This window comes from Aeromicrobium sp., from assembly GCF_014378035.1.
Lineage (GTDB): Bacteria > Actinomycetota > Actinomycetes > Propionibacteriales > Nocardioidaceae > Aeromicrobium.
In genome coordinates, this window is the sequence record NZ_JACMOM010000195.1 from 1 (window position 1) to 57,671 (window position 57,671).

54 protein-coding genes, 1 tRNA gene and 1 pseudogene (1 of these 56 running past the window's edge) are annotated in these 57,671 nt (G+C 67.2%); 9 read left to right on the plus strand and 47 right to left on the minus strand.

Features of this window, described 5'->3' with window-relative positions:
- The first annotated feature begins 1,302 nt into the window (after nt 1–1,302).
- A complete protein-coding gene (locus H7290_RS10110; protein ID WP_366927620.1) occupies nt 1,303–3,246 on the plus strand; it encodes an amino acid transporter in 1,944 nt (647 codons plus the stop codon).
- Nucleotides 3,247–3,981: 735 nt separating this feature from the next.
- On the opposite strand, the gene H7290_RS10115 is transcribed toward H7290_RS10110, so the two are convergent.
- Nucleotides 3,982–4,063 (minus strand) — tRNA-Tyr (locus tag H7290_RS10115).
- Nucleotides 4,064–4,155: 92 nt separating this feature from the next.
- Between H7290_RS10115 and H7290_RS10120 the strand changes: the two genes are divergently transcribed.
- On the plus strand, nt 4,156–4,647 hold the full coding sequence (locus H7290_RS10120; protein ID WP_290513889.1) for a YajQ family cyclic di-GMP-binding protein: 492 nt from the start codon (nt 4,156–4,158) through the stop codon (nt 4,645–4,647).
- A 9-nt stretch (nt 4,648–4,656) separates the two neighbouring features.
- Nucleotides 4,657–5,799 (plus strand): acyl-CoA dehydrogenase family protein, encoded by a 1,143-nt coding sequence (locus H7290_RS10125; protein WP_290513890.1) that lies wholly within the window; start codon nt 4,657–4,659, stop codon nt 5,797–5,799.
- A gap of 10 nt (nt 5,800–5,809) precedes the next feature.
- On the opposite strand, the gene H7290_RS10130 is transcribed toward H7290_RS10125, so the two are convergent.
- From H7290_RS10130 to H7290_RS10185, 12 genes and pseudogenes are all read right to left on the minus strand, one after another.
- Nucleotides 5,810–7,210, minus strand: a complete 1,401-nt coding sequence (locus tag H7290_RS10130) for an NADH-quinone oxidoreductase subunit N (RefSeq protein ID WP_290513891.1) — start codon at nt 7,208–7,210, stop codon at nt 5,810–5,812.
- Nucleotides 7,207–8,667 carry a NuoM family protein gene (locus H7290_RS10135; RefSeq protein WP_290513892.1) on the minus strand — a complete coding sequence of 487 codons (1,461 nt, stop codon included), beginning with the start codon at nt 8,665–8,667 and terminating at the stop codon, nt 7,207–7,209. The genes H7290_RS10130 and H7290_RS10135 overlap by 4 nt, the downstream gene beginning before the upstream one ends.
- Nucleotides 8,664–10,400 carry a proton-conducting transporter membrane subunit gene (locus tag H7290_RS10140; protein WP_290513893.1) on the minus strand — a complete coding sequence of 579 codons (1,737 nt, stop codon included), beginning with the start codon at nt 10,398–10,400 and terminating at the stop codon, nt 8,664–8,666. The genes H7290_RS10135 and H7290_RS10140 overlap by 4 nt, the downstream gene beginning before the upstream one ends.
- Nucleotides 10,397–10,699, minus strand: a complete 303-nt coding sequence (gene nuoK / locus H7290_RS10145; RefSeq protein ID WP_366927621.1) for an NADH-quinone oxidoreductase subunit NuoK — start codon at nt 10,697–10,699, stop codon at nt 10,397–10,399. The genes H7290_RS10140 and nuoK (H7290_RS10145) overlap by 4 nt, the downstream gene beginning before the upstream one ends.
- Nucleotides 10,699–11,199, minus strand: a complete 501-nt coding sequence (locus H7290_RS10150) for an NADH-quinone oxidoreductase subunit J (RefSeq protein ID WP_290513894.1) — start codon at nt 11,197–11,199, stop codon at nt 10,699–10,701. The genes nuoK (H7290_RS10145) and H7290_RS10150 overlap by 1 nt, the downstream gene beginning before the upstream one ends.
- 185 nt (nt 11,200–11,384) lie before the next feature.
- Nucleotides 11,385–11,618, minus strand: a pseudogene (locus tag H7290_RS21335) (4Fe-4S binding protein); the annotation flags it as partial.
- Between the two features lie 128 nt (nt 11,619–11,746).
- Entirely contained in the window at nt 11,747–12,706 is a 960-nt protein-coding gene (locus H7290_RS10160) for a complex I subunit 1 family protein (RefSeq protein ID WP_290513896.1), read from the minus strand.
- Entirely contained in the window at nt 12,699–13,214 is a 516-nt protein-coding gene (locus H7290_RS10165; protein ID WP_290513897.1) for an NADH-quinone oxidoreductase subunit C, read from the minus strand. Before H7290_RS10165 ends, H7290_RS10160 begins: the two co-directional genes overlap by 8 nt.
- A complete protein-coding gene (locus H7290_RS10170) occupies nt 13,211–13,801 on the minus strand; it encodes an NADH-quinone oxidoreductase subunit B (protein ID WP_290513898.1) in 591 nt (196 codons plus the stop codon). The genes H7290_RS10165 and H7290_RS10170 overlap by 4 nt, the downstream gene beginning before the upstream one ends.
- Entirely contained in the window at nt 13,798–14,172 is a 375-nt protein-coding gene (locus H7290_RS10175) for an NADH-quinone oxidoreductase subunit A (protein ID WP_290513899.1), read from the minus strand. The genes H7290_RS10170 and H7290_RS10175 overlap by 4 nt, the downstream gene beginning before the upstream one ends.
- Before the next feature lie 123 nt (nt 14,173–14,295).
- Nucleotides 14,296–15,126: an SDR family oxidoreductase gene (locus H7290_RS10180; RefSeq protein WP_290513900.1), complete on the minus strand. Its 831-nt coding sequence runs from the start codon at nt 15,124–15,126 to the stop codon at nt 14,296–14,298.
- Nucleotides 15,127–15,176: 50 nt separating this feature from the next.
- Complete coding sequence (locus H7290_RS10185; protein ID WP_290513901.1) at nt 15,177–15,782, minus strand: bifunctional 2-polyprenyl-6-hydroxyphenol methylase/3-demethylubiquinol 3-O-methyltransferase UbiG; 606 nt, start codon at nt 15,780–15,782, stop codon at nt 15,177–15,179.
- Nucleotides 15,783–15,886: 104 nt separating this feature from the next.
- Here H7290_RS10185 and rarD point away from each other — a divergent pair, with 104 nt between their 5' ends.
- Nucleotides 15,887–16,804, plus strand: coding sequence for an EamA family transporter RarD (gene rarD, locus H7290_RS10190; protein ID WP_290513902.1), 918 nt, complete (start codon nt 15,887–15,889; stop codon nt 16,802–16,804).
- 47 nt (nt 16,805–16,851) lie between these two features.
- On the opposite strand, the gene H7290_RS10195 is transcribed toward rarD, so the two are convergent.
- The 26 genes from H7290_RS10195 to H7290_RS10320 all read right to left on the minus strand — a co-directional run bounded on the left by H7290_RS10195 (nt 16,852) and on the right by H7290_RS10320 (nt 44,006).
- Nucleotides 16,852–17,841: a polyprenyl synthetase family protein gene (locus H7290_RS10195; protein WP_290513903.1), complete on the minus strand. Its 990-nt coding sequence runs from the start codon at nt 17,839–17,841 to the stop codon at nt 16,852–16,854.
- A 21-nt stretch (nt 17,842–17,862) separates the two neighbouring features.
- Nucleotides 17,863–19,485 carry an NADH-quinone oxidoreductase subunit NuoN gene (gene nuoN, locus H7290_RS10200; protein ID WP_290513904.1) on the minus strand — a complete coding sequence of 541 codons (1,623 nt, stop codon included), beginning with the start codon at nt 19,483–19,485 and terminating at the stop codon, nt 17,863–17,865.
- Complete coding sequence (locus H7290_RS10205; protein WP_290513905.1) at nt 19,482–21,026, minus strand: NADH-quinone oxidoreductase subunit M; 1,545 nt, start codon at nt 21,024–21,026, stop codon at nt 19,482–19,484. The genes nuoN and H7290_RS10205 overlap by 4 nt, the downstream gene beginning before the upstream one ends.
- Nucleotides 21,023–22,900: an NADH-quinone oxidoreductase subunit L gene (gene nuoL, locus H7290_RS10210; RefSeq protein WP_290513906.1), complete on the minus strand. Its 1,878-nt coding sequence runs from the start codon at nt 22,898–22,900 to the stop codon at nt 21,023–21,025. The genes H7290_RS10205 and nuoL overlap by 4 nt, the downstream gene beginning before the upstream one ends.
- A 9-nt stretch (nt 22,901–22,909) precedes the next feature.
- Entirely contained in the window at nt 22,910–23,203 is a 294-nt protein-coding gene (gene nuoK / locus H7290_RS10215; RefSeq protein WP_290513907.1) for an NADH-quinone oxidoreductase subunit NuoK, read from the minus strand.
- Complete coding sequence (locus H7290_RS10220; RefSeq protein ID WP_290513908.1) at nt 23,200–24,051, minus strand: NADH-quinone oxidoreductase subunit J; 852 nt, start codon at nt 24,049–24,051, stop codon at nt 23,200–23,202. The genes nuoK (H7290_RS10215) and H7290_RS10220 overlap by 4 nt, the downstream gene beginning before the upstream one ends.
- A complete protein-coding gene (nuoI, locus tag H7290_RS10225; protein ID WP_290513909.1) occupies nt 24,048–24,638 on the minus strand; it encodes an NADH-quinone oxidoreductase subunit NuoI in 591 nt (196 codons plus the stop codon). Before nuoI ends, H7290_RS10220 begins: the two co-directional genes overlap by 4 nt.
- Nucleotides 24,635–25,930: an NADH-quinone oxidoreductase subunit NuoH gene (nuoH, locus tag H7290_RS10230; RefSeq protein WP_290513910.1), complete on the minus strand. Its 1,296-nt coding sequence runs from the start codon at nt 25,928–25,930 to the stop codon at nt 24,635–24,637. The genes nuoI and nuoH overlap by 4 nt, the downstream gene beginning before the upstream one ends.
- 69 nt (nt 25,931–25,999) lie before the next feature.
- Nucleotides 26,000–28,453: an NADH-quinone oxidoreductase subunit G gene (locus H7290_RS10235; RefSeq protein WP_290513911.1), complete on the minus strand. Its 2,454-nt coding sequence runs from the start codon at nt 28,451–28,453 to the stop codon at nt 26,000–26,002.
- The gene (gene nuoF / locus H7290_RS10240) at nt 28,450–29,784 is read right to left on the minus strand and encodes an NADH-quinone oxidoreductase subunit NuoF (RefSeq protein WP_290513912.1); all 1,335 of its coding nucleotides are present in this window, start codon (nt 29,782–29,784) and stop codon (nt 28,450–28,452) included. Before nuoF ends, H7290_RS10235 begins: the two co-directional genes overlap by 4 nt.
- Nucleotides 29,777–30,571 (minus strand): NADH-quinone oxidoreductase subunit NuoE, encoded by a 795-nt coding sequence (gene nuoE / locus H7290_RS10245; RefSeq protein ID WP_290513913.1) that lies wholly within the window; start codon nt 30,569–30,571, stop codon nt 29,777–29,779. Before nuoE ends, nuoF begins: the two co-directional genes overlap by 8 nt.
- A gap of 112 nt (nt 30,572–30,683) precedes the next feature.
- Nucleotides 30,684–32,015, minus strand: a complete 1,332-nt coding sequence (locus H7290_RS10250) for an NADH-quinone oxidoreductase subunit D (RefSeq protein ID WP_290513914.1) — start codon at nt 32,013–32,015, stop codon at nt 30,684–30,686.
- Between the two features lie 124 nt (nt 32,016–32,139).
- Entirely contained in the window at nt 32,140–32,886 is a 747-nt protein-coding gene (locus H7290_RS10255; protein ID WP_290513915.1) for an NADH-quinone oxidoreductase subunit C, read from the minus strand.
- Nucleotides 32,883–33,437, minus strand: coding sequence for an NADH-quinone oxidoreductase subunit B family protein (locus tag H7290_RS10260; RefSeq protein ID WP_290513916.1), 555 nt, complete (start codon nt 33,435–33,437; stop codon nt 32,883–32,885). The genes H7290_RS10255 and H7290_RS10260 overlap by 4 nt, the downstream gene beginning before the upstream one ends.
- Nucleotides 33,428–33,787, minus strand: coding sequence for an NADH-quinone oxidoreductase subunit A (locus tag H7290_RS10265; RefSeq protein WP_290513917.1), 360 nt, complete (start codon nt 33,785–33,787; stop codon nt 33,428–33,430). Before H7290_RS10265 ends, H7290_RS10260 begins: the two co-directional genes overlap by 10 nt.
- A 277-nt stretch (nt 33,788–34,064) precedes the next feature.
- Nucleotides 34,065–35,180, minus strand: coding sequence for a HoxN/HupN/NixA family nickel/cobalt transporter (locus H7290_RS10270; RefSeq protein WP_290513918.1), 1,116 nt, complete (start codon nt 35,178–35,180; stop codon nt 34,065–34,067).
- A gap of 119 nt (nt 35,181–35,299) precedes the next feature.
- Nucleotides 35,300–36,082 (minus strand): DUF6390 family protein, encoded by a 783-nt coding sequence (locus H7290_RS10275; RefSeq protein ID WP_290513919.1) that lies wholly within the window; start codon nt 36,080–36,082, stop codon nt 35,300–35,302.
- A complete protein-coding gene (locus H7290_RS10280) occupies nt 36,079–36,345 on the minus strand; it encodes a HypC/HybG/HupF family hydrogenase formation chaperone (protein WP_290513920.1) in 267 nt (88 codons plus the stop codon). Before H7290_RS10280 ends, H7290_RS10275 begins: the two co-directional genes overlap by 4 nt.
- A 1-nt stretch (nt 36,346) precedes the next feature.
- Nucleotides 36,347–37,579: an NHL repeat-containing protein gene (locus H7290_RS10285; RefSeq protein ID WP_290513921.1), complete on the minus strand. Its 1,233-nt coding sequence runs from the start codon at nt 37,577–37,579 to the stop codon at nt 36,347–36,349.
- Nucleotides 37,580–37,592: 13 nt separating this feature from the next.
- Nucleotides 37,593–38,495 (minus strand): NifU family protein, encoded by a 903-nt coding sequence (locus tag H7290_RS10290; protein ID WP_290513922.1) that lies wholly within the window; start codon nt 38,493–38,495, stop codon nt 37,593–37,595.
- Entirely contained in the window at nt 38,492–39,736 is a 1,245-nt protein-coding gene (locus tag H7290_RS10295) for a hypothetical protein (RefSeq protein WP_290513923.1), read from the minus strand. Before H7290_RS10295 ends, H7290_RS10290 begins: the two co-directional genes overlap by 4 nt.
- 12 nt (nt 39,737–39,748) lie before the next feature.
- Nucleotides 39,749–39,940: a hypothetical protein gene (locus tag H7290_RS10300; protein WP_290513924.1), complete on the minus strand. Its 192-nt coding sequence runs from the start codon at nt 39,938–39,940 to the stop codon at nt 39,749–39,751.
- A gap of 19 nt (nt 39,941–39,959) precedes the next feature.
- A complete protein-coding gene (locus H7290_RS10305; RefSeq protein ID WP_290513925.1) occupies nt 39,960–40,802 on the minus strand; it encodes a hydrogenase maturation protease in 843 nt (280 codons plus the stop codon).
- Between the two features lie 7 nt (nt 40,803–40,809).
- The gene (locus H7290_RS10310) at nt 40,810–42,417 is read right to left on the minus strand and encodes a nickel-dependent hydrogenase large subunit (protein ID WP_290513926.1); all 1,608 of its coding nucleotides are present in this window, start codon (nt 42,415–42,417) and stop codon (nt 40,810–40,812) included.
- Between the two features lie 61 nt (nt 42,418–42,478).
- Entirely contained in the window at nt 42,479–43,450 is a 972-nt protein-coding gene (locus H7290_RS10315) for a hypothetical protein (RefSeq protein WP_290513927.1), read from the minus strand.
- Between the two features lie 16 nt (nt 43,451–43,466).
- Nucleotides 43,467–44,006, minus strand: coding sequence for a DUF1641 domain-containing protein (locus tag H7290_RS10320; RefSeq protein WP_290513928.1), 540 nt, complete (start codon nt 44,004–44,006; stop codon nt 43,467–43,469).
- A 184-nt stretch (nt 44,007–44,190) separates the two neighbouring features.
- Between H7290_RS10320 and H7290_RS10325 the strand changes: the two genes are divergently transcribed.
- Together H7290_RS10325 and H7290_RS10330 are read left to right on the plus strand one after the other, a co-directional pair.
- Nucleotides 44,191–45,246: a helix-turn-helix domain-containing protein gene (locus tag H7290_RS10325; protein ID WP_290513929.1), complete on the plus strand. Its 1,056-nt coding sequence runs from the start codon at nt 44,191–44,193 to the stop codon at nt 45,244–45,246.
- Between the two features lie 140 nt (nt 45,247–45,386).
- On the plus strand, nt 45,387–45,857 hold the full coding sequence (locus H7290_RS10330) for a transcriptional repressor (protein WP_290513930.1): 471 nt from the start codon (nt 45,387–45,389) through the stop codon (nt 45,855–45,857).
- A gap of 36 nt (nt 45,858–45,893) precedes the next feature.
- Here the strand turns inward: H7290_RS10330 and H7290_RS10335 are convergent, their stop codons facing one another.
- Nucleotides 45,894–46,586 (minus strand): demethylmenaquinone methyltransferase, encoded by a 693-nt coding sequence (locus H7290_RS10335; protein ID WP_290513931.1) that lies wholly within the window; start codon nt 46,584–46,586, stop codon nt 45,894–45,896.
- A 33-nt stretch (nt 46,587–46,619) separates the two neighbouring features.
- Between H7290_RS10335 and H7290_RS10340 the strand changes: the two genes are divergently transcribed.
- Complete coding sequence (locus H7290_RS10340) at nt 46,620–47,912, plus strand: isochorismate synthase MenF (protein ID WP_290513932.1); 1,293 nt, start codon at nt 46,620–46,622, stop codon at nt 47,910–47,912.
- 36 nt (nt 47,913–47,948) lie between these two features.
- On the opposite strand, the gene H7290_RS10345 is transcribed toward H7290_RS10340, so the two are convergent.
- From H7290_RS10345 to H7290_RS10365, 5 genes are all read right to left on the minus strand, one after another.
- Nucleotides 47,949–48,710 (minus strand): SGNH/GDSL hydrolase family protein, encoded by a 762-nt coding sequence (locus H7290_RS10345; protein WP_290513933.1) that lies wholly within the window; start codon nt 48,708–48,710, stop codon nt 47,949–47,951.
- Between the two features lie 61 nt (nt 48,711–48,771).
- A complete protein-coding gene (locus H7290_RS10350; protein ID WP_290513934.1) occupies nt 48,772–50,289 on the minus strand; it encodes an aldehyde dehydrogenase family protein in 1,518 nt (505 codons plus the stop codon).
- On the minus strand, nt 50,286–51,869 hold the full coding sequence (locus H7290_RS10355) for a GMC family oxidoreductase N-terminal domain-containing protein (protein ID WP_290513935.1): 1,584 nt from the start codon (nt 51,867–51,869) through the stop codon (nt 50,286–50,288). Before H7290_RS10355 ends, H7290_RS10350 begins: the two co-directional genes overlap by 4 nt.
- Nucleotides 51,870–51,935: 66 nt before the next feature.
- Nucleotides 51,936–53,507, minus strand: a complete 1,572-nt coding sequence (locus H7290_RS10360) for a thiamine pyrophosphate-binding protein (RefSeq protein ID WP_290513936.1) — start codon at nt 53,505–53,507, stop codon at nt 51,936–51,938.
- Nucleotides 53,504–54,448: an o-succinylbenzoate synthase gene (locus H7290_RS10365; RefSeq protein ID WP_290513937.1), complete on the minus strand. Its 945-nt coding sequence runs from the start codon at nt 54,446–54,448 to the stop codon at nt 53,504–53,506. Before H7290_RS10365 ends, H7290_RS10360 begins: the two co-directional genes overlap by 4 nt.
- Before the next feature lie 120 nt (nt 54,449–54,568).
- Here H7290_RS10365 and H7290_RS10370 point away from each other — a divergent pair, with 120 nt between their 5' ends.
- On the plus strand, nt 54,569–55,219 hold the full coding sequence (locus H7290_RS10370; RefSeq protein ID WP_290513938.1) for an SDR family oxidoreductase: 651 nt from the start codon (nt 54,569–54,571) through the stop codon (nt 55,217–55,219).
- Between the two features lie 68 nt (nt 55,220–55,287).
- Here H7290_RS10370 and H7290_RS10375 read toward each other — a convergent pair whose 3' ends face one another.
- Nucleotides 55,288–56,325: an AMP-binding protein gene (locus H7290_RS10375; protein ID WP_290513939.1), complete on the minus strand. Its 1,038-nt coding sequence runs from the start codon at nt 56,323–56,325 to the stop codon at nt 55,288–55,290.
- Nucleotides 56,322–56,882, minus strand: coding sequence for a hypothetical protein (locus H7290_RS10380; RefSeq protein WP_290513940.1), 561 nt, complete (start codon nt 56,880–56,882; stop codon nt 56,322–56,324). The genes H7290_RS10375 and H7290_RS10380 overlap by 4 nt, the downstream gene beginning before the upstream one ends.
- Nucleotides 56,883–56,963: 81 nt before the next feature.
- Between H7290_RS10380 and H7290_RS10385 the strand changes: the two genes are divergently transcribed.
- Nucleotides 56,964–57,671 carry the 5' portion of a 1,4-dihydroxy-2-naphthoate polyprenyltransferase gene (locus tag H7290_RS10385; RefSeq protein ID WP_290513948.1) on the plus strand. It continues 174 nt past the right edge of the window, so the window shows 708 of its 882 coding nt (coding positions 1–708); its start codon is at nt 56,964–56,966; its stop codon lies beyond the right edge, outside the window.

The following is a 57,671-nucleotide window of genomic DNA, read 5'->3' on the forward strand; positions in this document are numbered from 1 at the left end:
AGTTCCGATTTGCCCACGTATGGCCCACAGATCCCCGTTGCCAATCGTGGCCTGTCGTAGGCATTCGGGCGCCCTCACGATCTGTCAGGAGCCCGACGCACCGGTAACAGCGATGGATCCACGAATACTCTCAAGAAGGACTTTGGCCCCCGGATGGCAGCCATCAGTCCACCAGGTTCATCGCACCCGTCGTGTGGCCAACCTGGAAGCACTCATCCCGCGGCGGTTTCAGGTCGTGTGGAGCGGTCGCGCCGTCGGCAGGCTGAGCCAAATCGAGAGCCCGCTGCCATCTAGGCCGTGTTCCAAGGCACGCAAGATGACTGCTATCCATCACGATGGAATCAGTTCTTCGATTCAAGCACGTGTAATGAACGGTGTAGCCGGCCAACCATGCCCTGCGCTGCGGCGTTCCTCGTCCTCGCTGCTCCTGACCGCGAAGTGGCGGTCAGCGACGGCAATATGACCACCCTCTCACCGACAACGCATCAATCTGATGACGCAGCCTCTATCTCCACGGCCGCCTCACAAACTCTCCCCCGAAGAGCGTGGGGCGGTCGTCCGTTCAGGCGCGGTGGGCGCCTCCGCGGCGTCGGGGTGTCGCCGCGCGGATGACCATGAGCAATCCCGCGGTGATGAGGGCGATGCCGGAACCCCATCAGTTGCAGGTTCTCGGGCGCGCCAGTGTCGGGCAGAACTGTTTCATCGCTGTTCCCGGAATCGCCTGAGTCGTCGCTGTCGTGCGAGTCATCATCATCGCCGTCTGAGTTTTTCAAGTCCCAGGCAGGCGTGACGCCGCTGCCAGGGACGATGACAGGAATGACGTTGATGAAGGCCCTCGCCATGGAGCTAACGAAGCTGTTGGGGTCGATGTAGCGGCTGACTTCATAGTCAAATGAATCCGGACTGGGTTGCCGTGAACGTCAACACCCCGGTGATCTGGTCGATGACGGCGTTGATGAACGCGGGCACACCGACCAGAAAGTACTGCACCGGTGTGAGTTCGCTGGCTTCGTCGTTGAGTACGTCGTCGTTGGTGGCCAGCGCTACACGCTCGCGACGCCTTCGTTCACTGTGGTCGAGTCGTTCACGGCACAGGCGAGGTCGATTCCTGCACCGCCCACAAGGACGTGGACTCCAACCAACCCACAGCAATTCTTTGGCAATCGTCGGTCTCGGAGCCGCGCGGAACGCAATCTTGACGCAATCTTGACGCCCATCGGGATCCGGAAGTCGATCTGACATCCGATCGCGAACGTACGATGACGCGGACCACCACGGCGGTGGTCTCAGGAGGGTGGCCACGTGACTAGCACCGGGCCCAGAACCGGTATCCGCCGATGGATGCTCGAAGGGCTCTCGGAGACTGCGGGCGAGCTCACCGGACCCCACGGCAAGGTCACCGAGGAACGCCCGCACCACTCGTGGTGGCGAGTCATGTGCCTGACCGGCGTCGACTACTTCTCCACCCTGGGATACCAACCTGGAATCGCCGCGCTGGCTGCAGGCGCCGTCGCTCCGATCGCCACTGTGGTGCTGGTTGCGCTAACGCTGTTCGGCGCACTGCCCGTGTACCGGCGGGTTGCCCGGGAGAGCCCACACGGCGAGGGCTCGATAGCGATGCTGGAGAAGGTCCTGCCCTGGTGGGCGGGCAAGTTGTTCGTGCTCGTCATGCTCGGATTCGCGTGCACCGACTTCTTGATCACGATGACCCTGTCGGCGGCGGACGCATCGGCACACGTGCTGGAGAACCCCTTCACTCCTACCTTCCTTGCCGGCCACGTCGTACTGATCACATTGGTCTTCCTGGCGGCACTCGGCGCGGTGTTCCTGCGTGGCTTCAAGGAAGCCATCAGCATCGCCGTCGTGCTGGTCATCGTCTACCTCGTCCTGAACGCCGTCGTCATCACCTCCTCATTCTTCGAGATCGCCCGCAACCCTCACGTCTTTGGCGACTGGCACGACCTGCTCATGACCGAGAACCACAACTGGTTTGCCGTCCTTGCTGTTGCGTTGGTCGTCTTTCCCAAACTCGCCCTCGGTCTGTCCGGTTTCGAGACTGGCGTCGCAGTCATGCCCCAGATCCAAGGATCACCAGATGACACCGAGGCGCATCCCGTCGGCCGCATCGCCGGGGCCCGCAGACTCTTGCTGACGGCCGCAGTCATCATGAGCGTGTTCTTGGTGCTGTCCAGCATCGTCACGACCCTGCTGATTGCGCCCAATCAATTCGAACCGGGAGGCGAGGCGAACGGTCGGGCCCTCGCGTTCCTTGCCCATGAGCAGCTCGGCTCGGCATTCGGCACGGTCTACGACATCAGCACCATCGCGATCCTCTGGTTCGCCGGCGCCTCTGCCATGGCGGGCCTCCTCAACCTCGTACCCCGGTATCTCCCCCGCTACGGCATGGCACCCTCATGGGCACGAGCCATGCGGCCACTCGTCCTGGTGTTTCTGACCGTCGCGTTCTTCGTGACATGGGTATTCGAAGCGAGCGTCGATGCGCAGGGCGGCGCATACGCCACCGGCGTGCTGGTACTGATCACCTCTGCCTCGGTCGCCGTAACCCTCACCGAGTACCGCCGCCAGCGTCGACGAGCCGCAGTCGCGTTCGCGATCGTCACCGCGGTGTTCGTCTACACGACCGTGGTCAATATCTTTGAACGCCCCGACGGCGTCAAGATCGGTGGTCTCTTTATTCTCGCAATTGTCGTCGTGTCCTTCGTCTCGCGGACCCGACGCTCCTTGGAGCTACGGGCCGTGAGCATCGTCATGGATGACACGGCACGCCACTACATAATGGGCGCAGCCAAATGTGGTGCGGTCCGGCTGATTCCGAAAGAGCCCGGCGAGTCCACGGCCACCTCATACCGCGAAAAGGCGACCGAGGTCCGCGAAAACAACGGCGTCCCGGGCTGGGCTCCCGTGATCTTCGTCGAAGTCACCGTCTCTGACGCCTCAGACTTCGAAGCCGACCTCGAAGTGGCAGGGATCGAGCGGCACGGCTATCGGGTCCTGCGCGTCCGCAGCTCGGTCATCGCCAACACCATCGCTGCTCTCCTGATCGACATCCGCGACAGCACAGGCACGATTCCTCACGCGTACTTCAGCTGGACCGAAGGCAACCCGCTGGTCAACTTCATGCGATTCCTGTTCGTCGGCGATGGCGAGATCGCACCCGTCACGCGCGAGGTGCTCCGCGAGGCCGAGCCAGACCCGGAACGGCGCCCACGCATTCACGTCGGCTAGTGCCGCGGGACAAGCCCTTGGTCAAAGCTAGCCACGCCGGACCCCAACGCTGTGGCCCTCTCTACGTCACGAGGCCACTACCGCTCACCGCGAAGCACCCCCGAACCGTTCCACAAGTCCAGGGGCTGCCCAGAGTTTCGTTGACAGGTTGATGTGCCCTGGGTTTCGTGATTCTCGGGCCGCCCGTGCGAAATGAGCTCAACGGTCCCGGGTTTCATGACGGCTGACTGGGGTGGGCACGGCGTCGATGCTCGAGACAACGGGACGTCGTTGCGGCCGGCCTCACACGTCTGACTGATGCTGGCCCACAATTGCCGACAACATGGGCTGACTTGTCCGGTAGTAGCTGGCTGTCACCGATAAGCCCGTGCGGTCGCACTGCGTCAGCCCCAGGTGTCAGATTTGGGATCGATCTCGATCCTGCCCTGTCATGCCGGCAAGAACCGCAGAAGACTGCACGGGGATTTCCCCTAGGGCGTCCCCCGCCCTGCCAGTCGCCATGTGCCCCTGCACGGGGCAACGCTGCAGGTCACCGGCGTGCGGCTCGAACTGGCCGCCATATTTCCCCGGGCATTCCCCGCGCTCACACTCCTGACGATCTGACGAATAGACGTTTCCGCAGGTCACAGAGTTGCGGCACCAATGGCGATAGGTGGTTCCTCAGACGCCATAGAACCGGGCATAAGAAGAGCCCCTGACCGCGTTTCTGCTGGTCAGGGGCTTCTTATGGTGCTGTGGCAGGTGCAGGGTTCGAACCTGCGTAGGCGTTGCCGTCTGATTTACAGTCAGATCCCTTTGGCCGCTCGGGCAACCTGCCATGGGTGTTGCCGGGGCAACGACAAGCAAGACTATCTCAGCCACTTAGAGTGAGAGAAACCAGATCCGCGGCGCAGCATCACAGGAGCACACATGGCCGACTCGTCATTCGACATCGTCAGCAAGATCGATCGCCAGGAAGCCGACAACGCGCTCAACCAGGCCTCCAAGGAGATCGCGACCCGCTACGACTTCAAGAACACCGGCGCCGACATCAAGTGGAGCGGCGAGTGGGGCATCGAGATCACCGCGAACGCGGACGAACGCGCCTTGGCCATCCTTGACGTGTTCAAGGACAAGCTGATCAAGCGCGGCATCTCGCTGAAGACGCTCGAGGACGGCGAGCCGCGCCAGTCTGGCAAGGACGTCAAGATCAACTCGACCTTCACCGAGGGCATCAACCAGGAGCAGGCCAAAAAGGTCTCGAAGCTCATCCGCGACGAGGGACCCAAAGCCGTCAAGGTGCAGATCCAGGGCGAGGAGCTGCGTGTCACGAGCAAGAAGCGCGACGATCTCCAGGAGGTCATCGCCTTGCTCAAGGGTGCCGATCTCGACTTCGCCGTCCAGTTCACGAACTACCGCTGAGCCGCCGCGATGCCTGCCACCCGGCTGATGCCGACCGAGGAATCGTCCGACCTCATCGACCTGACCCGCGACATCGTGGCCAAGGAGGTCGCTCCACATGTGGCGCAGGTGGAGGCGTCCGGTGAGTTCCCTCGCGACCAGTTCCGCGTCCTGGGCAGGGCCGGTCTGATGTCGCTGCCCTACCCCGAGGAGTACGGCGGGGGCGGCCAGTCGTACGAGGTCTACCTGCAGGCGCTCGAGGAGATCGCGACGGTGTCGGCCTCGGTGGGGGTGGGCGTCAGCGTGCATGCGTTGTCGTGCTTCGGATTGTTCACCGCGGGCACCGACGAGCAACGCAAGCAATGGCTGCCCGACATGCTGTCGGGCGAGCTGCTGGGCGCCTACTGCCTGTCTGAGGCCCACGCCGGGTCTGACCCCGCGGCGATGCGCACCAAGGCCGTGCGCGACGGCGACTCGTACGTCATCAACGGCGCCAAGGCCTGGACGACGCACGGTGGGCAGGCCGACTTCTACAAGGTCATGGCCCGCACCTCCGACGACGGCGGTCGCGGCATCTCGTGCTTCCTCGTCCCGGCCGACACCCCCGGCCTGACCGCCGACAATCCCGAGCAGAAGATGGGCCTGATGGGCTCCACCACCGCCACGATGCTCTTCGACGACGTCCGCATCCCGGTGGAGCGACGCCTCGGCGACGAGGGGCAGGGGCTCCCGATCGCGTTGGCGGGGCTCGACGCGGGCCGCCTCGGTATCGCCGCGGTGGCGACCGGGCTCGCTCAGGGGGCCCTGGACGCGGCGGTGGACTATGCCAAGCAACGTCAGACGTTCGGCAAGGCCATCATCGACCACCAGGGGCTCGGATTCGTCCTGGCCGACATGGCCGCGGCCGTCGAGTCTGCCCGCGCGACGTATCTCGCCGCTGCACGGCTGCGTGACGCCGGTCGGCCGTACGCCCGTCAGGCCTCGATCGCCAAGCTGGTGTGCACCGACAACGCCATGAGGGTCACCACCGACGCCGTCCAGGTCTTCGGTGGCGCCGGCTACACCCGCGACTTCCCGGTCGAGCGCTACATGCGCGAGGCCAAGGTCATGCAGATCTTCGAGGGCACCAACCAGATCCAGCGGCTGGTCATCAGCCGAGACCTCGCTCGCTGACCCGAGCAGGTCAGGGGAGGTTGCTCATGAGGAGGTCCGGCCAGGCGCTGAGGGCCACCAGCCCGGTTGCGCCGATGATCACCGCGGCCTTGGCCACGCGGATCGAGACCGGCGGCGACGGGCTGACGTACGGGTCGTCGTCATCGGGCCGCTCGACCAGCACCACGATGAGCCGCAGGTAGTAGGCGAGGCCGAGCATGACGTTGATGCCCATCACGACGGCCAGCCAGATGTGATCGCCGTCGACGACCGGGCGGATGACGACATACTTCGTCACCAGGCCGATGACGGCGGGCGGGAAGCCGGCGAGCGTCAGCATCGCGATGACCAGTGGGATGCCTGTCGGCGGGTCTGTGCGAGCGAGGCCCTCGAGCTCATGGAAGCTCGTGCTGCCGCGCAGCCGGAGCACCACGGCGAGCGCCGCAAACGCGACAAGGTTGGCCATCACGTACACCGCGAGGTACTGCACCGGGGCCCGCAGGCCGTTGACGGTGAGCAGCGCCGCGGCTGGCGCGATGAGGAAGCCTGCCTGCGCGATCGACGACCAGGCGAGCATGCCGACGGCGTCGCGTTGCCGCAGGGCGCCGAGGTTGCCGACGGTCATCGTCACGGCCGCGACGATCGCGACGAGCGGCTGCCACGTGTCGTGGCTGTAGGGCATCGCATAGGCGAGCAGGACGAGCAGGGCGCCGAGCGCGGCAGCCTTCGACACCGTGGAGAGGTAGCCGGCGACCATGACCGACGCGCCGCCATAGGTGTCGGGGATCCAGACGTGGAAGGGCACCGCTCCGAGCTTGAACAGCAGACCGACGACCGTCAGCACGACGGACACCGCGACGACGCTGTTCGGCAGGTCGGTGGTGCGCAGGGCCTCTCGGATGCCGGCGTACTGCAGCGTGCCCGTGACGCCGTAGAGCAACGAGATGCCCATCAGCGTGATGGCCGTCGACACGACAGACGCAAGGAAGAACGTCCACGCCGATCGCACCGCCGCACGGTCGCCCTGCCGCAGTCCGACGAGCGCGATCGACGGCAGCGACAACAGCTCGAGCGCCACGGTGAGTGTCACGAGGTCCCGCGCAGCGACCATCAGCAGGGCGCCGGCAGCCGAGCTGAGCAGCAGGAAGTGGTACTCCCCCGGCGGCATGGCGTTCTCGAAATTCATGACGTTGGACGCCACCACGACGAACAACGTCCCGGTGAGCACGATCAGGGTGAACGCGAAGGTGTAGCGCGACGGGCCCTGTGTGTGGATCAGCTCGAGACCGCCCACCACCAGCGCGACGCTGGCCGGCAGACCCGAGCCGAGCCACGTGCGTCGCGGGTAGAAGGCGTCCACGAGCAGCGCCACGAGTGCGCCGGTGAACACGATGGCTGCCGGGCCGACGACGACCCAGTCGACGGGGATCATGGGGCCACCGGGCTGTAGGTGCCGCTGTAGGTGGCGCCGGGGTTGTCGTAGAGCCCGACGATCAGCCCGGGCGCGAGCCCGAGCACGAGAATCGAGGTGACCAGGACCCCACTGACGAAGGCCTCGCGCAGTGTCAGGTCGCGGTCACCGTCGCGCGGCATCGGGTCTCCCTGCGCGAGCAGCCGGATGGCGCGGACGAAGTAGGCCGTCGTGAGGGCGACGCCGAGCACCGCGACGCCGAGGGCCGACCACGCGAGTGGCCTGGTCAGCACGTCGCCGACCTCGTAGGCCGCGCGGAGCGACAGCAGCTCTCCCCAGAAACCGGCGAGCCCCGGCAGTCCGAGGCTGGCCACCGCGGCGAGGACGAACGTGACCGCCAGCCACGGTGTGCGCGAGTACAGCCCTCGTCCGATGACCCGTATCGACGCCGTGCCGAAGCGGTCCTTGAGTGAGCCGGCGTTGAAGAACAGCAGACCGGTGACGACCCCGTGGGCGACGGAGCCGAACACCGCCGCGGCGACGCCGATGTCGCTCATCGTCGACAGTGCCAGCACGACGAAGCCCATGTGCCCGACGCTCGAGTAGGCGATGAGGCGTTTGAGGTCGTCCTGCGCGTAGCAGGCCAGAGCCGACCAGATGATGCCGGCGACCCCGGCGACCGCCAGGTAGGGCGCCACCTCGGCGAACGACTCGGGCAGCATGCCGACACCGAGCAGCAGCAGCCCGTAGGTTCCGAGCTTGAGGAACACGCCAGCCAGCAGCACCGAGCCGACCGTCGGCGCCTTGCTGTGCGCGTCGGGGAGCCACGTGTGCAGTGGCACCAAGGGCGTCTTGATGGCGAAGCCGAGCACGATGAGCACCACCGCGACGACAGGTCCGCCGGTGATGTCCGGTATCTGCAGCGTGCCGGAATCGAGCGCCACGATGATGATGCCGACGAGGAGCAGCGCGGAGCCCGACACGGTGAACAGCAGGAAACGGGTCGCGGCGCGGCGCCGTCCGACCGGGTCGAGCGCATCGCCCCACCAGGCGATGACGAACCACATCGGTATCAGCGCGAGCTCGAAGAAGACGAAGAACAGCAGCAGGTCCAGCGAGGCGAAGACCCCGAGCGCGGAGGCGGCGATGACCAGCACCAGGGCCACGAGGGCGGGGGGCGTCTCGTCGTCGACCAGCCACACGCAGCACAGCGTGCCGAGAAAGGCCGTCATGAGCAGGAACGGCCACGAGAGCGCGGTGGCACCGACGTGCAGCCGGGCGCCGAGGGGGTCGATCCAGCCGATGTCGATCTCGCCGGAGACCACCGCTCGACCCTCCCAGACGAGACCGAGGAGCACGAGCGAGACGAGCATCGTTGCTGCGGCGATGATGGCGGCGTTGCGACCGGAAAGACGCTTGCGCAGGAACATCAGGAGGAGACCCACCGCGAAGGGCAGGATGAGTGCGACGGCGATCATGTCCAGATCACCGCTGCAGCCGTGAGGACCATGACGCCCGCGGCGATCAACGTGACGTAGCGCTGGACGTTGCGCGACTGGAAGAGGTCCAAGCCTTGCGAGGCGAAGCCCGCTGCCGCAGCCGACGCCCGTGGGTAGGCATCGACACCGTCGCGATCGATGTCGACGACGACGGTGGAGACGCCGCGCATGGCAGCCGGGATCCAGCGCGAGTAGGGAGAGTCGAGTCCGAGGCCGTCGGCCAGCCGGGGCGCGTTGACGTCCAGCCCGCCGCCGCTTCTCCATCGCAGGACGACGAAGCCGACGCCGAGCGCAGCAACGGCTGTCGACAGCACCGCGATGCCTAGGTGGAACGGTTGACCTATCGACAGGGCGAGCGTGGCCACCGCGAGAATCACCACCGGCACGGTCATGGCGCGGGACGACTCGTGTCCGTCGACCGCGGGGCCGAAGAACGTCACCAGCCAGAGCCGGGTGGCGTAGGCAGCGGTGAGCAGCGATGTCAGGAGTGCCACGGCGAACAGGCCGTAGGCGAAGACCGAGCCCAGCGGACCGCCTCCGCCGGTGGCGACGTGCAGCGACTCGAGCACCGAGTCCTTGGAGAAGAAGCCGACCGTCGGGATGACGCCGGCCAGGGCCGCGAACCCCACCGTCATGCTCCAGAAGGTCGTGGGCATCGCACGACGCAGGCCGCCCATGGCCGACAGCGCGCTCGATCCGACGGCGTGCATCAGGCAGCCGCAGCCCAGAAAGAGCAGAGCCTTGAACGCCCCGTGGCTGATGAGGTGGTCGGTGCCGGCCCCGGCGTCGCCTGTTGCCAGCGCCGCGAACATGAACGCCAGCTGGCTGACCGTCGACCACGCGAGAGCCCTCTTGAGGTCGTCCTGCGCGAGGGCGAACAGCGCGCCGAGCAGCATCGTGATGGCGGCGATGACGGCCAGCAGGTCCATCACGATGCTGGAGTCGGCGAGGATCGGTAGCAGCCGGGCGACGAGGTAGACCCCTGCCGCGACCATCGTCGCGGCGTGGATCAGGGCCGTGATCGGGGTGGGGCCGGGCATCGCGTCGGGCAGCCACGACTGCAGCGGGAACTGGGCCGACTTGCCGACCACGGCCACCAGGACGAGCAGGCCGATCGCGGTTGAGTTCTTCGGGCCCTGCAGCAACACCTCACTGATGCGGTACGTGCCGTAGGTCTGGCCGATCACCAGGATGCCGACGAGCAGACCGAGATCGGCGATGCGGGTCATCAGGAATGCCTTGGCCGCACCGGCACGCGCCGCCGGGGTCTGCCACTCGTGCCCGATCAGCAGGTACGAGCAGACGCCCATGACCTCCCACCCGATCAGCAGCACGAACAGATCGTCGGCCGCGACCACCGTGATCATCCCGAGCAGAAACAGGATGATGATGAGGGCATACGACCGGTAGCGCGGGTGGTGGCCGAGGTAGGTCGTGGAGTAGATCTGCACCAGCAGCCCGACGCCGACGGCCAACAGCAGCACCTGGGCGGCGAGACCGTCGATGTGGATCGCGAGCGAGATGCCGAGTAGATCGTTGCCCTGGATCAGGACGTGCGTCGAGCCGGGCACCACGTGGAGGAGCTCAGAACCCATCTGCAGCCCGGTTTCGGGCTCGATCACCGAGCTGTCGCCGAGGTGCGGGATTGCCCAGACCGCCACGACCGCTGCGAGCAGCGCCGTGATGGCGACGTAGGGCCAGTGCCTGCTCACGCGTCGCCCCCGACCCGGTCGACGTCGACCGTCCGGACGGCGCGGAACAGCGCGAGGATGATCGCCAGCCCGAGGCCGATCTCGGCGGCGGCGAGCGTGATGGTGAACAGCGTGAGCACCTGGCCGGTGTGCGCCGGGGCGGCAAACCACGCGTCGAACGCCACGAGGTTGAGGTTGACGGCGTTGAGCATGAGCTCGACGCCGAGCAGCATCAGGACGGCGTTGCGTCGAGCGAGGACGCCGTAGAGGCCGATGCCGAACAGGGCAGCCGCGAGCACCAGCGGGTAGAGCAGGGGCATCAGTGCTCGGATCCCGACCGCGAGATGACGATGGCGCCGATCAGCGCCGCGAGCAGGACGCCGCTGAGGACCTCGAACGGCAGCACCCAGTCGTGGAACAGGGCATCGCCGATGGACGCGGCGGTGCCGATCCGGCGGCCCTCGATGCGTTGGCCGTGGAACCCCGCGATGACCGTGGCGCCGAGGCCGATGGTGGCCACCAGCCCGAGCAGGGCGGCGACCCAGCGGTTGCCGGTCACCTCGGCGGATGGACCGGCGGCGGGCTGCCGGGTGAGCATCAGCGCGAAGATCACCAGCACGACGACCGAACCGACGTAGACGAGCACCTGCACCCCGGCGACGAACTCGGCCGTCACCAGCACGAAGCAACCCGCGATGCTGCCGAGCGTCACGACGAGCCACAGGGCTGCGTGCACCAGCTCGCCGCTCGTCATCGCCAGCACCGCGGAGACGACCGCAGTGGCGGCGAGGAGCAGGAACACGATCTCGGTGACGGTCACACGTCCCCCTCAAGGGGCAGCTCGTCCGCTGCGCCTTCGGCGAGGAGAGCCTCATAGGTCGCGATCTCCTTCGACGGGCCTGCACCGGGATCGAGTGCCTGCGGCGGCGGCACGGTCCACATCCACTCGCGCAGCCTGTTCATGTCGTGCGTCAGGTCGACGATGTCGCCCTCGGCGTAGGCGAACTCCGGTGACCAGTGCAGCGCGTCGAAGGGGCACACCTCGATGCAGATGCTGCAGTACATGCAGATCGAGTAGTCGATGTCGAAGCGGTCGAGAACGTTCTGGCTGCGGTCGCGTCCGCCCTCCGTGGTCGCCGGGATCGTCTCCTTGTGCGAGTCGATCGTGATGCACCACGACGGGCACTCGCGCGCGCAGAGCATGCACGACGTGCAGTTCTCCTCCTGCAGCGCGATCACGCCACGGCTGCGCGGGGGCAGGTCGGGCTCGACGTCCGGGTAGTGCGCGGTGACACTGCGCCGGAGCAGGTTGCGCATCGTCACCCGAAGGCCCTGGACGAGCCCACCTCCCCATGCCTTGCGCGTCATCACCACACCACCAAAAGGGTCGTGAGGGTGATCTGTGCGAGCGAGAGCGGCACGAGCACCTTCCAGGCGAAGGCGTTGACCTGGTCCTCCCGCAGGCGCGGGTATGCGACGCGGGCCCAGATGACCACGAACGACACGGCGACGATCTTCAGCAGCGACCACACCCAGCCGAGCTGGTCCGACCACGGACCGGCCCATCCGCCGAGGAACAGCACCGTCGTCAGCCCAGCGAGGACGACGATGCCGGCGTACTCGGCGAGCAGAAACATCGCGAACCGCATGCCGCCGTACTCGGTGAGTGGCCCCATCACCAGCTCGGCGTCGGCCAGCGGCGCGTCGAAGGGCGGCCGCTGCAGCTCTGCGAGGCCAGCGAGGAAGAACACCACGAGGCCGGGCAGCTGGGCCAGGAGCCACCACGGCTCCCACGCCTGGGCGATACCGACGAGCGAGAGGGTGCCGGCGGCCATGGCGACGCTCGCCGCGGCCAGCACCATCGGCAGCTCGTAGCTGGTGAGCTGGGCGGCCACCCGCATGCCGCCGATGTACGAGTACTTGTTGCCGCTGCCGAGACCACCCATCAGGGTTCCGAGCACGCCGACGCTCATCGCTGCGAGAACGAAGAAGAGACCGAGATCGAGGTCCTGCCCGATCAGGTTCGCCTGCCCGAAGAACGGTCCGAGCGGGATGGCGAACAGGGCCACGAGGTAGGGGATGAGGGCGACGGCCGGTGCCAGCTCGAAGACCTTGCGGTCGGCCGCGGCCGGGACGATGCTTTCCTTCTGCACGAACTTGATGCCGTCGGCCACGAGCTGCGCCCAGCCGTGGAAGCCGCCCGCCGCCATGGGTCCTACTCGGCTCTGCATATGTGCCATCGCCTTGTGCTCCATCTGACCGACCAGCAGCGGCAACGTCAGGAAGGCCCCGAGGACCACCAGGCAACGCAGGACGACGTCAAGCACCGGGACCCCACTCGCCGGCATCGGGGACGCCCGGCGGCTTGATGCGCCGGCGGCTCGGGGAGTGCGACGAGTCGGCATCGCTCTCACCCGGCTCCTTCGCGCCCGGCCACGGCTTGGCAACGCGTGAGGCCAGGACGAACTCCTTGCGCAAGGGGTGGCCCTCGAACCCGTCGGGCAGCAGCAGTGGTGCGAGCTCGACGCCGAAGTCGATGCCGAACATCTCGTGCGTCTCACGCTCGTGCCAAGCGGCGCCTGCGTAGACGTCGGCGATCGATGCGATGCTCGCGGTGTCGCGGTCGAGGTAGGTGACGAGGAGCAGATGGGTCAGTGCCGGCTCGAGGCGGGCGACGTGCAGCACGAGGCGAAAGCCTTCGGGGTGCTCGTCGACGGCGGAGAACCAGTCGAAGTAGCTGTAGCCGTCAAGCTTGAGGCCCGCGACGGCGTCATGCCATGCGGCTGGCTCCACGACTCGGTGCGGTGGTCCGAAGGCGTTGTCCTCGAGCGTCACCGCGGCGGCTCGATCCGGGGGCTGAGCAGCGACCTGGTCGAGCGCTGGTCGCGGCCCGCACCGTAACGCTCGGCCAGGTTCTCGCCGGCGATCTTGTCCTGCAGCGTCACGATGCCATTGAGCAGGGCCTCGGGCCTCGGCGGGCATCCGGGCACGTACACGTCGACGGGGATGATCTGGTCGACCCCCTTCGTCACGGAGTACGAGTCCCAGTAGGGACCGCCGGAGTTGGCGCAGGAGCCGAAGCTGATGACGTACTTCGGCTCAGGCATCTGGTCGTAGAGGCGCTTGATCGCCGGCGCCATCTTGTCGGTGACGGTGCCTGACACCACCATGAGGTCGGCCTGACGCGGCCCGGGGGCGAACGGGATGACGCCGAGGCGGATGAAGTCGTGGCGCGACATCGAGGTGGCGATGAACTCGATCGCGCAACAGGCCAGCCCGAAGTTGAACACCCACAGGGAGTACTTGCGGCCCCAGTTGAGGAGGTAGCGCGCGGGCCTGGGTGCGTGCTCCGAGCCGATGCCCAGCGTGGGTGGGGCAGGCACGAAGGCCGGCATGGGGAGGTCGACACGACCAGAATTCATCGGGTTGCCGTCCACGACAGCACCCCTTTGCGCCACGCGTAGATAAGCCCGACGACGATGATGCCGATGAAGACGCCCATCTCGGCGGCGGCTGGGCGGCCGATGTCGTCGAGCACGACGGCCCACGGGAAGAGAAACACCGCGTCGACCGCGAAGATGACATAGAGGAACGCATAGACGTAGTAGCGGACCGTCGACTGCGACCAACCCTCACCGACCGGGTCGACGCCCGATTCGTAGGTCATCTCTTTCGCTGGCGACGGTACCTGCGGTCGCATGAGTCGGTTGACCCCGAGCATCGCCGTCGCCAGCAGGACGCCCACCAGGATGATGACGCCGACGGCCGCGTAGTCGTCGAGATAGGCCTGCATGGACCCACTCTAGGGAAGTACGTTCCCGCTTTGGTGCGCGCGACCCCGCGGCGGTCCCGATCGATGGTGTGGGCCGTGACGTGGTGGGGTGCCCGGGCCGCGGATGCCCCACCACGTCGACGCTCAGCCCTGCGCGAGGAGGGAGACGTCGTTCCACTTCTCCCACGTCTCGATGCGCGAGGCGTAGTCCTTCTTCGCGATGTCGAGAGGGGCTGCACCGAAGAAGACCCGCAGCGGCGGCTCCTCGGCATCCACGACCCGGAGGATTGCCTTCGCCGAGGCGGTCGGGTCACCCGGCTCCGCATTGCGCGAGGCGCGCAGCTTGTTGGTCTTCTCGCGGAAGTCGTCGTACGCGGCAAGCTCGTCGGAGCGCTTCGCCGAGTCGCCGCTCCAGTCGGTCGAGAACCCGCCGGGCTCCACCAGCGTCACCTTGATGCCGAAGTCGGCGACCTCCTGCGCGAGCGACTGGGAGAACCCCTCGAGCGCCCACTTGGAAGCGTGGTAGATCCCGACGATCGGGGACGCACTGGTGCCGCCGATCGACGACACCTGGATGATGTGGCCCGATCCCTGCTCTCGCAGGAACGGCAGCGCCGCCTGGGTGACCCACAGGGCGCCGAACAGGTTGGTCTCGAGCTGGGCCCGGGCGTCTGACTCGCTGATCTCCTCGATGAAGCCGAAGTGACCGAAGCCGGCGTTGTTGATCACGATGTCGAGCTGGCCGAAGTGGTCGTGTGCAGTCTTGACGGCGGCGAAGTCGGCCGCCCGGTCGTTGACGTCGAGCTCGATCGGCAGGATCGCGTCGCCGTACTTCTCCACGAGGTCGTCGAGCGAGCTGACGTCGCGCGCCGTGGCGGCGACGCGGTCTCCCCGCTCGAGGGCCGCCACGCTCCACTCTCGTCCAAAGCCACGCGAGGCGCCGGTGATGAACCAGGTCTTGGTGTTGTCAGTCATGTGTCAACGCTAAGGCCTGGAGTGCACTCCAGCGCAAGTCGAAATCCCTGTCACTCGGGCACCCGCAGCACGCTCACGGCGAAGTCGGACTCATCGGAGAACGGCACGAGGTCCCACGTCGCGAAGCGCTGCTCGAGAGTCAGCCCCGCCGCCACGACATCCGCGTCGAACGCGACCAGCTCGTAGTCGCGGTCGGTCGCGAACCCCACCACGATGCGCCCACCCGGACGCATGTGGGCGCGCAGACGGCTCAGCACCTGCTGCTCGGAGTGCGGCGCGAGGAACACCATGACGTTGCCCGCCATCACGGCGATGTCGAAGGGCTGCTCGTCCAGATCGAGGTCGCTGAGGTCTGCCACGACCCAGCGGGGGCCGGGATGGTCCTCGGCCGCCGCCGCGATGAGCACCGGGTCGGCGTCGGCCCCCACGATCGTGTGGCCGCGCGCATGCAGCTCAGACCCGACCCGGCCGGGCCCGCAGCCGGCGTCGAGCACGCGCGACCCCGGCGACACCATGGCATCGATGAGCCGGGCCTCGCCTGCGAGGTCCTTGCCTTCGGCGGCCATGGTGCGGAACCGCTCGACATACCACTCGGAGTGGCCGTCCTTGGTGTCGGTGAACCAGCGTGGTCGGGGCGAGGTGGGTCCGTGGGTCATGGGTCCATGGTGCCTGACGGTCAGGCTTCCACGACTTCCTGCCAGATCATCCGACGGGACCCCGCTGGGACGGACGACCGTCGTGTCGGGCGTAAACTCATCCGGTGAGCGAGTCAAGGAGCGTCGACTCCCGCAGCGGTGTGGGCCTCGGTGTCGCCGCCTACCTGTGCTGGGGGTTCTTCCCCCTCTACTGGCCGCTTCTCGAGCCGGCCGGGTCGCTCGAGATCTTGGCACACCGCGTGGTGTGGTCGCTGTTGTTCGTGCTGATCCTGATCACCGCCACCGGACGCTGGGCGACGTTCCTCGCCATTGCGCGCGAACGCCGGCTGATGTTGATCCTCGGCGCGGCCTCGGTCGTCATCGCCCTCAACTGGGGCGGTTTCATCTACGGCGTCACGAATGGGCACGTCATCGAGACCTCGCTCGGGTACTTCATCAACCCACTCGTCACCGTGCTGCTGGGGGTCTTCGTCCTCAAGGAGACGCTCCGGCCGACGCAATGGGCCGCCGTCGCGATCGGTGGCCTCGCGGTCCTGGTGCTCGCGGTCGACTACGGACGTCCACCGTGGATCGCCTTGCTGGTCGCGTTCTCGTTCGCGACGTACGGGTTCCTGAAGAAGAAGGCCAATCTCGGCGCGTTCGAGGGCCTCGGCATGGAGACGCTGATCATCTCCCCCGTCGCGCTCGCCTTCCTGATCGCCCTGCAGCTGCGTGGCGAGCTGACCTTCGGGCATGACGGGATGGGCAACGCGCTCCTGCTCGCCGGCACGGGCATCGTCACCGCCATCCCCCTGCTGATGTTCGGCGCCGCTGCGACCCGACTGTCGCTGACGACGATCGGGCTGCTCCAGTACCTCGGCCCGATCATCCAGTTCATCACCGGGCTGACGATCTTCCATGAAGACATGAGCAGCGCGCGCTGGATCGGCTTCGGACTGGTGTGGCTCGCGCTCGTCGTGTTCACGTCGGACGCCGTGCGCGGACGCCGTCGGACGCTCGCCACGACAGCCCCACTGGTCTGAAGGACTTCACGCCCCTCAGAAAGTGACTCGCGAGCGTTGGTCTGTGGTCAGGTGAGGCGGGTCGCCACGGTGTCGCAGAGAGCTTGGAGGGCTACTCGGGCCGGAAGGTCTGGGAGCCTGCCCAGCAGGGCGCTTGCAGCGTCTGCCTCGGCCTGGACGTACGAGCGTGACTCCAGCATCGCCGGGTGAACCCGCAGGAGCCGGAGTGCCTCGCCGTGCTCGGAGTCGTCGGTCAACGGCTTGGACAACAGGGCTCGCAGGCGCTCGCTGTCGGCGTCGGTGGACCGCAGGGCGATCAGCGTCGGCAGAGTCGGCACACCTTCACGCAGGTCGGTGCCGGGCGTCTTGCCCGACTCCCCGGTCTCGCTGGCGATGTCGATGATGTCGTCACTGAGCTGGAATGCCGCGCCGATGCGCTCACCGAACTCGGTGAGGGTCGCCTGCACCTCAGAGGAGGCGCCAGACATCTTGGCGCCGAACAACGCCGCGGTCGCGATCAGCGACCCGGTCTTGTCCGACACGACGGACAGGTAGTGCTCGAGAGCATCCTCGCTGTCGGACGGACCCAGGGTCTCGCGGATCTGACCCTTCACGAGCCGCGAGAACGTGCGGGCCTGGATGCGCACGGCGTCGGTGCCGAGATCGGAGACCAGGTCGGAGGCCTGCGCAAAGAGGTAGTCGCCCACGAGGATCGCCACCGAGTTGTCCCATCGGGCGTTGGCGCTCGGCGCACCCCGCCGCACGGAGGCCTCGTCCATGACGTCGTCGTGATAGAGGGTCGCGAGGTGGGTCAGCTCGACCACCACCGCAGATGGCACGACGTCGGGCAGGCTCGGGTCACCGAACTCCGCGCACAGCATCGTCAGCAGGGGACGAAACCGCTTGCCGCCGGCAGTGAGGAGGTGCGCTGCGGCCTCTGCGACGAACGTCTCGGGGCTGTCGACCGCCGCGGCAAGCTGGACCTCGACCTCGTCGACGCCCGCGAGCACACGCGCCTCGAGGACCGGGTCGGTGAACGAGACACTCAGACTGGACACGCAGGACTCCTCAGCGACAGATCAACGCACGAAGGCGCCCGCATGCTGCGCAAGATCCAGCACCGGTCCCGGAATGATACCGAGGCCGATCGTGGCCGTCGCAGCGACGGCGATCACCACGGTAGTCAGGATGCTGGGCACCGCAACCGAGGGGCCCTCCCCCACCGGGTCGGTGAAGAACATCAGCACGATGACCCGTACGTAGAAGTAGGCGGCGAGGGCGCTGACGAGAACTCCAAAGACCACGAGCGGCCAGAATCCACCCGACCACGCAGCACTGAAGACAGTCCACTTGCCGATGAAGCCACCCGTGAGCGGGATGCCCGCGAACGACAGCATGAACAGGGCAAAGGTCCCCGCGAGGACCGGTGACTTCTTGCCGAGCCCGGCCCACTTCGACAGGTGGGTCGTCTCCCCGCCCGAGTCGCGGACGAGGGTGACGATCGCGAACGCCCCGATCGAGGAGACGCCATAGACCGCGAGGTAGAACAGGATGCTCGACACAGACGTGACCCGCAGCGAGCCGGCCACGCCGACGTACGCGCCGACGAAGCCGACGAGCAGGAAGCCCGCGTGGGCGATCGAGGAGTAGGCGAGCATGCGCTTGACGTCGGTCTGCGAGATCGACACGACCGCACCGAGGAACATGGTGATGACCGCGATGATGACCATCATGGGGCGCCAGTCCCACGACGCTCCGCCGAAGGCGACGAAGAAGATGCGAAGCAGCGCCAGGAAGGCGGCGGCCTTCGTGCCGGCCGCCATGAAGGCCGTGACGGGGGTGGGCGCGCCCTGGTAGACGTCGGGCGTCCACGTGTGGAACGGGACGGCGCCGATCTTGAACAGGAGGCCGACGGCCATCAGCGCCATCGACGCGAGCAGCAGGTTCTCGCTACCGGTTCGTGTGCTGACGGCGACGGCGATGGCCGACAGCTCGAAGCTGCCCGCGTAGCCGTAGGCCAGAGCCACGCCGTAGAGGAAGAACACCGACGAGAACGCCCCGAGCAGGAAGTACTTCAGTGCCGCTTCCTGGCTCAGCAGGCGGCGCCGTCGCGCGAGTCCGCAGAGCAGATAGAGGGGCAGCGACAGCACCTCGAGCGCGACGAACATCGTGAGCAGGTCGTTGGCGGTCGCGAACAGCATCATGCCGACCAGGGCGAACAGCGCCAGCGGGAAGATCTCGGTGTGCTCGATGCGCTTGGTGATGGCCTCGGTCTCGGCACCCGACCCCGGCGCGTCGGCGGCACGACCGGTGAATCCGCTCAAGCCACCCTCGAGGCGTCGCTCGGCGAACAGCAGGATGCTCATGAGCGCGAAGATCAGCAGGATCCCCCAGGCGAAGACGCCCGGGCCGTCGATCGAGACGGCTCCCTCGGCGGCAACCTGGCCGCGGGCGAGCCGGGCGCCGTCGACGACGTCGAGATGCTGGAACACGTAGACGGTGTCGCCGAGAGCTGCGGCGATCGCCACGACCGCGAGCACGGCCTGCGCCACGAAGCGGTTGCGCCGGGGCCAGAACGCCTCGATCAGGACTCCGACCAGCGCGGCGCCGACGATGATGAACATCGGGGCCAACAGGGAGTACTCGATCGATGGCGCGGAGATGGGCGGAAGGTCGGCGGTGAGCACGTGCGAGGCGATCATTTGCTGCCTCCTTCGGTCGGCGCAGAGTCGATCGAGGTCGGGGTCCGCGGTGCGGGATCACCCTTGCCGATGTGGCTGACGACGTCGTCGATCGCGGGGTTGATGACGTTGAGCAGGGGCTGCGGGAAGAAGCCGAGCCCGATGATCAGGACGAGGGCAGGGGTCAGCGACGCGATCTCCCGGGGCTCGAGGTCGACCACCCCCTCGTTGCCCACCTTGAGCGGACCGGTCATGGTGCGCTGGTACATGATCAGGATGTAGAGCGCCGCCAGCACGATGCCGAGCGTCGCCAGCACGGCCGCGGGCACCGACCGCGTGAACGTCCCGGCCAGCACGAGGAACTCCGAGACGAATGGTGCGAGACCGGGCAACGACAGGCTCGAGAGTCCTGCCACCAGCAGGACGCCCGACATGATCGGGGCGATCTTCTGCACCCCGCCGAAGTCGGAGATGCGCGCAGAGCCACGCCTGGCGATCATCATGCCTGTGACGAGGAACAGCGCCGCTGTCGACAGCCCGTGGTTGAACATGTAGAGCGTCGATCCGGCCATGGAGGTGGAGGTGAAGGCGAAGATGCCCAGGATGATGAAGCCGAAGTGCGACACCGAGGTGAAGGCGATGAGCCGGCGGATGTCGTCCTGCCCGATCGCGAGCAGCGCACCGTAGAGAATGCTGATGACCGCCAAGGTGATGACGACCGGACTGGCCCAGTCGGAGGCGCCGGGGAAGATGCCGAGGCACCACCGGATCATGCCGAAGGTGCCGATCTTGTCGATCACGCTGACCATCAGCACCGAGGTACCGGGGGTCGCTGACCCCGCAGCGTCGGGCAGCCATGTGTGCAGCGGCCACAGCGGCGCCTTGATCGCGAAGGCCGCCATGAACCCGAGGAACAGCAACCTCTCGGTGTTGGTGCTGAAGTCGAGGTTCTGCAGGTCGCTCAGGAGGTAGGACGGCGAGCCGTCCTTCGAGCTGACCACGTAGAGGCCGACGATCGACGCCAACATGAGGAGGCCGCCGACGAGGTTGTAGATCAGGAACTTCACCGCGGCATAGGAGCGGTTGGGTCCGCCGAACGTCCCGATCAGGAAGTACAGCGGGATGAGCGTGGCCTCGAACAGGACGTAGAACAGGAACGCGTCGGTGGCCGCGAAGGCACCGATCGCGAGGCCCTCGACGGCGAGCATCCACGCGAAGTAGGCGTTCGTGCTCTTGGCGTCGGGCAGCCGGTCGCCCCATGCGGCGAGGATCACGATGGGCGTGAGGATCGTCGTGAGCAGGATCAGCGTGACGCCGATACCGTTGACACCGAGTGAGTAGTAGGCACCGAAGGCCTTGATCCAGGTGTGCTTCTCGGTGAGCTGGTAGCCACTCTCGCCACGGTCGAACTGAGCCATCATGACGAAGGACAGCACGAGGGTGATGAGCGCGACGCCGAGCGCGACGGTCTTCGCCCGCATGTTGGGCGCGGCTTCCCTGGGCAGGAAGGCCAGCAGCAGCGCCCCGATGATCGGGGTCGCGGCCAAGATGGTGAGGGTCATGCGAGGGTCACCGCCAGGAGAACAAGGAGAAGGACGGCAGCGCCGCCGAACATCGTGAGTGCGTACGAACGGACATAGCCGGTCTGCGGCTTCCGCAGGAACTGTGAGGTGTCACCCAGTCGGTCGGCCAGCCCGGTGACGAAGCCGTCGATGCCTTTGCCGTCGAGCCACACCAGGAACCTGGTGAGGTGCCGGGTCGGGCGCACCGCCACCGCGTCGTTGAGCTCGTTGCCGTAGAGCTCGTGCCGACCGGCGCGCGAGAAGAACGAGACCGAGCCGTCGGCAGGCGTCTCACCGGCAATCGGCTCACGGGTGTAGAGGACGTAGCTGGCGCCGATGCCGATCAGCACCACGACGAGCACCAGCAGACTGATGACCAGGGCCGGAAGTGGCAAGTCTTCGTGCGGGGCCTCGCCCACGACTGGCGCGAGCCAGGTTTCGATGAAGCCGCCGATGGCCAGGGCACCGCCGAACAACGACAGCGCGCCGAGTGCCATGAGCGGCACCGTCATGACCTTCGGTGACTCGTGTGGATGGATCTCCTCGTTCCAGCGCTGGTCGCCGAAGAAGGTCATCATCATCAGGCGGGTCATGTAGAACGCCGTGACCCCGGCACCGAGCAGCGCGCCGAGACCCACGAAGACGTTGTGGCCGAAGGCCGCCTCGATGATCTTGTCCTTGGAGAAGAAGCCCGCGAAGGGCGGGATCCCGATGATCGCGAGGTAGCCCAGAGCGAAGGTCGCGAAGGTGAACGGCATCATCTTGCGCAGCGCCCCGTAGTGGCGCATGTTGACGTCGTCCTCCATGCCGTGCATCACCGAGCCGGCACCGAGGAACATGTTGGCCTTGAAGAATCCGTGCGTGATGAGGTGGAAGATCGCGAAGGCGTAGCCCGCTGGGCCGAGCCCGGCTGCGAGCATCATGTAGCCGATCTGGCTCATCGTGGAGCCGGCGAGCGCCTTCTTGATGTCGTCCTTGGCACAACCGATCCAGGCACCCACGAGCAGCGTCACGAGGCCGACGACGATGACGGCGGTGCGGGCGGTCTCCGAGGCGTCGAAGACTCCGTGGGACCGCACGACGAGGTAGACGCCCGCGGTGACCATCGTGGCGGCGTGGATGAGTGCCGACACCGGGGTCGGGCCCTCCATGGCGTCAAGCAGCCAGCTCTGCAGCGGTACCTGCGCCGACTTGCCGCACGCCCCCAGCAGCAGCAGCAGGCCGAGTGCCGTGGCGACGGAGGCCGACGCCGAAGGGATGGAGGCGTTGACGACCGAGATCGACGACGTGCCGAACTGCGTGAACATCAGCATGATCGCCAGCGCCATGCCGATGTCACCGACACGGTTGACGACGAACGCCTTCTTGGCAGCCGCGGCAGCCGACGGCTTGTGCTGCCAGAAGCCGATGAGGAGGTAGGACGCCAGCCCGACGCCCTCCCAGCCGAGGAAGAGCACGAGGTAGTCGGGGGGGAGGGCGAGCGTCAGCATCGCCGCGATGAAGATGTTGAGGAACGCGAAGAAGCGCCGCCGACGCTCGTCGTGCTCCATGTAGCCGATCGAGTAGATGTGGATCAGCGTGCCGACGCCCGTGATGAGCAGCACGAAGAGCCCCGACAGCTGGTCGTAGGTGAACGACATGTCGACATGGAACGACCCGGCCTGGATCCAGGTGAACAGAGTGGCTGTGTGCGAGCGGTCGCCCTCGTCCCTGCCCAGCAGGTTGATGAACAGAGCGACACCGAGCACGAACGACGCGGCCGAGGCGAGGGTTCCGATGAGGTGACCGAAGCGGTCAGCCTCCTTGCCCCACGTCAGGAGCAGGGCACCGCTCGCAAGGGGTATGGCAATGAGCAGCCACTGAAGATCAAACATCGTGGGCTCCTACGACTTGAGCAGGCTCGCGTCGTCGACCGAGATCGAGCGACGCGTGCGGTAGATGGACACGATGATGGACAGTCCGACGACGACCTCGGCAGCGGCGACGACCATCACGAAGAAGGCGGCCACCTGTCCGTCGAGGTTGCCGTTCTGGCGAGAGAAGCTCACGAAGGCCAGGTTGGTGGCGTTCAGCATGAGCTCGATGCACATGAACACGACGATGGCGTTGCGGCGCACGAGCACGCCCACGGCACCGATCGTGAAGAGGATGAGCGACAGCGTGATGTACTCGTTCACTTGTCGTCCCCCTCCTCGGTGTTGCGCTCGTCGGTCGTCGGCAGGCTCGTGGATCTCTGCTTCGTCGCGGGACTCTCGGTCGAGGTCGCGACGGGTGAGTCACCGTCATCCTCGAGCTGCTCGACGACCTTGTCGATGTCGTCGTCGAAACCGTCGCGGACCTGACCGCGCGCGATCAGGCTCGCAGAGATCGAGGCCTCGAGGGGGCTGCCGTCGGGCAGGAGCGCCGGGGTGTCGACCGCGTTGTGCCGTGCGAAGACGCCGGGGGTCGGCCGAGGGCCCGGGTGGCGCCCTGACTCCGCGTACTCGCGCATGCGGCGCGCGGCGATGTCGGCTTGCGAGTGGCGAGTGGTCAACCGCTCCTTGTGCGCGAGCACCATCGCCCCGAGGGCTGCCGTGATGAGCAGGGCGCTGGTGAACTCGAAGGCGAGGACGTACTTGCCAAACAGGAGATCGGCGAGTCCGTAGGGGTTGCCGTTGCTGTTGGCTGCCGTGAGGCCCACGACCGCTCCCGACACGGTCTGGCCGATCGCGACGACCACGGTGAGGCCGAAGATCAGGCCCAGCCCGGTGGCGACGAAACGCTGACCCGAGATCGTCTCCTTGACCGCGTCGGAGAAGTCGACTCCGACCAGCATCAGCACGAAGAGGAACAACATCATGATGGCGCCGGTGTAGACGATGATCTGCACCGCGAAGAGGAACGGTGCGCCTTGCGCGGCGTAGAGCACCGCGAGGCTGATCATGACGACGGCGAGGCACAGGGCCGCGTGCACGGCCTTCCTGACGAACAGCAGTCCGAGCGCCGCGATCACCATGATCGGCGCAAGGATCCAGAAGGTGATCACTCGGTGCCTTCCCCGGCCGGGGGGTCCGTCTGGCCTGCCGAATTACCGGCGGAGACCTCCACGATGGGGAGCTGCATACCGCGGTAGTAGTCCTGGCTGTCGTCGCTGATCATCATCTCGTGCGGAGCCTCGACCATGCCCGGGAGCAGCGGCGCCAAGAGATCGTTCTTCTCATAGATGAGGTCGGCGCGGTTGTTGTCGGCCAGCTCGTACTCGTTCGTCATCGTCAGCGCGCGGGTGGGACACGCCTCGATGCAGAGCCCGCACAGGATGCAGCGCAGGTAGTTGATCTGGTAGACCCGCCCGTAACGCTCGCCGGGGCTGAAGCGCTCGCCGTCGACGTTGGACGCCCCCTCGACATAGATCGCGTCGGCGGGGCACGCCCACGCACACAGCTCGCACCCGATGCACTTCTCGAGCCCGTCGGGCCAGCGGTTGAGCTGGTGCCGCCCGTGGAAGCGAGGTGCCGTCGGGACCTTCTCGAAGGGGTACTGCTCGGTGACGGTCTTGCGGAACATCGTCCGGAACGTCACGCCGAAACCGGCGATCGGGTCCCAAAGGGTCTCGCGGATGGGGTTGCTGGTCATCGCGGAGCCGTCCTTCCGGGTTGATTCTGCGATGGATCAGCCGCGTCGAGGGCGGTGCCGGCCACTGCCTGGCCGGGCAGCGACTGGCCGGGCATCGGGGGCACGGGGTAGCCGCCAGCGAAGGCGTCGAACTCCTCGGGCTCTGACGGTGGGCCCGACGGCTCCTTCTTCTCGGGGATCAGGAAGGTGGCGAGCACCAGCACACCCGCGACGACGGCCACTATCACCAGCGTCTGCTGGCCGAGGAGGTCATCGTTCTTGAGCTTGCGGATGAGCCCGACAGCGATGATCCAGACGAGCGACACCGGGATGAGGATCTTCCAGCCGAAGTTCATGAACTGGTCGTAACGCATGCGCGGCAGCGTGCCGCGGAGCCAGACGAACATGAAGATGAAGAACAACGTCTTGCCGAAGAACCAGAGCACGGGCCAGTAGCCGGAGTTGGCACCCTCCCAGATGTGAGAGATGCCGAACGGCGCGCGCCACCCGCCGAGGAACAGCGTCGTGGCCAGGGCCGAGACGGTGACCATGTTGACGTACTCGGCAAGGAAGAACAGTGCGAACTTGAGCGAGGAGTACTCGGTGTGGAACCCACCGACCAGCTCGCCCTCCGCCTCGGGGAGGTCGAACGGGGCTCGGTTCGTCTCGCCGACCATCGCGATGCAGTAGATGATGAACGACGGGAAGAGCGGGATGAAGTACCACATGCCGCTCTGCGCAGCGACGATCTCGGACGTCGACATCGAGCCGGCGTACATGAACACCGTGACGAACGACAGGCCCATCGCCACCTCGTAGGAGATGATCTGCGCGCTCGAGCGCATGCCGCCGAGCAACGCGTAGATCGATCCCGAGGACCAGCCGGCGAGGACGATGCCGTAGACGCCGATCGAGGTGACGGCCAGCACGTAGAGCACCGCGACCGGGAGATCCGTGAGCTGCAGCGGGGTGATCCGGTCGGTGAAGGGAATCCGGACCTCGGGGCCGAACGGGATGACGGCCCAGGCGAGGAATGCCGGGATCGTGGCGAGGATCGGCGCGAGGATGTAGACGAATTTGTCGGCCGCCTTGACGACGATGTCCTCTTTGAGCGCGAGCTTGACGCCGTCGGCGAGGCTCTGCAGGAGTCCGAACGGGCCGTTGACGTTGGGGCCGATGCGGTGCTGCATCTTGGCGACCACGCGACGCTCGAACCAGATGTTGAAGAGCGTGTAGACGAGCAGGAAGACGAAGATCAGGACGGCTTTGAGGGCCACCACCCAGAACGGCTCGTGGCCGAAGAGGTCACTCATGGCCACACTCGCTTCGACTACGGCGCGAACGGGACACAGGACCGCACACTAGCGTCATCGGGTCGGTACTCATGCGGGTCCTCCGTCAGGCATGTCAGTCATGTCAGGCACGTCAGTCATGTCAGTCATGTCAGTCATGTCAGGGGACAACGTGACCCGGTCCCCGAAGCCCGCACCGAGCGCCGCCCGGAGGCTCACCCCGGAGTTGGCCGGCGCCCAGACGACGCCGTCGGGCAGGTCGGCCACCTCGGACGGGAAGCTCGCGCTGCCGGCGGCGGTCGACAGCGTGGCGATGTCCCCCGGGTCGATGTCGAAAGCTCCCAGCGTTGCCGCACTCGCGCGAAGGACCGCGGGTCGGGCAGTTGCCCTGAATAGTTCCTGGCCATCCTGTCCGCGGGCGTCGTCGACGGGCAGCCGCCATGAGTCGAGGACGACGGTGCGCTTCGACGTCGTTGTCGGTGCGGCGTGGGCGTCGCGGGGGAAGGTAGCCCGGTCGCCGTCCCACGGGCCGAGATCCGTCATGGCGGTGCGGGCGTGGGCAATGGTCCGGAAGCCGAGCGGCGTGCCCATCTCCTCGGCGATGCCGGCCAAGACCCTGACGTCGGTGAGCGAGCTGGGCTCGTGGAGCACTGCGTCGAAGACGCGGACGCGTCCCTCCCAGTTGACGAACATGCCGGGCTTCTCGACGACCGGTGCGATCGGCAGGACGACATCGGCCAGTGCGGTGACGGCGCTCTCGCGGACCTCGAGACTGACGACGAAGTCGGCCGTCTTGAGCGCGGCCAAGGCGCCTGCCGGGTCGGGGAGATCATCGATCTCGACGCCGCCGATGAGCAGACCAGCCAGCTTCCCGGCGGCGGCAGCCTGCAGGATCGATGTGGTGTCACGGCCCTTGCGGGACTCGATGGTCTTGACCCCCCAGGCGGCGGCGAGGTCAGCGCGCGCCTCGGCGTCCTCGAGCGGACGACCACCGGGAAGCAGCGACGGGAGGCAACCGGTGTCGACGGCGCCCCGGTCGCCGGCGCGACGCGGAACCCACGCCAGCCTCGCCCCGGACCTGTCGGCGGCAGGGGCGGCGGCGGTGAAACCGCCGGGGATGGACGCGAGACGCTCACCGACCAGGATGATCGCCTCGGCATCGAGCTCGAGGCCAGCCAGTGCGGCAGGCTCATCGCCGGGAACGGTGCGGATCAGCGTGCCCGACATCTTGCTGAGGCCGCGGGTGGTGTGGCTCGCGATGGCGACGACCGAGAGCCCGGCGCGTGACGCCTTGCGAAGCCGCAGGAAGATGCTGCCTGCCTCGTCCTCGGGTTCGAAGCCCACGAGCACGACGGTCGACGCCGTCTCGAGACTGGCAAACGTGACGTCGAGCGACGTGGTAGCGACCCGCGCGGCCAGGAAGGCCGCCTCCTCGTCGGAGTGGGCGCGTGCCCGGAAGTCGATGTCGTTGGTGCGCAGGACGGTGCGGGCGAACTTGCTGTAGGCGAAGGCATCCTCGGCGGTCAGTCGGCCACCCGTGAGCACACCGACCTTGCCTGCCGCGGCGGTCAGCCCGGCAGCAGCCGCGTACAGTGCGGCCGGCCACGAGACCGGCTCGAGCTCGCCCGACTCGGCGTTGCGCAGGAGCGGGGTGCGCAGGCGGTCGTCCAGCGTCGCATAGGTGAACGCGAAGCGGTCTTTGTCAGTGATCCACTCCTCGTTGACCTCGGGGTCGTCACCGGCGAGCCGGCGCATGACCTTGCCGCGGCGGTGGTCGACGCGGATGGCGGCGCCACCCGAGTCGTGCTCGGCGACCGACGGGGTCGACACCAGGTCGAACGGGCGCGAGCGGAAGCGGTAGTCGGCGCTCGTGAGGGCGCCGACCGGGCAGATCTGGATGGTGTTGCCCGAGAAGTACGACGAGAAGGGCTCCTTCTCGTAGATGCCCACCTGCTGCTCCGACCCGCGCTCGAGCAGGGCGATGAACGGGTCACCGGCGATCTGCTCGGAGAAACGCGTGCACCGGGCACACAGCACGCAGCGCTCACGGTCGAGGAGCACCTGCTTGGAGACCTCGATCGGCTTGGGGAAGGTGCGCTTCGTCTCGATGAACCGCGACTCGCCCTGCCCGTGGGTCATGGACTGGTTCTGCAACGGGCACTCGCCTCCCTTGTCACACACGGGACAGTCGAGCGGGTGGTTGATGAGAAGGAACTCCATGTTGCCGCGCTGTGCCTTCTCGGCAACGGGCGACGTGACCTGGGTCTTGACCACCATGCCGGCGGCGACCTCGATCGTGCAGGACGCCTGCGGCTTCGGGAAGCCCCGACCGTTGCCCGCATCGGTGATCTCGACGAGACACTGGCGGCACGCCCCCACCGGTTCGAGCAGCGGGTGGTCGCAGAACCGCGGGATCTCCGTGCCCGTGACCTCAGCGGCACGGATGATCAGAGTGCCCTTGGGGACGCTGACCTCGATGTCGTCGATCGTCAGGGTGACGAGCTCGACGGGGGTCCCGGTTGCGGGCGTTGCCTCGATCGTCATGCCACTCCTCCGACTGTCTGCCTGGCGAACAGGACCGACGCCTCTGGGGGGAAAGCCTCGCGGGACGGGGCGTACATGCCAGCCTCGAACTCCTCACGGAAGTAGTGGATGGCCGAGGTGATGGGGCTGGTCGCACCGTCACCGAGAGCGCAGAACGCCCGGCCGAGAATGTTCTCGCAGAGGTCGACGAGCAGCTCGATGTCGCCCTCGCGGCCCTTGCCCTCGTCAAGCCGCTGCAGTGTCTGCACAAGCCACCACGTGCCCTCGCGGCACGGGGTGCACTTGCCGCACGACTCGTGCTTGTAGAACTCGGTCCAGCGCAGCACGCAGCGCACCACGGAGGTGGTCTGGTCGAAGACCTGCAACGCCTTGGTGCCGAGCATCGAGCCAGCACTGCCGACGCCCTCGTAGTCGAGCGGGATGTCGAGGTGCTCGACGGTGAGGATCGGTGTTGACGAGCCGCCGGGCGTCCAGAACTTCAGCTCCGACCCGTCACGCATGCCACCGCCGAGCTCGAGGACCTGACGCAGCGTGATGCCCAGCGGTGCTTCGTACTGACCCGGACGCTTGACGTGGCCCGAGAGCGAGTAGAGCGTGAAACCCTTCGACTTCTCGGTGCCCATCGAGCCGAACCACTCGATGCCGTTCTTGACGATCGCGGGCACGGAGGCGATGGACTCGACGTTGTTGACCACCGTCGGTGAGGCGTAGAGGCCCGCGACTGCGGGAAACGGTGGCCGCAGTCGGGGCTGGCCACGGCGACCCTCGAGGGAGTCCAGGAGCGCCGTCTCCTCACCACAGATGTAGGCACCGGCACCGGCATGGATGATGAGCTCGAGGTCGATGCCCGAACCCAGGATGTCGTGGCCGAGGTAGCCGGCGTCGTAGGCCTCACGTGCGGCGGCGCGCAGCCTCCTGACGACGTGGAGCAGCTCGCCCCGCACGTAGATGAAGGCATGTTTGGCCCTGATGGCGTGAGCCGCGATGATGGCGCCCTCGATCAGGGTGTGCGGGGTGGCCATCATCAGCGGGGTGTCCTTGCAGGTGCCCGGCTCCGACTCGTCGGCGTTGACGACGAGGTACTTCGGCTTGCGGCCCGCTTCGGTCTCGGGGTCCTGAGGGATGAAGCTCCACTTCATGCCGGTGGGGAAGCCGGCGCCGCCACGTCCGCGCAGTCCCGAGTTCTTCACGAGGGCGATGAGGTCGTCCGGGGCCATCGTGAGGGCCTTCTCCAGTGCGGAGTAGCCGCCCGTCTGCTTGTACGCCTCGAGCGTCCACGCGCGTTCGTTGCCCCAGTCGGCGCTGAGCACCGGGGTGAGCGTGTCAGTCATCGTTGTTCTCCTTGGCCGTCTTGGCCGGCGACTTCTCTATCTCGGTCTCGGTCTCGGCGCGCGATGTGTCGGCCTGCGCGGCGGCACCACCCTTGGTGTCCGCGACGCCGTTGCTCGCCGCGCCGTCGGACGAGGCCGACTCGCTGCCGGGCACGGGTGCCGTCCAGCCCTTGTCGGCCGCGATCTGCAGCCCCACGAGCGACGGTCCGGCGGCGGCAGGCCCCTCGTCGGCAAGCCCGTCCTCGAAGCCGGCGAGAACCCGCTCGGCCTCGCGCCACGAGGTGATGGTGGCCCCTCGGGTGGCTTGCACCGTCTCACCCGCGCGCAGCTTGTCGACGACCTCGATGGCCGACTCGGGCGTCTGGTTGTCGAAGAACTCCCAGTTGACCATCATGACCGGAGCGAAGTCGCAGGCGGCGTTGCACTCGATGTGCTCGAGCGTCACCTTGCCGTCGGACGTGGTCTCGTCATTGCCGACATCGAGGTGGCTCTTGAGCCGATCGAAGATCATGTCGCCGCCCATGACGGCACACAGCGTGTTGGTGCAGACACCGACATGGTGCTCGCCCATGGGCCGGCGCTTGTACATCGTGTAGAACGTGGCCACGCCCGAGACCTCGGCGGCGCTGATGCCCAGGATGTCGGCGCACGTCTCGACGCCCTCGTTGGTGACGTTGCCCTGCGTGGACTGGATCAGGTGAAGCATCGGGAGCAGCGCGGACCGCGCCTGCGGATAACGACCGGCGAGCTCGTGCAGCTCGGCCTTCGTCTCATCGGAGAGTGTCACCGTCCCTCCTCGGGCGCTGGATGGAACGAGATCGTGGGCTGAGCGAAGCGAACCAGGCGCCCGTGCGAAGCACGGCTGCGACGGGGTCGCAGGGCACGCGAAGCGTGGCGCCTCACCTGTCCACCCCTCCCATGACGGGGTCAAGGCTCGCAACGGCCACGATGACGTCCGAGATCATGCCGCCCTCGCTCATGACCGAGGTTCCCTGGAGGTTGACGAACGACGGATCGCGGAAGTGCGCGCGATAGGGGCGGGTGCCCCCGTCGGACACGAGGTGGCAGCCGATCTCGCCGCGCGGAGCCTCGATGCTGGCGTAGGCCTGGCCGGCCGGCACCCGGAAGCCCTCGGTGACGATCTTGAAGTGGTGGATCAACGCTTCCATCGACTCACCCATGATGTGCTTGATGTGCTCGGCGGAGTTGCCCTGACCATCCGATCCGACGCTCAGCTGCGAGGGCCACGCGATCTTCTTGTCCGCGACCATGACGGGTTCGCCGGCCATCTTCGCGAGCCGCTCGGTGGCCTGCTCGACGATCTTGATGGACTCCCACATCTCGTCGAGGCGGACCCTGAACCGGCCGTACGCGTCGGGCTCGTTGCGGGTGATGACGTCGAAGTCGTAGGTCTCGTAGCCCCAGTAGGGCTGCTTGGTGCGCAGGTCCCAGTCGTAGCCCGTCGAACGGAGAACGGGGCCGGTGAGGCCCAACGCCAGCACACCCGGGAGCTCGAGGTGACCGACACCCTGAAGACGTCCCTTGAAGATCGGGTTGGCGTTGCAGAGAGCCGCGTACTCGGGCAGGCGCTTCTTGAGCAGCGCCACCGTGGACCTGAGCTTCTCGATCGCTCCTTCGGGCATGTCCAGGGCCACCCCGCCGGGCCGGAAGAAGGCGTGGTTCATGCGCAGGCCGGTGATCATCTCGAACACGTCGAGGATCAGCTCACGGTCGCGGAAGCCGCAGGTCATGACCGTGAGGGCGCCGATCTCCATGCCGCCGGTCGCAATGCAGACCAGGTGGGACGAGATGCGGTTGAGCTCGAGCAGCAGGACCCGCATGACCTGCGCCTTCTCCGGCGCCTCGATGCCGAGAAGCTTCTCGATCGCCATGACGTAGGCCGCCTCGTTGGAGAACGGCGCCACGTAGTCCATGCGGGTGCAGAACGTCACACCCTGCGTCCAGGTGCGGAACTCCATGTTCTTCTCGATGCCGGTGTGCAGGTAGCCGATGCCGGCGCGGGCATCGCGCACCGTTTCGCCATCGATCTCCAGGACCAGGCGGAGCACGCCGTGCGTCGACGGGTGCTGTGGGCCCATGTTGATGACAAGGTGGTCACCCTCGACCACCGAGGCGTCGATGGTGTCCCAGTCCTGGCCCGTGACGGTGAAGACCGGTCCCTCGCTCGAGTCGGTCGTGCCCGCGTACGGATCGTTGACGGTGTCGGTCACGAGTAGCTCCTCCGCTGGTCAGGCGGCGCAATCGTTCCGCCCTTGTACTCCACAGGTATGCCGCCCAACCCCCGCGCGCGGAGCGCGCAGATGTGCACAGTGTCCGGGACTGTTCGTTGGGCCTTCACGAGTAGCTCCTCCGCTGGTCAGGCGGCGCAATCGTTCCACCCTTGTACTCCACAGGTATGCCGCCCAGCGGATAGTCCTTGCGCTGCGGGTGGCCCGGCCAGTCGTCGGGCATCAGGATTCGGGTGAGAGCGGGGTGGCCGTCGAAGACGATGCCGAAGAAGTCCCACGCCTCCCGCTCCTGCCAGTCGGCGGTCGGGTAGATGCTGACGACGCTCGGGACGTGCGGGTCGGCGTCTGGCGCGGTGACCTCGAGGCGGATGCGGCGGTTGTGGGTCATCGACAGGAGGTGATAAGCCACGTGCAGCTCGCGACCGTCCTCGTGTGGGAAATGCACCCCACTGACGCTCGAGCAGAACTCGAAGCGCAGAACGGGGTCGTTGCGCAGATGGGTGACGGTGTCGAGCAGGGCGTGGCGCCTGATGAAGAAGGTGATCTCGCCACGGTCGACGACAATCTTCTCGACGGCGTCGTCGAGCGCGAGAATGGCGAGCTGGTCGGCCACCTCGTCGTACCAGCCACCGAACGGCCGCTGGCTCGCCCCGGGCATGAGCACCGGGCGGGTGAGCCCTCCGAAGCCGCTGGTGTCGCCGGTGCCGTGGGCACCGAACGCGCCCTCGCGGACGTCGACGATCTCGAGCTCGCGGGCATCGCTCTTGGAGAGCTCGGCCTGCACCTGGTGCGACCCGTCCTGCGTCTCGGTGCCGGCGTCACGCGCGTCCCTGTTGCCCTTGGCGTCGGTCAACGCATGAGTCCCTTCATCGCTGAGGTCGGCGTGGCGAGCAGTGCGACCTTCTCTTCGGAATCAATTTGGTTGAGCCGGTTGATACCGAGCTTCTGGTGCTGGATCTGGTCGTGCAGCTTGAGGATCGCATCGATCAGCATCTCGGGGCGTGGCGGGCAGCCGGGGAGGTACATGTCGACCGGGACGACGTGGTCGACGCCCTGGACGATGGCGTAGTTGTTGAACATGCCGCCCGAGCTGGCGCAGACACCCATTGCCAGGACGTACTTGGGACCGGCCATCTGGTCGTAGATCTGGCGCAGGACGGGAGCCATCTTGTTGCTCACGCGCCCAGCGACGATCATCAGGTCGGCCTGACGCGGTGACGGCCTGAAGACCTCCATGCCGAACCTGGCGGAGTCGAACCGCGGAGCACCGAACGTCATCATCTCGATGGCACAGCAGGCCAGCCCGAAGGTCGCAGGCCAGAACGAGGCCTTGCGCATGTATCCCGCGAGTCCCTCGACGGTTGAGAGGAGCACCCCGCTCGGAAGTTTTTCTTCTAGTCCCATTCGAGGCCTCCTCGGCGCCAGACGTAGGCGTAGGCGATGAACACCGTCACCATGAACAAGAACATCTCGATCAGCCCGAACCACCCGAGCGAGTCGAAGGCGACCGCGAAGGGGTAGAGAAAGATGATCTCGATGTCGAACACGATGAAGAGCATCGCGATGATGAAGTAACGGACCGAGATCTTGCCGCCACCCTCCGGGAGGGGGCTCGGCTCGATGCCCGACTCGTACCGGTCAAGCTTGGCGCGGTTGTAGCGCTTGGGTCCCGTGAAGGGGGCGATCCCGATGCTGCCGACGGCGAACAGGGCCGCCAGCGCGCCCAGCATGATGATCGGTGTGTAAGGAGTCACGGATCCTCCCAGACCTCGGCCAGCATGACATTCGCAGAGTGATCGTGCCCTTGTGAATTACTTCACAACGTGACCACGGTCTCACGATACGCCCGCTTCGGTTCGCGGGTAACTGAGGTCACACTAACTCCTCCCGCGCGCGGATCGTGAGGCCATGACCGACCGATGATCGTCCGGACCGATGACTGGCTCGGCTTCTGCTGGGCAGGCGTCATTTATGAGCATCTGGGCCGCCAGCCGCTCGGCCATCTTGGCGCAGCACCCTTCGTCGGTGGAGCTAGCCTGCGGTGTCCCGCAGCCCCTCCGACCACCTCTCCTCGATACGGCAGAGTCGCCACACGGCGAGGGCAATCACCCACGTCGCCACGAAGAGAGCGACGATCGCGTAGCCCACGTGGTCGAGGTCGATGCGCGCGACCCAGCCGACAGGTCCACCGGAGATGCCCGCCTTCTCACCGATCAGTCCGATGATCTCGATACCGCCGATCAGCAGCGCCACGACGACCGAGAGTCCCGTGATGGTCATGTTGTAGTAGACCTTGCGAACCGGCTGGACGAAGGCCCAGTCATAGGCCAGACCCATGAAGACCCCGTCGATGCTGTCGAGCAGGCTCATGCCGGCGGCGAACAGGATCGGCAGCACCAGCAACGCGTACCAGGGCAGGCTGAACGTGGCCGCCCCCGCGGCGAGCACCAGGAGCGAGACCTCGGTGGCCGTGTCGAAGCCGAGACCGAACAGCAGGCCCACCGGATACATGTGGCGAGGTCTACGGACTGCCTTCGTCACACCTCTCAGCAGCCGGTTCATGAGCCCCCGGTTGTTGAGGTGCTCCTCGAGCTGTACCTCGTCGAACGTGCCGCACCGCATCTCGCGGAAGACCCGCACGATGCCCAGAAGCACGATGGCGTTGAGCAGGCCCAGGATCAGCAGGAAGACCCCAGAGACGACGGTGCCGATGACCCCGGTGGCCTGCTGCAGGGTTGAGGACTCATCGCCTACCTGGCTACCGAGCGAGCGCACCCCGAACGCCAGCAGCAGGCACAGCCCGAAGACGATCGTGGAGTGACCCAGCGAGAAGTAGAAGCCGACCGACAACGGGCGCCCCTGCTCCTTGCCATCGGCCAACAGCTTGCGGGTGGTGTTGTCGATCGCGGCGATGTGGTCGGCGTCGAAGGCATGGCGCATGCCCAACGTGTAGGCGGTGACACCGAGGCCGATGCTGAACACCCCCGTGCTCCCGACCTCGAGGCTTCTGGACACCGTCAGCAGCAGGAGCCCCCAACCCACCACGTGCAGCATCAGGACTAACCCCGCCATGCCTGCCATCGAGGCGATCTCAGGCGGGGTGAATCGTCGGGGGCCTGCCGTGCGTCGTGCCTCATGCGCCGTCATGACAGTCCTCAGCTCGGTGTGACTCTGCTCACCACCTTTGCCCAATCGTGAACGGTTTGCAATAGCAAGTCATTGACTCGTGGGTCGCTCTGCTGAACGACCCGCAATGCACGTGGACGCTAGTCCAGCGCCCCACAACGATGCTGGGCGTGGAGCCGGGGAGCCATGGCGTCGAGCTGCCAGTGGGTCCACCGCTCGAGACTCTCAGCCTCGACAGCGGTGAGGGTGTCGCACACGAAGTTCCAGTGCACCGCGACGTGGTCGCCCACGTCGACGGAGTCGATGAAGGTGGCCCCGTCGAGACGGTGACCGACCTGTTCGACCCGTTCGGCGTCGAGCGAGAGCACCCCCGCGGCGTAGACGAGGTGACGCACCGCCACCTCGAGGGTGTCCGGCCCCACCGTCACGACCCGGCCCCACGTGACGCGGCACGAGTCGAGCACATGGAGTGCTTCGGGGCGCCCCATGTCGAGCATCCGTGACCACGGATAGACCCCCAACACGTGGAACCCGTGGGTCGGCGACGCCTCGACCAGCAGACTCTCGTCGAGGTGGCTCCAGTAGTGGCCGGCCTGGGGCCTGATGGTGTCGAGGAGGTCGCGCCCGAACTGCTCGCGGTCGATGGTGTCGGTGACATCGTTGCCGGTCCAGTAGGCCCGGCCGATGCGGGCGTCGAGCGGGTCGTCGATGCCCGCGAGTCCGGCCATCGTGGCCTGGTACGGCCACGCACCGGAGAACTGACGGGCGATCGCGGTGACGTCTGCGTCGGAGCTGCCCGAGGCGACGGCGCGGAGCACCGCGGCGCTCTCGGGCCCGCAGTAGCCCAGCGCGTTGGGCGCGGGGGCGTACCGCGCAAAGAGCCGGTGCCCGCCGCTGGCCGTACGAACGGGGCCAGGCGTCATCCGGTCGAGGGCAGCGGGAGAGCCGGGGCGTCAGCGTCGATGACGCCGTACTCGCGCATCATCTCGACCGTCCGGGACGCCTCGCCGACATCGAGCCTGGTGAGGGCAAATCCGGCATGCACGATGATGTAGTCGCCGACGGCAAGATCGGGCAGGTAGTTGAGACACACGGGACGGGTCTCGCCGATGAAGTCGGCCTGCGCGCAGATCTTCCCCTCCTCGTTCCAGATCTTCGTGATGCGTCCGGGCACTCCTAGGCACATGTCAGCAGCCTGCCTGTTCGAGATCGGGTCCGGCGTCGAGCTTCTCCCACAGTACGACGCGATTGTTGCCGGAGTCGGCGATCGCCAGAAGGTTGCCGTGGGCACCGAGCCCGTAGGGCCAGCACAACGTGTCGGGGGTGATCTCCTGCCACCGGTTCTCGCCGTTCTTGGCGAACGACGGCTGGCCGAGGACGTGCTGCGGGTCGGTCTCGGGGTCACGCGGCATGTCGTCCCAGATCAGCACCCGGTTGTTGGCGGTGTCGGCCACCGCCAGACCGTCGCCGACGCGGACCACGCCGTAGGGGAAGCGGAATCGGGTGCCGGTCTGTGGCGCGTAGGGAAACTCGACAGCGGTCGTGAAGTCGCCCTGCCCGAGCACGAGATCGGCGTCCTGCTGCCTGACGGGGTGCCTTGACCAGCCCAGCAACCGGTGGTCACCTGCATCTGCGACGAGCACTCCCCCTGCGCCGTCGCCCGCGATGGCGTGCGGCCACCGGAAGCTGTCGGGCCCGGCCTCGTCGCCGGCGTTCTCGTCGCGGCTGATGGCGTCGCCCTGCCCGAGGATGACGTCGGCGGGCTGGTCGGGTGACGTCGGCACACCGTCGCTCCAACACAGCACCCGTCGGTTGCCGGTGTCAGCGACGTAGAAGCGGCCATCGACGACGGCGATGCCGAAAGGCCAGTAGAAGACTGTTGCGCTTGGTGCGCCGCCGGCGTTCGCGAGGACGTCGATGTCGTTCTTCTGGCCGAGCACCAGATCAGGTGCCGTGGCGTGGTCGGGCACGGTGTCCCACACCAGGAGGCGGTGGTTCCAGGCATCGGAGACCACCAGCTGGCCGGCATCGGTGACGAGCACACCCGTAGGCAGGAACATGCCGTCGGAGGGCCCGCGCCCACCGGCCTGGGGTCCCTCGGTGAAGGCATCGGGCTGGCCAAGCACGACATCGCACGACGGACTGTCGCGGTCGGGATGGCCGTTGAAGATCAGCACGCGATGGTTGCCGGTGTCGGCGACGACGACGCGCTCGGCGACGATGTGGACCCCGCGGGGTGCGTAGAACTGCGACTCGGTCGGCTTTGCCTCAGGCAGCATCAGCCCGCCGGGCGAGATGGCTCCAAGGCAGGCGCGGGGCCGCCAGGGCCCGCTGGCCGACGGGGTCGGGATGAAGCCGACCGGCGAGCCCATCTGGACGCCGGGGTGCGAGGTCCCGGGTGGGATGACCGTGACCCGCATCAGGCAGACACCGTCATGAAGTCGTCCGGATCCAGACGTGGCCGTCTTCGACACGAAGGGGCAGCTGGTCGAGCTGGGCGCCGGGCAGCGTCTGGCACTCGCCGCTGAGCGCGTCGAAGCAGTAGCCGTGCCACGAACACGTCAGGGTGCCACGCTCGACGTCGATGTCGGCGTCGTCGAGGGTGTTGCCGAGGTGTGCACAGGCGTTGACGAAGGCCGACAGCTGACCACTGATGTTGACCACGACGGCTTCGACCGAGGGCCCGTCCTGCGGCACGACGTCGACCGGCACGATGCTGCCGAGCGCGAACGAGTCGAGGGCCAACGTCTTTGCCCACCCCGGATCGAGCTCGCCCGGCCGCTTGCCGAACTCCGACAGGGGAATGAGCGTCGGGCCGGGCTCGTTGGGCAGCACCTCGACGGCGGAGACCCCGGGAACCTCAGCCACCAGCGCCTGCTCGACGCCGTTACGCATCGTCACGGCCGACATCGAGCAGCCGTTGCACGCGCCGGAGAGACGGACGTACGCGGTGCCGTCCTCGATGCGGACGAGCTCGACGTCGCCGCCGTGCGACTGCAGCATGGGACGGACGGATTCGAGCACCGTCGCCGCATGGGACATCGGGTCGGGGCGGATGAGTCCGTGCATCAGCAGGACCATGCGCAGGCGCGGCTCGTCGACCAGGTCGAAGAGAAGCTCCTTGCCACGCGGGTCGTCGCGGAGCCCCCTGATCAGGTGCACCAGTGCCGCCCGGTGCAGGTCGTCTCCGGCGGACCTGAGGTCTTCGGCGACCTGCTTCGGCAACGGGTCGAGGTCGACGAGCCGGCTGGTCGCTTGGTCGAGCACCTCGGCCAGGTCCTCCACCGAACGGTCCTCCGGAAGCGTCACCGCAGTGCTGTCGGCAAGCTGGGTCATGTCGTCACCCTGTCGGCTGCGTCGTCTCGCTCGGGGACCATCGCCTTGGCGATCTCGTCGAGGACCGATCGGACCATCATCACCGAGTCATGGTCAAGCTGCTCCTCGAACAGGAAGCGGGCCTCGACCAGCTTGGACTTCGCGTGGTCGAAGATGCCGAGGTGCGCCAGCGCGTTGCCTTGGTTGGTCAGCAACCGGGCTCGACCGATCGGGTCGTCGTGGCGGTCGCGCAGCTCGAGGACCTCCTCGTACTTCTCGATCGCCTCGACGACGTTGTCACCCTGGTGCGCCGAAGGGGTGTAGATCAGGGCGTTCGCGAGGTTGATCGTGGCGCTCGACCACTCGGCTGGGTAGTCCTCGCGGGTGAACACCTCCAGCGCCGAACGAAGCGACTGCACGGCGATGCCGCTGCGGAGCTGGTCGCTTGCCTCGATCATGGGCGCCGTCAGGTAGGCGGTGGCGAGGTTGAGGTGCGTGGACGCCCACAGGTGGGGCGCGGTGTGCTCGGTGACGAGCCGCAGGATCAGGTGGTAGTGCACGACGGCCTCGCTGAGCGGCATGCCCTTGGCAGCCGCGATCTGGTGCAGCATCGACGCAAGATGGTAGTGCAGCTCAGCACGACCGACGGCCAGGTCGGTGCCCTCCAACATCGTCACGGCTCGAGTCAGATCGGCGATCGCCCGCTCCTGGTCGAGCTCGTGCTCGTGGGTCAGGACACCGGCGTTGCCGAGGATGATCGCGGAGAGCGGGGCGCTCGACAGCCCGGCCACCTCCGCCGCGGAGCGCAAGAGGTCGACAGCTTCGGCCACTGACCCCTCACCGAGGAGACCGCTCGCACGGGTGGCCAGCACGATGGCCTCGATCTCCTGGTCCGCGCCTCCCACGACGGGAGGGTCGTCGGTCAGGCCGACGGAGTAGCGCACGACATCGACCAACGGAGCGATCTCGGGCGGCAGGTCTGCCCGCAGCTCATCGGCGTCGACACCCTCGGGTGCGAGCACGAAACGGTTGAACCGGTCGACGACGTCGGTGCCGGCGAACTCGGCCACCGCCTCGTCTGTGCGCCCGGCGTGGGCAAGCTCATGGCCTCGAAGGGCGGAGGGCCAGGCCGACGGCACCCTGCCGGCGACCAAGGCGTCACGCGCCGAGTCGACCGCAGGATCGTCCGACGTGGCAATCAACAGGAACCCGGCCGGGAGCGGGAAAGCCCCGATCGCCTGTGGCCGCCTCATACGCTCCATGGACTATTCCTCTCAACCGTTGTGGGGTCCTGCGATGTCCCGATCTGCCGCCCGCCGAATCAGATCGGCACTGATGCGGGCGAGCTTCTCGGTTCGATACGTGCTGATGCGGCGCCGCACCACTCCGTCGTCAGAGATGACGATGATGTCGACGGCCCACTGACCGTTCTCCTTGATGATGACCGTCTCGACCTTGGCTGCCATCGGCCCTCCTTCTGACGGCTCACGATGCCCCCCCGAGAGCCTTCTGTCGAGGGTCGGTGATCTGCACGGCAAGGGCGCCCCTCTCCTCGTTCCAGGTCGCCACGTGATGGCCGACCGGAAGCTCGTCGTGCAGCACTTCACGCACGAGCATGCACCTGTCGCCCGCGGAACTGCGCTGCTTGAGCACATGACCACCGTTGGCCTGGCTCTGCAGCGGGATGAGGAACAGCTCGTCGCCCTCCAGCACCGCTCCGCAGACATCAGCGGGGAAGAACCGGGCGGCCATCTCCGCCGTCAGCCTCAGATAGCCCTCGGCGGTGATCTCCACCTCGGGCTCGCGCACCGCCGGGAAGTAGTCGTCGCGGATCAGCACGGCAACCTTCTCCATCGACTCACGGACCACGTCACTGAGGGATTCGCCGGGCGTCAGGTTGGCTGCTTCGATCAGGTAGACCACGACGTCGGTGGGGCAGTCCGGTCCGAGAAGCCATCGGGAGAAGGCGATGGCGTGGTCCCAACGGAACGAGTGCGTGTGCAGACCGGTGAGCTCGGGGACGTCCTCGATCTCCGAACCCGGAACCTGGTAGATCGTCCCGGGTTCGACCCCCGTGGAGGACGCGTCGATGATGACGACACGCTTGGCGCCGCGCATCTGGAACGCGACGTCCATGCCCGCAGTGCCGCCGTCGACGAGCCGGACGCCGTCGGGCACGCCCTGCTCCCAGAGCCGCCGGATGAGGATCGGGCCCACAGCGTCGTCGCAGCGCAGGATGTTGCCACACCCGATGACCAACGTGTCGCACGCCAGTGGCGCGTACCCGTCGTCGAGGAGCTCATGATTTGCGACCGGCCCGGAAGACATCGTCGTGTCAGACCATTCCGTTGATGACGAACTTGCTCAGCTCTTTGCCGGACTTGCCGTCGTAGGCGTGCACCGTGCACACCAGGCAGGAATCGAAGCTGCGCGCCACGTGACCAATCTCCACTGGATCGTTCTGGTCCTGGATCGGCGATCCGACGAGCGCCTGCTCCATCGGGCCGAGGGTGTCCGCAGAGTCACGGGGCCCGATGTTCCAGGCTGTCGGTGTGACGACCTGGTAGTTGGCGATCTTGTTGTCCTCGATGACGATCCAGTCGGACAGTGAGCCGCGCGCCGCCTCGGTGGAACCGAAACCCTTGCCCGAAGCGTGCTCGACCGGTTTGTCGTAGAACGATCCGTGCAGGTCGATCTCGCTGAGCCACTTCATGATCCAGTTGAGGTACTTCGGCGCTTCGTGCATGCGGGCCATCTGGCGGACGAACACCGACGGTCCGAGGTTTTCGATCATGTCCACGAACAGCGGGTCGTAGTCCTGGTGACCCGCAGCATCGGGTGCTCCCGCGGCGACGCGACGGGCCAGGGGTCCGGCCTCCAGAGGCACGTAGCCCAATCCCTCGACGTTGTAGCGCGGCGACTTGGCCCAGCTGTACTTCTCCTGCTTGCGGCCGTCGAGCGGGTCGATCGGCTTGGTCTCGCCCTCCCACGGGTGCCGCGTGCCGGTGCCCTCGTAGAAGGAGTGCGACACGTCCTCGCTGACCCGCATGTGGTCGAACTCGGAGAACTGCCCGTTGGCGTAGATGCCCGAGCGGTTGATCAGCGCTGCGTTGCGGCCGTCGATCGTCGGGTTCTCGTAGAGCTCGGGCTCGAAGTAGGTGCCGGTCGCGATGAAGTTGCCGGCTCCTGCACCGTACTTGTCCAGACCGATGTCGAGGCAGTAGCGGATGAAGAACCCGCAGTCGCTCTCGCGCTGCGACTCGTTCTCCTCGACCCACGCCTGCATGTCGTCCCAGCTCTTGACCTCCAGCCAACGCTCGATGGAGCAGCCGAGCCATTCTTTCTCGAGCCAGTTGTCCTTCCAGTGGTTCAAGATCGCGTAGGCGCGGGTGATGTCGGTCAGGCTCGGGGCGCTCATCACGCCACCGGGCACCATGAAGCTGGAGTGCGGCCACTGTCCACCGAACAGGGCGTAGACCTCGACCGGTTTGTTCGAGAGAACGACGCCCTTCTGGTAGGCGGTGCCCACGTAGGGAGCGAAGCGGCGAACGGCCTCGTCATACATGGGGGACTTGGCGTAGATCTTGTTGGTGAGGTCGACCGCGAAGAGTGCGTAGAAGTAGCGCGGGATCGACTGCAGCGTCTCGCATGCCTGCGCGATGTTGCGGATCAGGGTCGCGTTCTGCGGCACGTGGGTGCTCCACGCCGTGTCGAGCGCATAGCAGGCCTTGTACAGGTGGCTGCCGCCACAGATGCCGCAGATGCGCGGAGTCACGATCAGGCCGGCCTGCGGGTCCTTGCCTTGCAGGATGATCTCGAAGCCACGAAACATCGCCGCCTCGGTCCAGGCGGACGTCACGACTCCGTCCGTGATGGTCACGCGGACGTCGAGATCTCCCTCGACGCGTCCTAGCGGGCTGACGAACAGATCTACCGAAGACATGGAACCGACCTTTCAATGTCGGGAAGGGAGCTGGTGGTGCAGGACGTGGGCACGTTCATGGTCAGACGACGAACATGTCTTCCTTGGACCACTGCGGCGCAGCGATCCGTGCGGCGGCAGCATGGGCCATGTAGGTGAGGTGATCGGCACCCTCGGGGATCTCCTTGGGGATGACACCCGAGACCTTCTGGGTCTTGAACACCGTGCCCTGCGCGAGGTCGAAGAAGGGGAACTCCGGCTCGGTGCATCCCAGACACGGCATTCCCGCCCGGGTCTTGGAGGATTGCCGGTTCCACAGGATGCGGTTGCACGGTGAATGCGTCATCGGGCCTCGGCAGCCGAACTCATAGAACAAGCAGCCCGTGCGCGTTCCCTCACCGAAGGAGGTCGTGGACTGCTTGTACTCAAAGAACTGCACACGGGTGCAACCGGTCTGCGTGAACGTCTTGAAGAATGTCTCCGGACGCTGGAGATCATCCAGTGCGATGTCCCCCGTGCGACCGGTCGCGAGCGCCACCAGGATTTGGGTGATCCAGTCCGGGTGCGCCGGGCAACCAGGGATGTTGATGACAGGGAGACCGGCCTTGGACGTGAAGTCAGCGCCGAGGAACCCACCCTTCGCGCGCTTGTGAAACTGCAAACCGGTCGAGCCCGAGGGGTTCGGCTCCATCGCCGGTATGCCACCCCACGCCGCACAGTCACCGATCGCGACCACGATCGACGCGGCGTTGGCCAGCTCGATGACCCAGTCCTTCATGGGGCGGTCGGCGAACATGTCATAGCGCCCGGACCCGTCCGGCGCCTCGATGACGGTGCCTTCGAAGACGAAGATGTCGAGCTGCTGCTCGCCGCTGACACAGTCGTAGAAGATCTTCTGCGCCTGGGCGCCGAGCTCCAGGCCAAGGGACGGGTGCCACAAGAGCTCGAGGCCGAAATCGACGATCAGGTCCACGACGCTGGGCTCCTCGGCATTGAGGAAGGACATCGTGTTACCGGAACAGGCTCCTCCTTGGAGCCACAGAACTGACGACATGTGTTGTCTCTTCTCTCTACGCGGTGCCGGAGTGGGAGTTGAGCTCAGAGCCGATTGACTTGAGCAACGTCAGGGTGAACCCAAGTCCCCGACTGACGTCTGGATCCTTGAGCTGGCGAAGAAGGCTGAGAGGCCCACCGACCTGGACCGGAGGCGCAGACAGGCCATCGGCGACGCCCTTCGTGACGACACCGAGCCGCTCGACCGTCTCCGGCTGCGCGATCGAGGAGACCAGCGAGTCAAGAAGACCCGAATCGACCATCCGGGACAGCGTGGGGAGAGCCGACGAGAGCTTGACCAAGCTCGAGACGACCTCGCGGGGATTGACACCGGTCGCGTCCGGCGAGTCGAGCATCTCGCGAAGCTCGCCGAAGCTGCTGGCCATCTCGTCGCCGATCAGCTCGCTGCGACTGAGGAACCCGTCAAGCCCGACCACCAGGATCGCCAACAAGTCAGCGTGCTCCAGCAGAGAACTCAGTGCCTCCGCAACCGCCGGGTCGTCGAGCTGGCTCCTGAGCGCCGCGGCTGGCTCTACGGCCGTGGTAACTGTCGTCATGTGTTCTGGGTCCCTTTCGCTCTAGTGTGAGGTAGGTCGCATTGAGAGAAACACGTATGCGCGCAGGGGGCTATCGCCTCGACGCAGTCGCTATCACGATTGCGCAACATGTTGCTACGTGTACGCGGGCCGTGACCCTCGGTCGGGTGAGACTGTGATCGGTGTCGCAATCCGAGGAGGTCGTGTGTCCCGCCTGGCCAAGCACGGTCTGAGTGACGGCCCCTTCGTCCGGCCGGCTCCTGACAGTCACATCCGCTCCCGTGGTGTGCCCACGGCGCTGACAGGCCACGAGGTTCTCAGCGGCGACGATCCCGCGAAGGTGTCGGCGCTGCTGGCCCGCTTGCTCGGCGCCAACCATCTCGTCATCCACCCGCCGACCGAAGGCTTCCACGCCACCGTCAACGCGATCCGCCTGCGCGACGTGACGATGGCGTACCTGGATGTTCAGGCGGCGGTGACCTTCGACATCCCGGTCACCCACGACCTCTACAGCGTTCACATGCCGCTCAACGGCTCAGCCGAGTGCAGCTACAACGGCGTGCGAGTCGAGGCGAGCCCGTTCGAGGCGCTGGTCGTCAACCCCGGCACCGACCTCCAGATGACGATGCAGCCACAGTCACCGCAGCTCATCATCCGGATCGAGACCCGGGCCCTCCAGAGCCAGTTCGCCCGGATGCTCGGACACGGCATCGACACGGCCGTCGATTTCGCGCCGATCATGCCGCTCACATCCGGTGCGGCCAACCGCTGGCAGGGGGCTGTCCAGCTGCTCTCGAGCGAGGTCATGACCCCTGACTCCCTCATCCAGCAGGGGGTGGGGGCGGGGCCACTCGAAGAGCTCATCATCTCCTCGCTGCTGTGGGTCCACGAGTCGACCCACCACCACGACCTCCTGGAGGCGTCCCACGCCGGCGGGCGCCGGGCGGTGCGACAGTCGGTCACCTTCATCGAGGAGAATCTTGCCAGCCCGCTCACGCTCGAGGACCTGGCCAGCCACGCGCACGTCAGCGTCCGGTCGATCCAGCAGGGCTTCCACGACGACCTCGGCACGACTCCCATGACCTACCTCCGCGATCGTCGTCTCGATCGCGCCAGGGGTGAGCTCTCGGACGCCATCCTCACCGACGGCATCTCCGTCACCCAGGTCGCCGAGCACTGGGGCTTTGGCCACCTGGGCAACTTCTCGTCCATGTATCGCAAGCGGTTCGGCGAGACCCCGTCACAGACCCTCCGACGCTAGAAGGCGCGCCGAGCGCGATGCCCCCTGTGCGGTTCGATCCGCTCGAGCGGTCCGGGGCCCGCGGTCGCGAGTAGAATCCGCGACTATGCGCGAGTACCCGACATCACGTTGCTCGGCACGACCGAGGGCGGAGCACAACGATGCCTGACTCACCGCTGTCCGCGGCCAGGCCGGTCGCCGATCTGTCCTCCGCGTTGGCAGTTCTCCGCGAGAACGGCGGGCGGGTGTCGACCTCGCGCCGGGCCCTGCTCCAGGTGCTCTTCGATGCGACCAGCCCACTCTCCGTGGAACATCTCGCGGCCCAGGCGGTGCCGTCGCTCGATGTCCCGTCGACCTACCGGACGCTCGAGCGCCTCGAGGAGGTCGGCCTCGTGCGCCATGTCCACCTCGGACACGGGCCGGGCCTCTATGAGCTGACGCACCAGACCGAGCGTGAGTACGCGTGGTGCGAGTCGTGCGGCAAGGCTGCGTCGATCGAGCCCGACCGTCTCGACGCGGCAAGATCACTCATCGAGCAGAGCATCGGTTACCGGCCCCGGTTCGGCCACTTCCCCTTGGTGGGTCTGTGCGCCGACTGCCTGTCAGCGGGACGTCACGGCCACCACCACTGAGAGCGGAACGAACCAGAGGCGAAGCGTGGACGGGCCTCAGGGCTTGATCGAGTGGTGCAGCGCCACGATGCCACCGCTGAGGTTGTGCCAGTCGACTCTGCCCCACCCCGCCTCGACCATGCGCATGGCGAGTCCCTTCTGATCGGGCCAGGCGACGATCGACTCGGCCAGGTAGACGTACGACTCAGGGTCTGACGAAACCCTGCGGGCGATTGGCGGCAGAGCCTGCATCAGGTAGTTGGAGTAGACCGCGTCGAAGGGGCCCCACGTCGGGGTGCTGAACTCGCACACCACGATTCGTCCACCAGGACGTGTGACGCGCAGCAGATCGCGGAGCCCGGCGATGGGGTCGACGATGTTGCGCAGACCGAAGGAGATCGTGACGGCATCGAAGGTGTCATCTGCGAACGGCATCAGTGTGCCGTCGCCCGCGGTGAAGGCCAGCCCCGGGCGCTCCCGCTTGCCGACCTCGAGCATGCCGATCGAGAAGTCGCACGGGATCACCATCGCGCCCGCATCGGCGAACGGCTGGCTTGATGTGCCGGTGCCAGCCGCGAGGTCGAGGATCTTCTCGCCAGGCTTCGGGGCGACCAGGTCGACGACCCTCTTGCGCCAACGCCGATCTTGCCCCAGCGACAGCACGTCGTTCGTGAGGTCGTACTTCTCCGCGACGCCATCGAACATCTTGGCGACGTCGTGGGGCTCCTTGTCCAGACTGGCTCGGCTCACCTGTCTACCTTGCCACGGGTAGGCTCATTTACTGTGACCAACCCTGCTGTTGAGCCCTCTGCGCCCTTGGCACTCGCAGGTGCGGCCGCGTCGGTAGGGCCGCTCCTGGTCCGCTCCTCGCGCATCGCCGATCCTGGTGCCCTGCTCGCACTGCTGCCACGCGACAAGGCCCTCGCGTGGGTCCACGGTGGAGATGGGCTCGTCGGATGGGGTCGCGCGGCTGAGTTCCGCACCGCCGGACCGGGCCGGTTCACCGAGGCGTCGGACTGGTGGAGAGACCTCTCCTCGCACGCAGTCGTGCGCGACGACATCAACGTTCCTGGCAGCGGGTTGGTGGCTTTCGGCTCCTTCACCTTCACCGATGACGTCGACGGGAGTGTGCTGATCGTGCCCGAGGTCGTCGTCGGTCGTCGCGACGGTGTCGCGTGGGTGACGGTCGCAGGGTCGGGCATCACCTCCAACCCCACGCTCGGCCCGGCCGAGGCGGTGTCGTTTCCCGAGGGCACGACCTTCGCCGACGGCCCGGTCGACAGCATCACGTGGCAGGGTCTGGTCGCGGAAGCAGTTCGGCGCATCGAGGCAGGTGGCCTCGACAAGGTAGTGCTGGCGCGTGACCTCGTGGCGACGCTCGACGATTCCCTCGACGTCCGTGCGCCGTTGACACATCTGGCCACCGACTACCCGAGCTGCTGGACGTTCCACGTCGACGGCTTCTTCGGCTCGACCCCTGAGATGCTGGTGCGGCTCGAGCGCGGCCTCGTGACATCGCGCGTGCTCGCCGGCACCATCCGTCGCACCGGCGACGACACTCGCGATCTCACCCTGGCCGGCTCGCTTGCCCGGTCGAGCAAGGACCTGGAGGAGCACGAGTACGCCGTGCGCTCGGTCGCCGAAGCGCTCGCTCCGCATTGCACCAGCATGAACGTCCCCGAGGCGCCGTTCGTGCTGCACCTGCCCAACGTCATGCACCTCGCCACCGATGTCACCGGCGTCATCAAGGACGAAGCGAGCGCCCTCATGCTGGCCGCGTCCCTCCACCCGTCTGCGGCGGTGGGTGGCACCCCGACCGCCGAGGCGGTGCGGCTGATCGCCGAGATCGAGCTGCTCGACCGTGGACGCTACGCCGGGCCGGTCGGTTGGATCGGCGCGTCGGGCGACGGCGAGTGGGGCATCGGGCTCCGCTCCGCGCAGGTCGAGGGCGACGGCTCACGCGTCCGGCTGTTCGCTGGCTGCGGCATCGTGGCCGACTCGGTGCCGGCCGACGAGCTTGCCGAGTCGAACGCCAAGCTCATCCCCGTCCGTGATGCCCTGACCCCACAGGACTGATGGTCACCACAGGGCTGGTGGTCCCCGCCTGGGGAGTCACCGTCTGACGATGGGCGTCGGGGTGGGCCAGCGAGGGCTGATGTCGTCGCCCGACGACGCGCCGGTGAGGCGCCGCTTGACCCACGGACCAGCGTGCGAGGTGGCCCACTCGACGTTGGCGGTGCGGCGTTCCTTCACCGACAGGACCAGCCGGTCGCCCAGCTCGAGGGGAGCAAGGTCGTGCCGGACGCCGAGCGCATCAAGCACGGCGATGGCCATGCGTTGGTGGCCGGCGCTCGACAGGTGCATGCGATCGACGTCCCACAGGCGGTCGTCGCGGTAGTCACGGAGGCGCCAGAAGTCGACCAGCGTCGCACCATGGCGCTCGGCGACCTGACGCACCAGCTCGTTGTAGATCGCGAACCGGCCGCGCAAGGCTCCGAACACCTGCGAGCCGCCAGGGTCGTATGCGGTGAAGATCACCGCGTGGGCACCCGCGTCGACGAGCCGTCCGATCGCCACGTCGTAAGCCGCGACCAGACCGTCGATGTTGATGCGCGGCCGGAGCACGTCGTTGGCACCGGCGTAGATGCTGACAAGATCGGGCTTCATTGCCAACGCGGGCTCGACCTGCTCGGCGAGGATCGGGAGCAGCTTGCGGCCCCGGATCGCGAGATTGGCGTACGTGAAGTCGTCGTGCGCCAGCACCTCCGCGACACGATCGGCCCATCCGCGCACGGCGTTGGGCAAAGAAGCATCGTGGTCACCGAGGCCCTCGGTGAACGAGTCGCCCAAGGCGACATAGCGGCGGAAAGTCACCTGTTCAGGGTAGCCATCCGCACTGAGGTCACACACCGGGAAGACGCTCGCTGCCCCCGCCCTACTTGAGGGTCTGCTTGCCGCCGTGAAGCACCGTGATGAGCTGGGCGATCTTGCCATCGGTCTTGGCATCGCGGCTGAAGGACGTCAGCATCATGAGCGGCTTGAACTTCTGCCGGGTGATGGCGTGAGCGTAGGTGAACTCGCGCAGGCCGTCGGGGCCGTGGATGCGACCGAAGCCCGACTGACCCACCCCTCCGAAGGGGAGACCGGGCACCGCCGCGAAGGCGATGATGGAGTTGACCGACGTCATGCCCGAACGGATGCGGCGGGCGATGTCCATGCCGTTCTTCTTGGAGAACACGGCACCGGCCAGGCCGTACTGCGTCGCGTTGGTGAGCTCGACGGCCTCGTCCATGCTCTTCACGGGATTGATCGCGAGGGTCGGGCCGAAGGTCTCTTCGGTGATCTCGGTGGAGTCCTCGGGCACGTGGGTGAGGATCGTCGGCTGCACGAAACGTTCGCCCACGGCGTCCGGCCCGCCCATGACGACCCTGGCACCCTTGGCGACTGCGTCGTCGAGGTGGCTCTTGATGATCTTGAGCTGCGACGGCATCGTGATCGGACCGATCTTGGCGCCCGGGTCGGACCCCGCACGCAGGTCCTTGGCCTGCTCGGTGATCTCCTTCATGAACGAGTCGAAGACCTTCTCGTGCACGTAGACGCGCTCGGTGCCGATGCAGGTCTGGCCCGCGTTCGACATGCCGCCCCACAGCGCGGCTTCGGCGGCCTTCGCCAGATCTGCGTCCTCGTCAACGATCAGCGAGTCCTTGCCGCCGGCCTCGATGATGACGGGGGTGAGGTTCTGGGCGCAGGCTGCCATGACCTTCTTGCCGGTGGCGCCCGAACCCGTGAAGGCGAGCTTGTCGACGTCGGCGACGCACAACGCGTTGCCGGTGTCGCCGAGACCGGTCACGACCTGCAGCACGGCGCGGCCGTGGACGACCTCGGAGAACGTGTCGGCGAGCCACTGGCCGACGCCAGGTGTGTACTCGCTGGGCTTGAAGACGACGGTGTTGCCGGCGGCGAGGGCGTAGGCGATCGAGCCCATGGGGGTGAAGACGGGGTAGTTCCAGGGACCGATGACCCCGACGACACCGAGAGCGTGGTACTCGACGGTGGCAGCCTGGTTGGCCATCAGCAGGCCCGATCCGACCTTCTGCGGGCCGAGAACCTTCTTGGCGTGCTTGGCGGCCCACGCGATGTGGTCGATCGCCAGGATGATCTCGATCTGCGCGTCGCTGTGAGGCTTGCCGGTCTCGCGGTGCGAGACCTCGGCGAGCTGGGCGATGCGACGCGTGATGACGCTGCGCCAGGTCAGGAGGTGCTCGGCGCGCTCGGCGAACGTCAGCGCACCCCACCACGATGCGGCAGCGCGGGCGCGGGCGACGGCGGCATCGACGGCCGCCTTGTCGGCGATCGGGTAGACCCCGACGACGTCACCGTTGGACGGGTTGAGCGATTCGAAGGTCTTGGTGGGTGCGTCGTGGGCCGTCGTCGGCTCGAGGGTGGCGGTCATCGTGACTCCTTGATGAGGTCGGCGCACTTCTCGCCGATCATGATGGTGGGGGCGTTGGTGTTGCCGCGGGGCACCCGGGGCATGACGGAGGCGCCGGCAACCCGCAGGCCCTCGACTCCGTTGACCTTGAGGTCCGCGTCGACGACGCTGCCCTCGACCGAACCCATCGCGCACGTGCCCACCGGGTGGTAGAGCGTCTGCGCGAGGGTGCGGATGGCGTCATGGATCTCGTCGTCGGTGGGGTCCTTCGAAGCCGGGATCCACGGCTCGGCCAGGAATCCTGCCATCGGCTGGTGTCCGATGATGTCGATGATGCGGCGGTACCCGGCGACCATGGCGTCGAGATCGGCCTGGTCGTCGAAATAAGCGGGATCGATGTCGGGGTGCCAGGTCGGATCAGCGGAGCGCAGCTTGATCTGCCCCTTGCTCTCGACCCGCACGAGGGTCGCGGCGATCGTGACCGCCTTGCGCACAGGCTCGTGGATGCCATTTTCGTAGAAGCCCGTGGGGGCGACGTGGACCTGCAGGTCGGGCGCCTCGAGCCCGTCGCGGGAAGAGAAGAACGCCCCTGATTCGCCGACGTTCGACGTCAGCGGCCCGCGACCAGCGGCTTTCCACTTGACCAGGTTGCCCAGGCCGAGGAACTCGGCGAGGTCGGTGGTGTTCTTGGTGTAGTAGAGGACGCCGGAAGCCGGGTGGTCCTGGAGGTTCTGGCCCACCCCTGAGGAATCGACCTTGACGTCGACGCCCATCTCGCGCAGGTGCGCACCCGGACCGACGCCTGACAGCATCAGCGTCTGCGGGCTGTTGATGGCTCCGCCGGACAGCACGATCTCGGCATTCGCCCGAACCGTGACCGTCTCGCCACCGGACTCGTACGTCACGCCCGTCGCCCGGTTGCCGTCGATCTCGATCTTCGTCACGAATGCGTTCATGCGCAGCGTCAGGTTGCTGCGACCCAGGGCCGGACGGATGTAGGCGTCGGCGACCGACCAGCGACGACCCTTCTTGCAGGTCACCTGGTAGAGCCCGGCACCCTCTTGCGACTCGCCGTTGAAGTCGTCGGTGCGCTTCATGCCCGACGCGACGGCGGAGTCGACCCACGCCTGGCTGAGCTCGTGGGTGTAGCGGCGATCCTCGACGTTGAGGGGCCCGTCGTTGCCGTGGAACTCGTCGTGGATGCGCTGGTTGCCCTCGGCCTTCTTGAAGTAGGGCAGGACGTCTTCGTAGCCCCAGCCGGCAGCACCGTAGGCATCGCGCCACTCATCGAAGTCGGCGCGGTTGCCGCGGATGTAGATCATCGCGTTCATCGAGGAGCATCCGCCGAGCCCACGCATGCGCGGCCACGTGGCGCGGCGGCTGTTGAGCTGCTTCTGCTCGGACGTCCGGTAGTTCCAGTCCCACTTGCTCCGGAAGAGCGTGGAGAAACCGGCCGGCATGTGGATCATGTCGTCATCGTCCTCGGGCCCCGCCTCCAGCAGCAGAACCGTGGTGGACGGGTCCTCCGTGAGGCGTGCGGCGATGACTCCGCCCGCACTGCCCGATCCGATGACGATGTAGTCGAAGCTTTCCTCAGCCATGTCTCCCTCTCGACCCCGTGACGTGCCTCACAACTTACTGCCGGTACAACGTTGACACAACCGGTGTCAGGGTCGCACGGCGGCCTCGACGGCGCGTCCGATGACCTCGGCGAGGGCGCGGCGGCCGGAGCGGTCCAACGGCACCTCGAGCACGCGGATGCCGGAGACGTCCTCCTCGAGCGCGGCGGCCAGCCCGTCCGGCGCGACGAGCCGGTGGGGGACGCGGTAGCCCGCACACAGCGCGCCGATGTCTGCCCCGGTCGGCGTCGCGTACACGCGCTCGAACGTCGCGGCGAACTCCGGTGCACCCTGCTCCAGGGTCGAGAAGATGCTGCCGCCGTCGTCTGAGGCCACCACGATCGTCAGGTCGGGCCGCGGCTCGTCTTTGCCGATCAGCAATCCGTTGCTGCCGTGCAGGAAGGTCAGGTCGCCGACGTAGGCGATGGCGCGGCTGGACGTGCGCGCCAGGGCTGCCCCGATGGCGCACGACAGCGTGCCGTCAATGCCGGCGAGCCCACGGTTGGCGACGACGAGACGCCGTTCGCCCACCGTGTAGGGCCGGGCCACCAGGTCGAGGTCGCGGATCGCATTGGAGGAGCCGATGAACAGCAGGCCCTCCGGAGGCACCGCGGCGTTGATCGTGCGGGCCACGTCGTAGGGAGTGGTGCCGTCGAGAACCCCGTCGATCGCCGCCGTGGCCTTGGCGTCGTCCGCGTGCCAGGCCTCGATCCACGCGGGATCATCTGCGCCGACGACCCCGACCTCGACCGCAAATCGGACGTTCGGGCCGGCCGGCACCGGGAAGGTCGCCTGCGTGCCCACGTGAACGATCTCGATGTCGGTGCGAGCGAGGAGGCGGCTGACCGGCCTGCTCAGCGTCGCGTGGCCGAAGCTCACGACGCGCTCGATCTGTGCGGCGAGCGGGGAGTGCTGGAGCAGTAGTCGGTAGGCCACGAGTGCCTCGCCGTTGCGTGAGCCCGAGCTCGGCTCGGCGAGCAGCGGCCAGCGGGCGTCGCGCGCGAGGATGCGGGCGGGCTGCTTGGCGTCATCACCGGCCACGACCACCGTTCGTGGGCCGAGGGTGAGCGGCGATGGCGTCGGTGGGCCTTCTCCCCGTTCGTACGTCGCAGGGTGCGCGGCGCCAAGGCCCGCGGGTGCCGGCTCGATCAAGGGTTCGTCGAGCTCGACGTTGAGATGGCCCGGGCGGTCCCTGTCCATCAGGCTGATGATGTCGTCGGGGTCGTCGATGAACCGGATGCCCGGAAAGATCTCACGCTGGTCGGCGGTCTGGTTGGCGCCCGTGCCACGCAGCCGCGACGGGCGGTCGGCCGTGATCGCGATCAGCGGGACGTTGGCGTGCAGAGCCTCGAGCATCGCCGGGGGCAGGTTCGCAACGGCCGTACCCGATGTCGTCACCACGGGGACGGCGAGGTGCGACGCCTTGGCCATGCCGAGAGCGAGGAATGCGGCCTCACGCTCGTCGACCCTGACGTGCAACCGCAGCAGTCCTTCCTGCTCGGCCGTCGCCAGCGCCAGGGCGAGCGGGCCGGACCGGGAGCCCGGCGAGAGCACCGCTTCGCGCACGCCGAAGTCGAGGAGGCTTCGGACGAGTCGCAGCGCTTGCGTGGTCGAGCTCATGCCAACACCGCCTGCACCTGCGCCAGCCGGGCCTGCCAGCGCGCGTCCGTCTCGGGGTCGGCGGCCACCGCGGCGAACGCGGTCTCGTCGAGTGACTGTCGCCCCACGGCGAGGAAGCCGTCGAAAGGCACGAGCGGTTGCGCCACGACATCACCGTCGAGCAGCGAGGTCGTCGCGAGTCCGCACGCGTAGGGCAGCTCGGGCAGCGCGGCGGCGAGGGCGAGCCCGGCGGCAAGCCCGATTGATGACTCGACAGCGCTGGACACGACGACGGGCAGCCCGATCTGCTCGGCGATGCGCAGGCAGGCCTGCACTCCTCCCAGTGGGGCGACCTTCAGCACTGCGATGTCGGCGGCATCGAGCTCGACGACCCTGAAGGGGTCGGCGGCGCGGCGGATCGACTCGTCGGCAGCGATGAGGACGTTGACCCGGCGGCGCACTGCCGCGAGGTCCTCGACCAAGGCACATGGCTGCTCGACGTACTCGAGGCCGTGCGCCGCCCTGTCGAGCAGGCTGATCGCCACGACCGCCTCGTCGACGGACCAGGCGCCGTTGGCGTCGACGCGCACCTTGCCGGCCGGGCCGATGGCGTCGCTCACCGCCTCGACGCGGGCGATGTCGTGGGCGAGGGTCTGGCCCCTCTCGGCCACCTTGACCTTGGCGGTGCGGCACCCGCTGCGACGGGCGATCTCCGCGGCCTGCTCGGGGGCCACAGCCGGCACGGTGCAGTTGACCGGGATCTCCCGACGCCGCGCCGGTGGCCACTCGTGCTCAGCCGCGTCGATCGCGGCCACCAGCCACGGCGCACTCTCGGTGGGGTCGTAGTCGAGGAACGGGCTGAACTCGGCCCAGCCGGCCGGGCCCCGCACGACCATCCCCTCACGCCGCGTGATGCCGCGGAACGGTGTCGGCATCGCGATGGCGTACGTACGGAACTGCACGACTGGCAACTTACCGCCACCTCCGTACCGTGGGGGGATGAGCAAGCGCCAGCGAGTAGACCAGCAGACCACAGCGATGCTTCAACGTCCGCATCGTTCCTTCTTCACGGTGGTGACGGCATGAGCCGAATCGCGATCGTCGGGGGCCACGGCAACATCGCCCGCCTCCTCATCCCGCTGCTCGCCGAAGCCGGCCACCAGCCGCTCGCCCTCGTCCGTGACCCCGGCCAGGCGCCCGAGCTCGAGAGGCTCGGGGCCGAGGTCGCGATCGTCGACATCGAGAAGGACTCCGCCGAAGCCTTCGCCGAGGCGTTCCGGGGCGCGGATGCCATCGTGTTCGCCGCCGGTGGTGGCGGCGACGGAAATATCGAACGCAAGAAGACCGTCGACCTCGGTGGGTCGCTGAAGTCCATCGAAGGAGCGACCATCGCGGGAGTCAAGCGCTTCGTCCAGATCTCGGCCATCAGCGTCGACGAACCGTTGGACGCCGATGCCGGGGAGTCATGGGTCGCGTACGTCGAGGCCAAGCGCGATGCCGACATCGCCTTGCGCGGCAGCGAACTCGACTGGACGATCATCCGTCCCGGCGGACTCACCGACGAGGCGCCGACCGGCATGGTCACGCTGGCCGAGTCAGTCGACCGGGCGCAGGTTCCCCGGGCCGATGTCGCGGCCGTCATCGCCGCAGTGCTCGCCACGCCCAGCACGATCGGCAAGCAGTGGGAGCTCATCAGCGGCGACACCCCCATCGCCGAAGCCCTCACCCACTGAGCGGTGGGTCAGCATCCGCCCCGCTGCGTCGGCGGTGGTGTGGCGCCGGTGTTCGTCGGTCCGGTGGCTCACCGCGGGGCCCGGAGAGCGTGGCGATCGAGCTTGCCCCCGGGCAGGAGCGGCAACATGTCGAGCAGAAGCACCTCACGTGGCGCCCAGCTGCGCGGCAGGCCGGCCTCCTCGACGCCGTCGCGCACCTCGTCCAGCCGCAGTCCGTCGAGGCACACGGCGTCATCAGGCACGAGGTAGGCCACGACGCGGGACCCCCACTCCTGGTCGGGCACGCCGATCGCCGCGGCATCACGCACACCAGGCAGTGATCGGAGCACAGCCGTGACCGCCGGCAGCCCGACGTTCACGCCGCCGCTGATCACCACATCATCCGCTCGCCCGGTCACCCGCAGCACGCCGTGCTCGATCTCGCCGAGGTCGGCGGTGGCGAACCAGCCGTCGCGAAGAACTGCCGTCGTGGCGTCGGCATCGGCGTAGCCGTCGAAGAGCACTGGACCTCCGAGGAGGATCTGGCCGTCATCTCCGATGCGCATCTTCACCCCGTCGAGCGGCACGCCGTCGTAGACGCAGCCACCGCAGGTCTCGCTCATGCCGTACGTCCTGACGACCGGGACCCGCGCGTCGCGGAGCGCAACAAGCAGATCGGCAGGCACCGCCGCCCCGCCGACAAGAAGCGCGTCGAGCGACCTCAGCACGTCGACATCACCGGCCTGCACCAAGCGATGCACCTGCGTCGGGACGAGGGATGCGTAACGACGCGGTCCCGGGATCACGTCGAGGGCCGCGGCGAGGGTCGGATGATCGGCGGCGAAGACCGGTTCGAGCTCGGCGAGCGCCGATCGCACGAGCACCTGCAACCCGCCGACTCCGATGACCGGCATGGCCTGCAGCCAGCCGCCCGGCCCACCGAGCCGGTCGAGGCTTGCCCGGGCGGACGCGAGCACCGCGGCATGCGACAGCACCACGTCCTTGGGCTTCCCGGTGCTGCCGGACGTCCGCACCACGATGGGCTCACGACCGTGAAGCACCCACGTCTCGACCAGCGCGAACACGTCGCGCGGGTTGCCGGCCACGGGCGAGAGCGAGGCTGTCATGTGGGCTCGCCCGGCTCCGCGGCCGAGTCGAGCGGACGCTTGAAGTAGACCCACGGGAACCACATCGAGCCGATGCGATCCCAACCCTCAGCTTCGAGCTCACGCGCTGATCGGCTGCCGATGACGGCGCGGTGGTGCTCCCACTGCACGTCCGACTTCTCGACGTCGTGGAACCGGGGCCCGTACCCGACGGAGTGCCAGCCGTGCCGGCCCCACTCGTTGAGCTGGTCGATCTCGTTGAACGCGGAGAGGCCGACGAGCTGTCGGTGCTCGGCCGTCCCGGGTATCGGTTCCGGGCGATGACCGAACCGCTGCTGGGCGGCTTGCCGGGTCATGCCGAGTGCAGACCCGATGGCTTCCCAGCTCCAGCCGGCCGCCCGGGCCGACGACACCGCGGAACGCAGCAGCGCACCAGTCTCCTCGTAGGCGCGATGTGTCAGCACCACGAGGTCGAGGTGTGCCTGCGGCTCTCTGTCGAGCCTCTTCTCCAGAGTCGGGTCGAGGCGGGCGATCGCGCGGGCGACGATGTCGGAGAACTCGGGAAGGTCGGACGGCATGCCGTCAACGCTACGTTGACATGCCAGACGATGTCAACCTGAGATTGACACACAGAGGTGGCAGACTTGCTCCTCGTGATCATGCCGACTCCCTCCCCCACCCAGCTCTGGATTGCCGGCGCCCGCCCGCGCACGCTGCCGGCCGCGGTTGCCCCGGTGCTTGCGGGCACCGGTGCCGCGGCCTTCGCCGACGCCTTCGTCTGGTGGAAGGCCCTCCTGGCCCTCGGCGTGTCGCTGGCTCTGCAGATCGGGGTCAACTACGCCAACGACTACTCCGACGGCATCAAGGGCACCGACGACGACCGGGTCGGGCCACTACGGCTCGTGGGCTCCGGCCTCGTGCCTGCCCGCTCGGTCAAGCTGGCGGCGCTGACGTTCTTCGCCATCGGTGCCGCACTCGGCCTGATCCTCGCGGCCACCTCCAGCTGGTGGCTGCTGCTGATCGGCGCTGCCGCGATCGGCGCAGCGTGGACCTACACGGGCGGGCCATCGCCCTATGGCTACCGCGCCCTCGGCGAGGTGAGCGTGTTCGTGTTCTTCGGTCTCGTCGCGGTCCTTGGCACGGCCTACGTGCAGGTGCAGGAGATCACCGCGCCGGCCGTCGCGGCCTCGATCGGCGTCGGCGCACTGGCCTGCGCGATCCTGGTGGCCAACAACCTGCGGGACATCCCGACCGACTCGGTCACCGGCAAGAAGACGCTTGCGGTCGTGCTCGGCGATGCCCGGACACGACGCTTCTTCACCCTCCTCGTCGTCGTCGCGGTGGGTGCGCTGGTGTGGGCCTCGGTA

Coding starts and splice junctions, on each gene's coding strand:
- H7290_RS10185 (WP_290513901.1), bottom strand. CDS start 15,782: ATGACCCACGGACCCACCTCGCCCCGACCACGCTGGTTCACCGACACC.
- H7290_RS10135 (WP_290513892.1), bottom strand. CDS start 8,667: ATGATCGCCGTCGCACTCATCCTGCCCTTCGCGGTGGGTCTCCTCCTG.
- H7290_RS10205 (WP_290513905.1), bottom strand. CDS start 21,026: ATGACCCTCACCATCTTGGCCGCGACCCCGATCATCGGGGCGCTGCTG.
- H7290_RS10350 (WP_290513934.1), bottom strand. CDS start 50,289: ATGACCGCCACCCTCGAGCCGACGACGGCCCACGACGCACCCACCAAG.
- H7290_RS10275 (WP_290513919.1), bottom strand. CDS start 36,082: ATGACGCCTGGCCCCGTTCGTACGGCCAGCGGCGGGCACCGGCTCTTT.
- H7290_RS10305 (WP_290513925.1), bottom strand. CDS start 40,802: ATGTCTTCCGGGCCGGTCGCAAATCATGAGCTCCTCGACGACGGGTAC.
- H7290_RS10125 (WP_290513890.1), top strand. CDS start 4,657: ATGCCTGCCACCCGGCTGATGCCGACCGAGGAATCGTCCGACCTCATC.
- H7290_RS10175 (WP_290513899.1), bottom strand. CDS start 14,172: ATGCAGGCCTATCTCGACGACTACGCGGCCGTCGGCGTCATCATCCTG.
- H7290_RS10130 (WP_290513891.1), bottom strand. CDS start 7,210: ATGATCCCCGTCGACTGGGTCGTCGTCGGCCCGGCAGCCATCGTGTTC.
- nuoF (WP_290513912.1), bottom strand. CDS start 29,784: ATGACTGACACGCTCACCCCGGTGCTCAGCGCCGACTGGGGCAACGAA.
- nuoN (WP_290513904.1), bottom strand. CDS start 19,485: ATGATCGCCTCGCACGTGCTCACCGCCGACCTTCCGCCCATCTCCGCG.
- H7290_RS10330 (WP_290513930.1), top strand. CDS start 45,387: ATGCCTGACTCACCGCTGTCCGCGGCCAGGCCGGTCGCCGATCTGTCC.
- H7290_RS10320 (WP_290513928.1), bottom strand. CDS start 44,006: ATGACGACAGTTACCACGGCCGTAGAGCCAGCCGCGGCGCTCAGGAGC.
- H7290_RS10270 (WP_290513918.1), bottom strand. CDS start 35,180: ATGACGGCGCATGAGGCACGACGCACGGCAGGCCCCCGACGATTCACC.
- H7290_RS10315 (WP_290513927.1), bottom strand. CDS start 43,450: ATGTCGTCAGTTCTGTGGCTCCAAGGAGGAGCCTGTTCCGGTAACACG.
- H7290_RS10295 (WP_290513923.1), bottom strand. CDS start 39,736: ATGGAGCGTATGAGGCGGCCACAGGCGATCGGGGCTTTCCCGCTCCCG.
- H7290_RS10235 (WP_290513911.1), bottom strand. CDS start 28,453: ATGACGATCGAGGCAACGCCCGCAACCGGGACCCCCGTCGAGCTCGTC.
- H7290_RS10375 (WP_290513939.1), bottom strand. CDS start 56,325: ATGACAGCCTCGCTCTCGCCCGTGGCCGGCAACCCGCGCGACGTGTTC.
- H7290_RS10380 (WP_290513940.1), bottom strand. CDS start 56,882: ATGCCGTCCGACCTTCCCGAGTTCTCCGACATCGTCGCCCGCGCGATC.
- H7290_RS10260 (WP_290513916.1), bottom strand. CDS start 33,437: ATGGGACTAGAAGAAAAACTTCCGAGCGGGGTGCTCCTCTCAACCGTC.
- nuoH (WP_290513910.1), bottom strand. CDS start 25,930: ATGAGTGACCTCTTCGGCCACGAGCCGTTCTGGGTGGTGGCCCTCAAA.
- H7290_RS10355 (WP_290513935.1), bottom strand. CDS start 51,869: ATGGCTGAGGAAAGCTTCGACTACATCGTCATCGGATCGGGCAGTGCG.
- H7290_RS10285 (WP_290513921.1), bottom strand. CDS start 37,579: ATGCGGGTCACGGTCATCCCACCCGGGACCTCGCACCCCGGCGTCCAG.
- nuoK (WP_366927621.1), bottom strand. CDS start 10,699: ATGCCCCTGCTCTACCCGCTGGTGCTCGCGGCTGCCCTGTTCGGCATC.
- H7290_RS10280 (WP_290513920.1), bottom strand. CDS start 36,345: ATGTGCCTAGGAGTGCCCGGACGCATCACGAAGATCTGGAACGAGGAG.
- H7290_RS10120 (WP_290513889.1), top strand. CDS start 4,156: ATGGCCGACTCGTCATTCGACATCGTCAGCAAGATCGATCGCCAGGAA.
- H7290_RS10310 (WP_290513926.1), bottom strand. CDS start 42,417: ATGTCTTCGGTAGATCTGTTCGTCAGCCCGCTAGGACGCGTCGAGGGA.
- H7290_RS10360 (WP_290513936.1), bottom strand. CDS start 53,507: ATGAGCTCGACCACGCAAGCGCTGCGACTCGTCCGAAGCCTCCTCGAC.
- H7290_RS10180 (WP_290513900.1), bottom strand. CDS start 15,126: ATGACTGACAACACCAAGACCTGGTTCATCACCGGCGCCTCGCGTGGC.
- H7290_RS10170 (WP_290513898.1), bottom strand. CDS start 13,801: ATGAATTCTGGTCGTGTCGACCTCCCCATGCCGGCCTTCGTGCCTGCC.
- H7290_RS10370 (WP_290513938.1), top strand. CDS start 54,569: ATGAGCCGAATCGCGATCGTCGGGGGCCACGGCAACATCGCCCGCCTC.
- H7290_RS10300 (WP_290513924.1), bottom strand. CDS start 39,940: ATGGCAGCCAAGGTCGAGACGGTCATCATCAAGGAGAACGGTCAGTGG.
- nuoI (WP_290513909.1), bottom strand. CDS start 24,638: ATGACCAGCAACCCCATCCGCGAGACCCTTTGGGACCCGATCGCCGGT.
- H7290_RS10290 (WP_290513922.1), bottom strand. CDS start 38,495: ATGACCCAGCTTGCCGACAGCACTGCGGTGACGCTTCCGGAGGACCGT.
- nuoL (WP_290513906.1), bottom strand. CDS start 22,900: ATGTTTGATCTTCAGTGGCTGCTCATTGCCATACCCCTTGCGAGCGGT.